This is a genomic window from Phenylobacterium sp., from assembly GCF_013911965.1.
Classification (GTDB): Bacteria; Pseudomonadota; Alphaproteobacteria; order Caulobacterales; family Caulobacteraceae; genus Phenylobacterium.
Genome location: NZ_JACESE010000010.1, coordinates 110,797 through 167,430, shown reverse-complemented (window position 1 = coordinate 167,430; position 56,634 = coordinate 110,797). Strand labels below are relative to the sequence as shown.

General features: G+C 69.3%; 49 protein-coding genes and 1 pseudogene (1 of these 50 only partly in view). 26 read left to right on the top strand and 24 right to left on the bottom strand.

Features of this window, described 5'->3' with window-relative positions:
• The 6 genes and pseudogenes from H2041_RS12110 to H2041_RS12085 form a co-directional block, all read left to right on the top strand.
• Window positions 1-585, top strand: a pseudogene (locus H2041_RS12110) (hypothetical protein); the annotation flags it as partial.
• A 219-nt stretch (window positions 586-804) separates the two neighbouring features.
• Window positions 805-2,169: an NAD(P)-binding domain-containing protein gene (locus H2041_RS12105; RefSeq protein WP_293412988.1), complete on the top strand. Its 1,365-nt coding sequence runs from the start codon at window positions 805-807 to the stop codon at window positions 2,167-2,169.
• Between the two features lie 127 nt (window positions 2,170-2,296).
• Window positions 2,297-5,311, top strand: a complete 3,015-nt coding sequence (locus H2041_RS12100) for an SIR2 family protein (protein ID WP_293412986.1) — start codon at window positions 2,297-2,299, stop codon at window positions 5,309-5,311.
• 126 nt (window positions 5,312-5,437) lie between these two features.
• A complete protein-coding gene (gene ahpC, locus H2041_RS12095; protein ID WP_293412984.1) occupies window positions 5,438-6,004 on the top strand; it encodes an alkyl hydroperoxide reductase subunit C in 567 nt (188 codons plus the stop codon).
• A gap of 166 nt (window positions 6,005-6,170) precedes the next feature.
• A complete protein-coding gene (gene ahpF / locus H2041_RS12090) occupies window positions 6,171-7,760 on the top strand; it encodes an alkyl hydroperoxide reductase subunit F (RefSeq protein WP_293412982.1) in 1,590 nt (529 codons plus the stop codon).
• A gap of 280 nt (window positions 7,761-8,040) precedes the next feature.
• Window positions 8,041-9,519: a PAS domain-containing methyl-accepting chemotaxis protein gene (locus H2041_RS12085; protein WP_293412980.1), complete on the top strand. Its 1,479-nt coding sequence runs from the start codon at window positions 8,041-8,043 to the stop codon at window positions 9,517-9,519.
• A 63-nt stretch (window positions 9,520-9,582) separates the two neighbouring features.
• On the opposite strand, the gene H2041_RS12080 is transcribed toward H2041_RS12085, so the two are convergent.
• Window positions 9,583-10,089 carry a MarR family winged helix-turn-helix transcriptional regulator gene (locus H2041_RS12080; RefSeq protein ID WP_293412978.1) on the bottom strand — a complete coding sequence of 169 codons (507 nt, stop codon included), beginning with the start codon at window positions 10,087-10,089 and terminating at the stop codon, window positions 9,583-9,585.
• 170 nt (window positions 10,090-10,259) lie between these two features.
• Here H2041_RS12080 and H2041_RS12075 point away from each other — a divergent pair, with 170 nt between their 5' ends.
• Together H2041_RS12075 and H2041_RS12070 are read left to right on the top strand one after the other, a co-directional pair.
• A complete protein-coding gene (locus H2041_RS12075) occupies window positions 10,260-11,759 on the top strand; it encodes a PAS domain-containing methyl-accepting chemotaxis protein (RefSeq protein ID WP_293412976.1) in 1,500 nt (499 codons plus the stop codon).
• A gap of 2 nt (window positions 11,760-11,761) precedes the next feature.
• On the top strand, window positions 11,762-12,226 hold the full coding sequence (locus tag H2041_RS12070) for a chemotaxis protein CheW (protein ID WP_293412974.1): 465 nt from the start codon (window positions 11,762-11,764) through the stop codon (window positions 12,224-12,226).
• A 6-nt stretch (window positions 12,227-12,232) separates the two neighbouring features.
• Here H2041_RS12070 and H2041_RS12065 read toward each other — a convergent pair whose 3' ends face one another.
• The 3 genes from H2041_RS12065 to H2041_RS12055 all read right to left on the bottom strand — a co-directional run bounded on the left by H2041_RS12065 (window position 12,233) and on the right by H2041_RS12055 (window position 16,893).
• Window positions 12,233-13,606, bottom strand: a complete 1,374-nt coding sequence (locus H2041_RS12065; RefSeq protein WP_293412972.1) for an L-serine ammonia-lyase — start codon at window positions 13,604-13,606, stop codon at window positions 12,233-12,235.
• Between the two features lie 73 nt (window positions 13,607-13,679).
• On the bottom strand, window positions 13,680-16,391 hold the full coding sequence (gene ppc, locus H2041_RS12060) for a phosphoenolpyruvate carboxylase (protein WP_293412970.1): 2,712 nt from the start codon (window positions 16,389-16,391) through the stop codon (window positions 13,680-13,682).
• A gap of 82 nt (window positions 16,392-16,473) precedes the next feature.
• Window positions 16,474-16,893 (bottom strand): secondary thiamine-phosphate synthase enzyme YjbQ, encoded by a 420-nt coding sequence (locus tag H2041_RS12055; protein ID WP_293412968.1) that lies wholly within the window; start codon window positions 16,891-16,893, stop codon window positions 16,474-16,476.
• A gap of 79 nt (window positions 16,894-16,972) precedes the next feature.
• Here H2041_RS12055 and H2041_RS12050 point away from each other — a divergent pair, with 79 nt between their 5' ends.
• Window positions 16,973-18,010 carry a serine hydrolase gene (locus H2041_RS12050; protein WP_293412966.1) on the top strand — a complete coding sequence of 346 codons (1,038 nt, stop codon included), beginning with the start codon at window positions 16,973-16,975 and terminating at the stop codon, window positions 18,008-18,010.
• A gap of 24 nt (window positions 18,011-18,034) precedes the next feature.
• On the opposite strand, the gene H2041_RS12045 is transcribed toward H2041_RS12050, so the two are convergent.
• Together H2041_RS12045 and H2041_RS12040 are read right to left on the bottom strand one after the other, a co-directional pair.
• Window positions 18,035-19,651 carry a fatty acid--CoA ligase gene (locus tag H2041_RS12045; RefSeq protein WP_293412964.1) on the bottom strand — a complete coding sequence of 539 codons (1,617 nt, stop codon included), beginning with the start codon at window positions 19,649-19,651 and terminating at the stop codon, window positions 18,035-18,037.
• Between the two features lie 91 nt (window positions 19,652-19,742).
• Window positions 19,743-21,023, bottom strand: a complete 1,281-nt coding sequence (locus H2041_RS12040) for an MFS transporter (protein WP_293412962.1) — start codon at window positions 21,021-21,023, stop codon at window positions 19,743-19,745.
• Between the two features lie 154 nt (window positions 21,024-21,177).
• Between H2041_RS12040 and H2041_RS12035 the strand changes: the two genes are divergently transcribed.
• Entirely contained in the window at window positions 21,178-22,410 is a 1,233-nt protein-coding gene (locus H2041_RS12035) for an aspartate aminotransferase family protein (protein ID WP_293412960.1), read from the top strand.
• Complete coding sequence (locus H2041_RS12030) at window positions 22,400-23,257, top strand: PIG-L family deacetylase (protein WP_293412958.1); 858 nt, start codon at window positions 22,400-22,402, stop codon at window positions 23,255-23,257. The genes H2041_RS12035 and H2041_RS12030 overlap by 11 nt, the downstream gene beginning before the upstream one ends.
• Here H2041_RS12030 and H2041_RS12025 read toward each other — a convergent pair.
• On the bottom strand, window positions 23,254-24,108 hold the full coding sequence (locus H2041_RS12025) for a hypothetical protein (protein WP_293412956.1): 855 nt from the start codon (window positions 24,106-24,108) through the stop codon (window positions 23,254-23,256). The genes H2041_RS12030 and H2041_RS12025 overlap by 4 nt on opposite strands.
• A gap of 171 nt (window positions 24,109-24,279) precedes the next feature.
• On the opposite strand from H2041_RS12025, the gene H2041_RS12020 reads away from it, so the two are divergent.
• The 3 genes from H2041_RS12020 to H2041_RS12010 all read left to right on the top strand — a co-directional run bounded on the left by H2041_RS12020 (window position 24,280) and on the right by H2041_RS12010 (window position 26,576).
• A complete protein-coding gene (locus H2041_RS12020) occupies window positions 24,280-25,548 on the top strand; it encodes an acyl-CoA dehydrogenase family protein (RefSeq protein ID WP_293412954.1) in 1,269 nt (422 codons plus the stop codon).
• An 85-nt stretch (window positions 25,549-25,633) separates the two neighbouring features.
• Entirely contained in the window at window positions 25,634-25,909 is a 276-nt protein-coding gene (locus tag H2041_RS12015) for a hypothetical protein (RefSeq protein WP_293412953.1), read from the top strand.
• Between the two features lie 40 nt (window positions 25,910-25,949).
• Window positions 25,950-26,576: a glutathione S-transferase family protein gene (locus H2041_RS12010; protein ID WP_293412951.1), complete on the top strand. Its 627-nt coding sequence runs from the start codon at window positions 25,950-25,952 to the stop codon at window positions 26,574-26,576.
• 518 nt (window positions 26,577-27,094) lie between these two features.
• On the opposite strand, the gene H2041_RS12005 is transcribed toward H2041_RS12010, so the two are convergent.
• Window positions 27,095-27,760 carry a protein tyrosine phosphatase gene (locus tag H2041_RS12005; protein ID WP_293412949.1) on the bottom strand — a complete coding sequence of 222 codons (666 nt, stop codon included), beginning with the start codon at window positions 27,758-27,760 and terminating at the stop codon, window positions 27,095-27,097.
• Between the two features lie 129 nt (window positions 27,761-27,889).
• Between H2041_RS12005 and H2041_RS12000 the strand changes: the two genes are divergently transcribed.
• From H2041_RS12000 to lpxK, 5 genes are read left to right on the top strand one after another with little or no spacing between them, the layout of a single operon-like run.
• Window positions 27,890-29,671, top strand: coding sequence for an ABC transporter ATP-binding protein (locus H2041_RS12000; protein WP_293412948.1), 1,782 nt, complete (start codon window positions 27,890-27,892; stop codon window positions 29,669-29,671).
• On the top strand, window positions 29,668-30,396 hold the full coding sequence (locus H2041_RS11995; RefSeq protein ID WP_293412946.1) for a lysophospholipid acyltransferase family protein: 729 nt from the start codon (window positions 29,668-29,670) through the stop codon (window positions 30,394-30,396). The genes H2041_RS12000 and H2041_RS11995 overlap by 4 nt, the downstream gene beginning before the upstream one ends.
• A 5-nt stretch (window positions 30,397-30,401) precedes the next feature.
• A complete protein-coding gene (locus H2041_RS11990) occupies window positions 30,402-31,388 on the top strand; it encodes a cation diffusion facilitator family transporter (RefSeq protein WP_293412944.1) in 987 nt (328 codons plus the stop codon).
• Window positions 31,385-32,674: a 3-deoxy-D-manno-octulosonic acid transferase gene (locus H2041_RS11985; protein WP_293412942.1), complete on the top strand. Its 1,290-nt coding sequence runs from the start codon at window positions 31,385-31,387 to the stop codon at window positions 32,672-32,674. Before H2041_RS11990 ends, H2041_RS11985 begins: the two co-directional genes overlap by 4 nt.
• Window positions 32,671-33,687 carry a tetraacyldisaccharide 4'-kinase gene (gene lpxK / locus H2041_RS11980; protein WP_293412940.1) on the top strand — a complete coding sequence of 339 codons (1,017 nt, stop codon included), beginning with the start codon at window positions 32,671-32,673 and terminating at the stop codon, window positions 33,685-33,687. The genes H2041_RS11985 and lpxK overlap by 4 nt, the downstream gene beginning before the upstream one ends.
• A gap of 9 nt (window positions 33,688-33,696) precedes the next feature.
• On the opposite strand, the gene H2041_RS11975 is transcribed toward lpxK, so the two are convergent.
• The 8 genes from H2041_RS11975 to H2041_RS11940 all read right to left on the bottom strand — a co-directional run bounded on the left by H2041_RS11975 (window position 33,697) and on the right by H2041_RS11940 (window position 42,727).
• Window positions 33,697-34,764: a phosphotransferase gene (locus H2041_RS11975; protein WP_293412938.1), complete on the bottom strand. Its 1,068-nt coding sequence runs from the start codon at window positions 34,762-34,764 to the stop codon at window positions 33,697-33,699.
• A gap of 142 nt (window positions 34,765-34,906) precedes the next feature.
• Window positions 34,907-36,178, bottom strand: coding sequence for a phosphoribosylamine--glycine ligase (purD, locus tag H2041_RS11970; RefSeq protein WP_293412936.1), 1,272 nt, complete (start codon window positions 36,176-36,178; stop codon window positions 34,907-34,909).
• Between the two features lie 48 nt (window positions 36,179-36,226).
• On the bottom strand, window positions 36,227-36,916 hold the full coding sequence (phoB, locus tag H2041_RS11965) for a phosphate regulon transcriptional regulator PhoB (RefSeq protein ID WP_293412934.1): 690 nt from the start codon (window positions 36,914-36,916) through the stop codon (window positions 36,227-36,229).
• Between the two features lie 17 nt (window positions 36,917-36,933).
• Entirely contained in the window at window positions 36,934-37,629 is a 696-nt protein-coding gene (gene phoU / locus H2041_RS11960) for a phosphate signaling complex protein PhoU (protein ID WP_293412932.1), read from the bottom strand.
• A 20-nt stretch (window positions 37,630-37,649) separates the two neighbouring features.
• On the bottom strand, window positions 37,650-38,462 hold the full coding sequence (pstB, locus tag H2041_RS11955; protein ID WP_293412930.1) for a phosphate ABC transporter ATP-binding protein PstB: 813 nt from the start codon (window positions 38,460-38,462) through the stop codon (window positions 37,650-37,652).
• Window positions 38,463-38,503: 41 nt separating this feature from the next.
• Window positions 38,504-39,805 carry a phosphate ABC transporter permease PstA gene (pstA, locus tag H2041_RS11950; protein ID WP_293412928.1) on the bottom strand — a complete coding sequence of 434 codons (1,302 nt, stop codon included), beginning with the start codon at window positions 39,803-39,805 and terminating at the stop codon, window positions 38,504-38,506.
• The gene (pstC, locus tag H2041_RS11945) at window positions 39,798-41,240 is read right to left on the bottom strand and encodes a phosphate ABC transporter permease subunit PstC (RefSeq protein WP_293412926.1); all 1,443 of its coding nucleotides are present in this window, start codon (window positions 41,238-41,240) and stop codon (window positions 39,798-39,800) included. The genes pstA and pstC overlap by 8 nt, the downstream gene beginning before the upstream one ends.
• 116 nt (window positions 41,241-41,356) lie before the next feature.
• The gene (locus tag H2041_RS11940; RefSeq protein WP_293413000.1) at window positions 41,357-42,727 is read right to left on the bottom strand and encodes an ATP-binding protein; all 1,371 of its coding nucleotides are present in this window, start codon (window positions 42,725-42,727) and stop codon (window positions 41,357-41,359) included.
• Between the two features lie 232 nt (window positions 42,728-42,959).
• Here H2041_RS11940 and H2041_RS11935 point away from each other — a divergent pair, with 232 nt between their 5' ends.
• The 4 genes from H2041_RS11935 to H2041_RS11920 all read left to right on the top strand — a co-directional run bounded on the left by H2041_RS11935 (window position 42,960) and on the right by H2041_RS11920 (window position 47,286).
• Complete coding sequence (locus tag H2041_RS11935; RefSeq protein ID WP_293412924.1) at window positions 42,960-44,063, top strand: histidine kinase dimerization/phosphoacceptor domain -containing protein; 1,104 nt, start codon at window positions 42,960-42,962, stop codon at window positions 44,061-44,063.
• A gap of 5 nt (window positions 44,064-44,068) precedes the next feature.
• On the top strand, window positions 44,069-44,530 hold the full coding sequence (locus H2041_RS11930; RefSeq protein ID WP_293412922.1) for a response regulator: 462 nt from the start codon (window positions 44,069-44,071) through the stop codon (window positions 44,528-44,530).
• A gap of 5 nt (window positions 44,531-44,535) precedes the next feature.
• Window positions 44,536-44,838: a SemiSWEET family sugar transporter gene (locus H2041_RS11925; protein WP_293412920.1), complete on the top strand. Its 303-nt coding sequence runs from the start codon at window positions 44,536-44,538 to the stop codon at window positions 44,836-44,838.
• A 135-nt stretch (window positions 44,839-44,973) separates the two neighbouring features.
• Complete coding sequence (locus H2041_RS11920) at window positions 44,974-47,286, top strand: tetratricopeptide repeat protein (protein ID WP_293412918.1); 2,313 nt, start codon at window positions 44,974-44,976, stop codon at window positions 47,284-47,286.
• Here H2041_RS11920 and H2041_RS11915 read toward each other — a convergent pair.
• From H2041_RS11915 to H2041_RS11885, 7 genes are read right to left on the bottom strand one after another with little or no spacing between them, the layout of a single operon-like run.
• Entirely contained in the window at window positions 47,283-48,101 is an 819-nt protein-coding gene (locus H2041_RS11915) for an NAD(P)-dependent oxidoreductase (protein ID WP_293412916.1), read from the bottom strand. The genes H2041_RS11920 and H2041_RS11915 overlap by 4 nt on opposite strands.
• Window positions 48,098-48,592, bottom strand: coding sequence for a DapH/DapD/GlmU-related protein (locus tag H2041_RS11910; protein ID WP_293412914.1), 495 nt, complete (start codon window positions 48,590-48,592; stop codon window positions 48,098-48,100). Before H2041_RS11910 ends, H2041_RS11915 begins: the two co-directional genes overlap by 4 nt.
• A 12-nt stretch (window positions 48,593-48,604) precedes the next feature.
• On the bottom strand, window positions 48,605-49,138 hold the full coding sequence (locus H2041_RS11905; protein ID WP_293412912.1) for a dTDP-4-dehydrorhamnose 3,5-epimerase family protein: 534 nt from the start codon (window positions 49,136-49,138) through the stop codon (window positions 48,605-48,607).
• A complete protein-coding gene (locus tag H2041_RS11900; protein ID WP_293412910.1) occupies window positions 49,138-50,376 on the bottom strand; it encodes a class I SAM-dependent methyltransferase in 1,239 nt (412 codons plus the stop codon). The genes H2041_RS11905 and H2041_RS11900 overlap by 1 nt, the downstream gene beginning before the upstream one ends.
• On the bottom strand, window positions 50,376-51,434 hold the full coding sequence (gene rfbG / locus H2041_RS11895; RefSeq protein ID WP_293412909.1) for a CDP-glucose 4,6-dehydratase: 1,059 nt from the start codon (window positions 51,432-51,434) through the stop codon (window positions 50,376-50,378). Before rfbG ends, H2041_RS11900 begins: the two co-directional genes overlap by 1 nt.
• Entirely contained in the window at window positions 51,431-52,204 is a 774-nt protein-coding gene (rfbF, locus tag H2041_RS11890; RefSeq protein ID WP_293412907.1) for a glucose-1-phosphate cytidylyltransferase, read from the bottom strand. Before rfbF ends, rfbG begins: the two co-directional genes overlap by 4 nt.
• Window positions 52,205-52,227: 23 nt before the next feature.
• Window positions 52,228-52,995 (bottom strand): cephalosporin hydroxylase family protein, encoded by a 768-nt coding sequence (locus tag H2041_RS11885; RefSeq protein WP_293412905.1) that lies wholly within the window; start codon window positions 52,993-52,995, stop codon window positions 52,228-52,230.
• Window positions 52,996-53,136: 141 nt separating this feature from the next.
• On the opposite strand from H2041_RS11885, the gene H2041_RS11880 reads away from it, so the two are divergent.
• The 3 genes from H2041_RS11880 (at window position 53,137) to H2041_RS11870 (ending at window position 55,647) form a co-directional block, all read left to right on the top strand.
• Window positions 53,137-53,877, top strand: a complete 741-nt coding sequence (locus tag H2041_RS11880; protein WP_293412903.1) for a sulfotransferase — start codon at window positions 53,137-53,139, stop codon at window positions 53,875-53,877.
• A gap of 57 nt (window positions 53,878-53,934) precedes the next feature.
• The gene (locus H2041_RS11875; protein ID WP_293412901.1) at window positions 53,935-54,564 is read left to right on the top strand and encodes a LysE family translocator; all 630 of its coding nucleotides are present in this window, start codon (window positions 53,935-53,937) and stop codon (window positions 54,562-54,564) included.
• Window positions 54,565-54,633: 69 nt separating this feature from the next.
• Complete coding sequence (locus H2041_RS11870) at window positions 54,634-55,647, top strand: M23 family metallopeptidase (protein WP_293412899.1); 1,014 nt, start codon at window positions 54,634-54,636, stop codon at window positions 55,645-55,647.
• Between the two features lie 216 nt (window positions 55,648-55,863).
• Here the strand turns inward: H2041_RS11870 and H2041_RS11865 are convergent, their stop codons facing one another.
• On the bottom strand, window positions 55,864-56,634 hold the 3' end of the coding sequence (locus tag H2041_RS11865; protein WP_293412897.1) for a glycosyltransferase family 4 protein. The gene runs 939 nt beyond the window's last position; 771 of the gene's 1,710 nt are visible here — the last part of the coding sequence; its start codon lies beyond the right edge, outside the window; its stop codon occupies window positions 55,864-55,866.

The following is a 56,634-nucleotide window of genomic DNA, read 5'->3' as shown; positions in this document are numbered from 1 at the left end:
GCACATAGGCCGCCTGGGGCGCCGGCGCCCGAACCGCAGCCGGAGCCGCCAGCCCGCAGCCTGGCCCGTCCCGCGCCGGTTCCGCCCAAGGTGGTCAAGCCCATCCCCGCCCCGCCGGCGCCCCAGGCGGCCTATGTGCTGGTCTCGCAATCTCAGATGGCCGGGGCGATCACCGCCGGCGACGGGCCGGGCGGCGGGCTTTCGGGTTCGGGCGCCGCCTCAGGCCAGGGCCTGGGCGCGGGCGGCGGCGGGGACGAGTGCAGCATGGTCCGAAGGCTGGAGGCCGCCCTGCGCCGCGATCGTGACGTCACCGCCGCCGTGCGGGCGGCGTCGAACGCGGCGGACGCCCGCGGCCGGGCCCTGCACGTCTGGGACGGCGACTGGGTGATGACGCCCGGCGAATCCGGCAAGGGCCTGGCCGGCGTCCGCCAGGCCATCGCCATGGAGGTCGCCTTCGCCCCCGAAGCCTGCCGCCGCGATCCGGTGCGGGGGCTGGTGCTCCTGTCCCTGGCCGACGGGCCCGCCGCGCCGCGGGTGGCGCTGGGGGCCGGGACCTGGCGCTGGGCGGACCTGCTGCGGCCGTAAGCCCCTCCGGCCCTCCGGGCCACCTCCCCCTCGCGGAGGGGGAGGATCTGCGCAGTGCGTCTGGCGCGCTCGGTGCGAAAGATGCTCCCCCTTTTCAGGGGGAGCTGGCGCGGAGCGCCTGAGGGGGTCTGCGGCTGCGCCCTCGTTGCCCGCCCCAACGGAAACCCCGCCATGCTCCCCCTCAAGACCCCAAACGGGCGGGCGGGAGGAGACCACAGGATGGCGCGCTATCCGACGTGCTGCATCATCGGGGCCGGGGCCTCGGGCTTCACCACGGCCAAGAGGCTGAAGGACGCGGGCGTTCCCTTCGACGTCTACGACATGTCCGACGACATCGGCGGCAACTGGTACTTCGGCAATCCCAACGGCCTGTCGGCCTGTTACGAGAGCCTGCATATCGACACGTCCAAGTGGCGCCTGGCCTTCGAGGACCTGCCCGTCCCCGACGACTGGCCCGACTTCCCCCATCACAGCCAGATCCTGGATTACTTCCGAAGCTACGTGGACCGCTTCGGCCTGCGCCCGCACATCACCTTCAACACCGCGGTGACGAAGGCGGTGCGAAAGGACGGCGGCGGCTGGGAGGTGACGCTCTCGACCGGAGAGACCAGGGCCTACGACGTGCTGATCGTCGCCAACGGCCACCACTGGGACCCGCGCTATCCGGACTATCCCGGGACCTTCAACGGCGCGGCCTTCCACGCGCATGACTATCGCAGCCCGTTCGCGCCGGTCGATCTGCGCGGCAAGAACGTGGTCGTCGTCGGCATGGGCAATTCGGCGATGGATATCGCCTCGGAGCTCTCCCAGCGGCCGATCGCCAGGAACCTGTGGGTCGCCGCCCGCCGGGGCGTCTGGGTGCTGCCGAAATACATGAACGGCAAGGTGGCCGACAAAGCCTCCATGCCCCACTGGATGCCGCGCAGGCTCGGCCTGCGCCTGGCGGCCAAGCGCATCCGCAAGATCGTCGGCAACATGGAGGACTACGGCCTGCCCAAGCCGGACCACGAGCCGCTGACCGCCCACCCGTCCGTCTCGGGCGAGTTCCTGACGCGGGTCGGCTGCGGCGACGTGAAGGTCAAGCCGAACATCGCCGAGCTGATGGGCGATAAGGTCCGTTTCGAGGACGGCAGCGTCGAGGCCGTGGACGCCATCATCTACGCCACCGGCTACAAGATCAGCTTCCCCTTCTTCGAGGACGAGGCGCTGAAGCCCGACGCGGCCCACCGCTTCCCCCTCTTCAAGCGGATGATGAAGCCGGGCGTGCCCGACCTCTTCTTCATGGGCCTGGCCCAGCCCCTGCCGACGCTGGTCAACTTCGCCGAGCAGCAGGCCAAGCTGGTCGCCGCCTGCCTCACCGGCCGCTACGCCCCGCCCTCAGAGGCGGAGATGAAGGCCATCATCGCCAAGGACGAAGCCCTGCACATGGGCCACTTCTACGAATCCGCCCGCCACACGATCCAGGTGGATTTCGGGATCTATGTGCATGACCTGATGAAGGAGATCGGGCGGGGGGAGCGGCGGGCTAATAGAGAACATAGCGCGACAACCCGCAATGGTTGCGCTTGCCGAACGACTCGTTGATGACAGTGTTATGAGAACTCCCGGACATATTCCAGAAGGGCTACTAGCCGCGGCTAGAGAAGGTCGGCTCGTCCTCTTCCTCGGAGCGGGTGCCTCGAAGGGTGCCGAGACCACTTCAGGTCTGAAAATGCCCGACGGCAACGGGCTCAGGGATCTCATTGTAGAACGCTTCCTCAAGCCCGCCCATCAGACTCTCGGTCTCAAAGACGCCTATGATCTAGCCTGCTCAACCCGAAGCACTAGAGAACTTCAGAAGTTCATACACGACAACTTAGTCGACTTCGCGCCAACCACCGCGCACTATATTATTCCCACGCTTCCTTGGGCGGGAATAGCTACAACAAACTACGACCTTCTGGTCGAGCGTGCTTACGAGCAGGCAGGCCAAGGCGACCGTTTAGTCGTCTCTTCACGTGACGGTGATGTTGCTCTTGATGAGATATCACGATCTAAAACTGTGTATCTAAAGCTACATGGTTGCCTGACGGAGCACGAGGACATTGACGCCCCACTAATCACTAGCACTGAGCAAATTATCGGTCACTCAACAGGACGATCAAATCTGTTCAAAACTTTCCTTGAGTGGGGCCAAAACAATCCAATGGCGATTGTCGGATATGGGATGTCCGACGAGAATATGCGTAGAGTATTTCAGCGCCTGATCGACGAGCGCGATGGGCGACCCAGGCATTATATCATCCGCCCGGGGTGGGACGAGCTTTACGAGGGCTACTGGCGGGATAGGCGTTTTGAGCCTGTCGACATGACATTAGAGCAGTTCCTATCTGGTCTAAAAAGCGGACTCCCAGCAGCATCCCTCCAGCTTGCTACGCTGGCGCGCGAAACTCGCTCAACAACACTCACTCGCTTTATTAGCCACAAATCCGCGCGGGAGAGTTCACACCTTATTCAGTCGCTAGAAACCGTCTTTGAGCATGTGGTCGCCGAAGGCACTTCTACCGGAGACGCGAAGGCTTTCTACTCTGGTGTGAACCAAGGTTGGTTTCCGATAGAGGCGAATCTCGATGTTCGCCGAACACCTATCAACCAAGCGCTGCGTCGGTGGATAATCCCAACCCCGAGGGAATCGATTCCCAAGTTCGACCTCATAAAAGGCCATGCCGGCTCAGGAAAGTCTGTGGCCCTCCGCAGGATCGCCTGGGAGGCCGCCGGGACATACGAGCGTATGGTGTTAATGCTGCGCCCAGGCTCCCGTATAGACATAGAGGCTGTTGAGGAGATTGTCGGCCTCACAAACCAGCCCCTGTACCTGTTCATCGATGAAGTGGGTGAACATGTCGATGACATCCGCCACCTAATCGAAAAGGGGACCGTAAAAAAATGGCCCCTGGTCATCGTGGGCGCCGAGAGGGTGAATGAGTGGAACTCAGTTGAGTCTGAGTCAGACCTATTCGCGGACGATAGCATAACACTCGAATTGCTATCGGCGCCTGAGATCGATGAACTGATCCGCCTTCTAGAGCAGCACGGCTCCCTTGGCGAGTTGAAGTCTCTGAGTCATGACGACCGCGTGTCGCGCTTCAGTGACATGGCGGGGCGCCAGTTGCTCGTAGCACTCCACGAAGCGACAAATGGCGCCTCTTTCGAAGACATACTTGAGAGCGAGTATGATGGCATCCCTTCCGCCGAAGCAAAGAGCCTGTACCTCGACATATGTGCACTTCACAGATTAGGGCCGCCAGTCCGAGCAGGTCTCATTTCGCGTGTACACGGTATCGGCTTCGATGAGTTTCAACGGCGCTTTTTTAAACCGCTCGAACATGTGGTGGTCGTATCCAACCGGAGATTCCAGGGAGACTTTGTTTATCAAGCGCGCCATAATTATATCGCAGAGGTTGTATTTGAACGCGCAGCTAGGACACCGGCTCACAAGCAGGAGATAATACTCCGTCTGATTGACCACCTGAACACAGAGTATTCCTATGATGAGCTCGTTCTCTATGAGCTGATAAAGGCAAGACAAGTCGCCGACATGCTCCCCGACCGGGTCATGGGGATTACCGTCTACGAGTCTGCCGCCCGGAGCGTAGGCCGGACTGTCGGCGTCCTGCATCAGTGGGCGTTATATGAGCTACGCAAGGCAGGAACCCGTGATGGGCTTGATCGAGCGGAGCGTCTGGTGAAAGAGGCGTTAGAAGAGGCACCCAAGTCCTCATCTCTGAGACACACACTTGCGGAGATATCCCTGCGTCGCGCGGAGTTGGCGCGTAGCGATTTAGAGGCGTCTGTCTTCCGCAATGATGCGGCAAGGGTTGCTAAGCAACTGGTGGCAGAAGGTCGTTCTTCGCACGCTCACCATACGCTCGCGAAAGTGGCGCTCGCAAATTTGGACCAAGCCCTTCGGAATGAAGGGGACAACCCATCTGCACTCAGCACTCAAGCAGTCAACTCTGCCGTTCAAGATGCAGAGAGCGTGATACGTGCAGGGTTAAGCCGCTATCCTACCGAGCCGTACCTCTTGATGGCAGAGGCCGAACTTGCCGGCAAACTCAGGAATGCAGACAGAGCACTAGTGTCATTGGCGCGGGCGTTCCAGAGCAATCCAAAGGCCGAATTGGTCGCAAATCGACTTGCTCTGCTTCATACGGCAAAAGGTGACCTTTCTGCAGCCTTACAGACCCTTAAGACTTCTCTTGATCTAAATCCCGGGAGCAAGCTTCTTAATTTCCGCTTTGCGCGCCTTTATGCCCAGGCGCACCCCGCCGCAGAGCTCGATGACGGTCACACGATACTGAAATATCTAAAGCGTGGTGTGAATCAGGGAGCTTCTAATCTGGACTCACAGTTTTGGCATGCTCGGCAGCTATCTCTGTGCGGAATGGAGAGCGCCGCAAAGGAAGCATTTGAGCAAATTCGCCGAACGAAGAGTTCTCTCCGCGTTCGTGAAGAGCAGGCGTTTGTGAGGGACGAGAACGGTGCGCCTCGTTGGTTTAACGGAAGCATCACCAAGGTGGAGAGTGGGTATGGTTTCATCCAAGCGAACTCCCCCGATATATCCGTCTTTTTTCGAATTACACCCGAGTTCGATGCTTCAGCGGATAGCCTGGGGCTAAAGGTTCGATTTCAGCTGACGTTTAACGAACGGGGTCCGATCGCTCACGCGATCAATCCCGCTGTCTAGAGACGCAAGTCGCCATCGACCCCCTCTATCGCCGCGCCAGATAATATCGATTACCGCGATGCAGCATGGGGTGGTAGGAAGGGGGCGTTTCCTCCCTTTCACCCACCCAACGCCTGGAGAGAGCGCATGCCTGCCGCCGTCAATTCGACCATCCTTCCCTTCACCACCCAGGCCTATAAGGACGGCAAGTTCGTCACGGTCAGCGACGCCGACCTGAAGGGCAAGTGGTCGGTCTTCTTCTTCTATCCGGCCGACTTCACCTTCGTCTGCCCGACGGAGCTGGAGGACCTGGCCGACAACTACGACGCCTTCCAGAAGCTGGGCGTGGAGATCTATTCGGTCTCGACCGACACCCACTTCTCGCACAAGGCCTGGCACGACTCCTCGCCGGCCATCGGCAAGATCAAGTACACCATGCTGGGCGACCCCTCGGGCCTGATCACCAACAACTTCGGCGTTATGCGCGAAGGCCAGGGCCTGGCCGACCGCGGCACCTTCCTGGTCGACCCGGACGGCGTGATCCAGTTCATGGAAGTGACCGCCGAGGGCATCGGCCGTAACGCCGCCGAGCTGCTGCGCAAGGTCAAGGCCGCCCAGTACGTCGCCGCCCACCCGGGCGAAGTCTGCCCGGCCAAGTGGGAAGAGGGTGAAAAGACCCTGGCCCCGTCGCTGGAGCTGGTCGGCAAGATCTAAGCGCGTGCTTTTGCGTTAGCGCATAGACGACGGGCGACCGTCGCCGCAGGTGGGGATACCTGCGGCGGCGGTTCCTCCGCCGGACGAGACGTTTCCTCCCCGAACCCCCGCCCGCCTGCGGCCAACGGACCCGCAGGGCGCGGCGACGCCATGGAGCTCGCAACCAATGTTGGACGCCGGACTGAAAACCCAGCTTCAAGGGTATCTGCAGAACGTGACCCAGCCGGTGGAGCTGGTGGCCTCGCTCGACGACTCGGCCAAGGCGGCCGAGATGAAGGGCCTCCTGGAAGACATCGCCTCGGTCTCGGGCGGCAAGGTGAGCGTGCGCCTGGACGGCGACGACGCGCGCAAGCCGTCCTTCGAGATCCGCCGGACGGGGACCGACATCTTCGTCACCTTCGCCGGCCTGCCGCTGGGCCACGAGTTCACCTCGCTGGTGCTGGCCATCCTGCAGGTGGGCGGCCACCCGCCGCGCATCGAGGCGGACCTCGCCGAACAGGTGAAGGCGCTGGACGGCGACTTCCTCTTCGAAACCTACTTCTCGCTCTCGTGCCAGAACTGCCCCGACGTGGTGCAGGCGCTGAACGCGATGAGCGTGCTGAACCCGCGCATCCGCCACGTGGCCATCGACGGCGCGCTCTTTCAGGGCGAGGTCGAGGACCGCAAGATCATGGCCGTGCCCACCGTCTTCCTGAACGGCGAAAGCTGGGGCCAGGGCCGCATGGGCTTCGAAGAGATCCTGGCCAAGATCGACACCGGCGCCGCGGCCCGCGAGGCGGAGAAGATCGCCGCCAAGGAGCCCTTCGACGTGCTGATCGTCGGCGGCGGCCCGGCCGGCGCGGCGGCGGCCATCTACGCCGCGCGCAAGGGCATCCGCACCGGCGTCGCGGCCGAACGCTTCGGCGGCCAGGTGCTGGACACGCTGGCCATCGAGAACCTGACCGGCACGCCGCACACCGAGGGCCCCAAGCTCGCCGCCGACCTGGAGCGCCACGTGCGCGACTATGAGGTCGACATCATGAACCTGCAGAAGGCGGCCAGGCTGATCCCGGGCAAGCAGCCCGGCGACCTGATCGGCGTGGAGCTGGAGAACGGCGCGACGCTGAAGTCCAAGACCGTCATCCTGGCCACCGGCGCCCGCTGGCGGCAGATGAACGTGCCGGGCGAGGCGGAGTACCGCAACAAGGGCGTGGCCTACTGCCCCCACTGCGACGGGCCGCTCTTCAAGGGCAAGCGCGTGGCGGTGATCGGCGGCGGCAATTCCGGCGTGGAGGCCGCCATCGACCTGGCCGGCATCGTCGCCCACGTGACGCTCATCGAATACGACGGCAAGCTGCGCGCCGACGAGGTCCTGCAACGGAAGCTGAAGAGCCTGAAGAACGTCGACATCATCACCTCGGCGCTCACCACCGAAGTCCTCGGCGACGGCGGCAAGGTGACGGGCCTGACCTACAACGACCGCGGCACGGGCACGTCGCACACGGTCGAGCTGGAGGGCATCTTCGTCCAGATCGGCCTGGTGCCGAACACCGAATGGCTGGCCGAGGGCGGCGTGGCGCTCTCGCCCCGCGGCGAGATCGAGGTGGACGCCAAGGGCCAGACCTCGGTCGCCGGCGTGTTCGCCGCCGGCGATGCGACGACGACGCCCTACAAGCAGATCGTCATCGCCATGGGCGAAGGCTCCAAGGCCGCGCTCTCGGCCTTCGACTACCTGATCCGCCTGGCCCCGGCCGAGGTGGAGGCGCAGGCGGCCTGACGCGCGCGAGCGCGAGAAGGAAAAGAACCACAAAGCTCACGAAGAGCACGAAGGACGCTTCGGCCCCTTCGTGTCCTTCGTGTCCTTGGTGGTGGATTTTAGACGGCGCCTGCGGGGCGTGAGGGCGGCTCCTGGCGGGCCGTCTTTTTGCTGCGGCGCTCTGTCGCAGGAACCCGTAAGGGTTGCAGCCTCAAGACCCGATTAACCCTGGCCATGTGACCAGTATCCTCGGACGAGGACGCGGCCGGGGGGCCCAGCCTGTCCGGGGGGGCACAAGGCGATGTTTTCGCTCAGCGCATCGGCGCGCAGCCGGCAATCTATTGAACTTACGGAACTTCGCGCTCTGGCGGCGGCGATCCACCGCTCCTCGGCGGTGATCGAGTTCGATCTCGACGGAGTCATACTTTCGGCTAATCCGAACTTCCTGGCGACCATGGGCTATGCCGAAAGCGAGGTCGTCGGGCGAAAGCACAACCTGTTCGTGGCGCCCGACTACGCCCAGAGCGCGGCCTATCGCGACTTCTGGGCCGCCCTGCGCCGCGGCGAGTTCCTGTCGGACAAGTTCCTGCGCTACGGCAAGGACGGCCGCCGGGTCTGGATCCAGGCCAGCTATAACCCGATGTTCGACGCCGAGGGCCGGCCCTACAAGGTGGTCAAGTTCGCCACCGACGTCACCGCGGTGGAGGAGGAGCGCGAGCGCCTGCAGGCCGCCCAGCACGAGGCCCAGCTCGGCGCCCAGCAGACCGTCTGCAGCGCCCTGGCCGCCGGCCTCTCCGCCCTGGCCGAGGGCGACCTGCGCGCCCGCATCGACCGCGACTTCCCCGAGGCCTATGCCGAGCTGAAGCGCGACTTCAACGCCGCCCTGGACCGGTTAAGCGAGGCCATGGCCGCCATCGTCGGCGTGGCCGACCAGCTGGGCGTCTCCACCGGCGAGATCAGCAGCGCCTCCGACGACCTGTCGCGCCGCACCGAGCAGCAGGCCGCCAGCCTGGAGGAGACGGCCGCGGCGCTCGACGAGATCACCGCCACGGTGAAGGCGACGGCCGAGGGGGCCCGGCGCGCCCGCGACGCGGTCTCCGCCACCCGCGCCGGCGCCGAGGCCTCGGGCAAGGTCGTGCGCGAAGCCGTCGCCGCCATGGGCCAGATCGAACAGTCCTCGGTCCAGATCGGCCAGATCATCGGGGTGATCGACGAGATCGCCTTCCAGACCAACCTTCTGGCCCTGAACGCCGGCGTCGAAGCCGCCCGCGCGGGCGAGGCCGGCAGAGGCTTCGCCGTCGTGGCCTCCGAGGTGCGGGCGCTGGCCCAACGCTCGGCCGACGCGGCCAAGGAGATCAAGACCCTGATCAACGCCTCGGCGGCCCACGTCGCCGGCGGCGTCAAACTGGTCGGCGAGACCGGCGAGGCGCTGGAGCGGATCGTCGGCCAGGTCGGCGAAATCAGCGGCCTGATCGCCGAGATCACCGTCTCGGCCGAGGAGCAGGCCAGCGGCCTCGCCCAGGTGAACACAGCCGTCAATCAGATGGACCAGATCACCCAGCGCAACGCGGCCATGGTCGAGGAATCCACCGCCGCCAGCCACGCCCTGGCCCAGGAGACCGCCGAGCTGGTCCGCCTGGCCGGCCGCTTCCAGTTCAACGGCGCCGTGCGGGCGCGCGCCGCCGCCCCGCCGCCGCGCAAGGCGCGGCCGATGTCGCACGGCTCTGCAGCGCTCAAGCTCGCCCCGGCCACGGATGCGGAGGGTTGGGCCGAGTTCTGAGGTCGAACCTCAGGCCGACACGAAGAGGGCGGCGCCGTTCGGCTCCGCCCTTTTTTCAGGCCGTCAGGTCTCCTCCGGCGCCTGAGCCTGGAGGGCGGCGTTCATCACCTGCAGCTTGGCCCGCAGGTCGGCGATGTCCTCATCGGACATGGGCAGGCGGCGCACGACCTCGCAGCGCACGTCGGCCACCTTGTCGCGCAGGTCCCAGCCGGCCTGTGTCAGCTTCACCCAAACCAGCCGCTCGTCGGCGGTGTCGCGGGCGCGGACCGCCAGACCGGCGGCCTCCATCCGCTTGACCAGCGGGGTCAGCGTGCCCGTGTCCATGGACAGCGTGCGGCGCAGGTCGCGCATGGTCAGCGGCCCCTCGGCCTCCCAGAGCGCGATCAGCACCAGATACTGCGGATAGGTCAGGCCCAGGGGCTCGAGCAGGCCGCGATAGATGCGGGTGACGTGACTGGAGGCCACCTGCAGCGCCAGGCACAGCTGCCGGTCGACGAAGAGTTCCCGGAAACGGGGATCAAGCGCGTCTGCGGCCGGAGGGGCGGTGGTATCGATCGAGACGTCGGACATGGGGAAGAGGCCAGGACGCAGCCACGCGCTGCATGAGCCACCCTGAGCCCAAGTGGTTAATCAAATCTCAATAGAATTATTTCTGATCCTATCGCATTTGATACAATCACTTGTTAGGGATTGTGCGTGAAAAGGGGCTCATCTTCCTCCAGAAGTGACAGGAAACCCCAATGCTGCGTCTCGGTTCCAAGCGCCAGAAGGCCAAGGACCTCGAACTCTTCGAACTCCAGGCCAAGTCGGCCGCCTTCGAGCGTTCTCAGGCCGTGATCGAGTTCGAGCTGGACGGCGCCATCATCCACGCCAACGCCAACTTCCTCGCCACCATGGGCTATTCGGCCGAGGAGGTGGTGGGCCGTAAGCACAGCATGTTCGTCTCGCCCGACTATGCGCAAAGCGCCGAGTACAAGGATTTCTGGGCCACCCTGAACCGCGGAGAATTCTTCTCCGACAAGTTCCTGCGCTACGGCAAGGGCGGGCGCGAGGTCTGGATCCAGGCCACCTACAACCCGATGTTCGACGCCGAGGGCCGCCCCTACAAGGTCATCAAGTTCGCCACCGACGTCACCGCCATCGAGGAGGAGCGCGCCCGCAACGAAGCTGAGCGCCGCGAACGCCTGGCGACCCAGCAGAAGGCGATGGCCACCATCGGCGAAGGCCTTTCGGCCCTGGCCGACGGCGACCTGCGCGCCCGCATCGAGGGCGACTTCCCGACCGAGTACGCCGACCTGCAGCGCGACTTCAACGCCGCCATCGACCGCCTGGCCGAGGCCATGGGCGCCATCGTCGGCGTGGCCGACCAGATCGGCGTCTCCACCGGCGAGATCAGCAACGCCTCCGACGACCTCTCCCGCCGCACCGAGCAGCAGGCGGCGAGCCTGGAGGAAACCGCCGCGGCGCTCGACCAGATCACCGCCACGGTGAAGAAGTCGGCCGACGGCGCCCGCCAGGCGCGCGAGACGGTGTCCTCCACGCGCGCGGACGCCGAAGCCTCGGGCAAGGTGGTGCGTGACGCTGTCGCAGCCATGAGCCAGATCGAACAGTCCTCGGCCCAGATCGGCCAGATCATCGGCGTGATCGACGAGATCGCCTTCCAAACCAACCTGCTGGCCCTGAACGCCGGGGTCGAGGCCGCCCGCGCCGGCGAGGCCGGCCGCGGCTTCGCCGTGGTCGCCTCCGAGGTGCGGGCGCTCGCCCAGCGCTCGGCCGACGCAGCCAAGGAAATCAAGACCTTGATCGGCGCCTCCACCAGCCACGTGGCGGGCGGCGTGAAGCTGGTGGCCGAGACCGGCGAGGCCCTGGAGCGCATCGTCGCCCAGGTGGCCGAGATCAACGGCCTGGTGGTGGAGATCGCCGCATCGGCCGAAGAGCAGTCCCTGGGTCTCGGCGAAGTCAACACCGCCGTTAACCAGATGGATCAGATTACGCAGCAGAATGCCGCCATGGTCGAGGAGTCGACCGCCGCCAGCCACGCGCTCGCGCAGGAGACGGCCGAGCTGAACCGCCTGATGGGCCGGTTCAAGTTCGCCACCGACATCCGCCCGCGCGCCGCCGCTCCGGCCAAGGCTCCCCGCCCTGTCGCCCCGGTCCGTGCGCTGCGTTCCACGTCACGCGGCTCGGCGGCGCTGAAACTGGCGCCCGTGGCCCAAGAGGCCGGCTGGGAGGAATTCTGAAGATGAACGGCCAACCCAATATCGCCGCCGGCGCCGAGCTGATCACCGTGGTGGTCGGCGGCCAGCAGTTCGCCATGGACATCCAGAAGGTCCGCGAGATCCGCGGCTGGACCACGTCCACGCCTCTGCCCAAGGCGCCGGACTATGTGCTGGGCATGATCAACCTGCGCGGCGCGGTCCTGCCGGTGCTGAACCTGGCCACCCGCCTGGGCCTGCCGGCCAGCGAGGCCAAGGCCTCCTCCGTGGTCATCGTCGTCGACCTCGGCGGCCGCACGGTGGGCCTGCTCGTGGACGCGGTGTGCGACATCCTCGCCGTCACCGAAGGCCAGGTGCAGCCGGCGCCGTCCATCGGCGGCGGCGCGGCCCAGACGCTGGCCTACGGCATGATCACCACCGAAGAGGGCATCACCACCCTCATCGACCTGTCCGGAGTCCTGCCGCCGGAATCGGAGCTGGCGGCGGCCTGAGCCGCCTCAGCACTCCACCACATTGACCGCCAGGCCGCCGAGCGAGGTCTCCTTGTAGATCTCGTTCATGTCCTCGCCCGTCCGCTTCATGGTGGCGATGACCTTGTCGAGGCTGACGGAGTGCTGGCCGTCGCCCAGCAGGGCCAGGCGCGAGGCGTCGATGGCCTTCACCGCCCCCATGGCGTTGCGCTCGATGCAGGGAATCTGCACGAGCCCGCCGATCGGATCGCAGGTCAGGCCGAGATTGTGCTCCATGGCGATCTCGGCGGCGTTTTCGATCTGGGCGTTGTTCCCGCCCATCGCCGCCGTCAGCCCCGCCGCGGCCATGGAACAGGCCACGCCCACCTCCCCCTGACAGCCGACTTCCGCGCCGGAGATGGAGGCGTTCCTCTTGTAGAGGGCGCCGATGGCCGCCGCCGTGAGCAGGAAGGTCCGCCGCCCCTCCGGCCCGCCACGGTGGAAGCGGTCGTAGAAGCGCAGCACCGCCGGCAGCAGGCCCGCCGCCCCGTTCGTCGGCGCCGTCACCACACGGCCGCCGGAGGCGTTCTCCTCGTTCACCGCCAGGGCCCAGAGATTGACCCAGTCCAGGGCCGCCAGGGGGTCGCCGATGTTGCGCTCCATCCTGGCGGTCAGGCCATTGAACACCTGCCGGGCGCGGCGGCGCACCTTCAGTCCGCCGGGCAGGCAGCCGTCCTGGCGCAGGCCGCGCTCGATGCAGGCCTCCATGGCCTCGAAGATGGCGTCCAGGCCGGCGTTCACCTCGGCCGGCGGCCTCAGGGCCGTCTCGTTGCGCCACATGAGTTCGGCGATGGTGATCTGCTCGCGCTCGGCCATGGCCAGCAGTTCCTCGCCCGAACCGAAGTCGTAGGGCAGCGGGGCGGCGGCGGGCGGGGCTGAGCCGAACTCCGTCTCGTCGACCACGAAGCCTCCGCCGACGGAGAAGAAGACCTGTTCGGCCAGCGCCTCGCCGGCCTCGTCCAGCGCGCGGAAGCGCAGGGCGTTGGGGTGCTGGGGCAGGCGTTCGCGGCCGCGCCACAGGATGTCGCGCTCGGCGTCGTAGGAGATCTCCGGCCCCGCGCCGCCCAGGGCCATGCGCCCGGTGGCCGCGATCTCCGCCAGTCGCGCCTCCCCCTCGTCGGGGTCCAGGGTCGCCGGTGCGAAGCCCGCCAGGCCGAGGATCACCGCGCGGTCGGTGGCGTGCCCTTTCCCGGTCATGGCCAGCGAGCCGTAGAGCGTCGTCTCCACCCGCCTCGCCCGGTCGAGCCGGCCCTCCTCCGTCAGCCGTGCGACGAAGCGGGCCGCCGCCGTCATCGGGCCCATGGTGTGGGAACTGGAAGGGCCGACCCCGAGCTTGAAGAGGTCGAACACGCCGGCGGACATGGAGCTTGATCTTTCGTCTGGTGAAAAGGGCGGCTGGACCTTAGCGGCGCGCAAGCCTCTGGCCAGGACCGGCCTAGCCTGTGCCGCGAAGTCCGGCGGAAATGCCTGCGACAGTGAACTCCACCGCCCGTTTCAGGCGCGGATCGTCCTCCCCGCGGCGACGGCGGGCGAGGAGTTCGAGCTGCAGGCGGTTGAGCGGTGCGATGGATTCCGAAGCCACCGCCACCCATTCGGCGAGCGCCGGCCGATCGTCGAGCAGCCGGCTGCCCCGCCGGGCGCCGATGGCCAGTTCGCAGGCCTTCTCGTACTCGGCGCGTATGGTGTCCATGATCGCCCGGCCGGCCTCGCGGTCAGGGAAGAGGGCCGCATACTCCGACGCAAGCTCCATGTCGGCCTGGGCGAGCGCCAGCTCCATGTCGGAGAGCAAGGCCGGAAAGATGCGCCCCACATGAGCCATTTCCGCCAGTTCGCTGCGCGAGAGCCCGGCCCGCTCGACGCCGCCGGCGAAGCCGAACCAGCCCGGCAGCATGAAGCGGGACTGGGTCCAGCTGAACACCCACGGGATGGCGCGCAGATCCTCGATCCTCCGGCTCTTGGTCCGCGAGGCCGGGCGGCTGCCGATGTTCAGCTCGGCGATCTCGGCGATCGGCGTGGCCGACCAGAAGAAGCCCTCGAAGGCCCGATTGTCGTAGACCAGCGCCCGATAGGCGGCGAAGGCCCCGTCGCGCAGCCGCGCCAGGCGGCCGGCATGTTCGTCGCCCGGCGAGATCTGCTGGCGCGCGCCCGCGGCCAGGACCGCGCCGACCAGCTCGTCCATCCGGCGACGGGCCGATTCCTCGTCCCCATAGCGGCGGGAGATCATCTCCCCCTGCTCGGTCCAGCGCATGCGGCTGGGGATTACCTCGAACGGCTGAGCCATGACCGAGGCCGCCGCCGGCCCGCCGCCGCGGCCGATGGAGCCGCCGCGGCCGTGGAAAATCTGCAGGGCGGCGCCGTTCTCCAGGCAGGCGGTGGACAGTTCGCTGGCCGCGCGGGCGACGTGCAGGCGCGAGGCGATATAGCCGCCGTCCTTGTTGGAGTCCGAATAGCCGAGCATCACCTCCTGGAAGCCGGCCTCGCCGACGGTGGCCCGCGCCGCCGGCGTGGCGAGCCAGCGGCGGATCACGCCGGGGGCATGCTCCAGGTCCGAGATGGTCTCGAAGAGAGGGGCGATGCGGATGCGGGTCTGGATGTGCGCGCCGCCGCGTGCGAGCCCCGCCTGCTTCATCAGCACCAGCAGGGCCAGGATGTCGGAGAGGTCGGCGGCCTTGGAGATCACATAGGCGCCCAGCGCCTTAGGCCCGAAGAGATCCAGCGCGCGGGCCGCGGCGTCGAGGATGGCGAGCTCGCGGTCGGTCTCTGCGGTGTAGTCGATATAGGGCGAGCGCAGCGGCCGTTCGTGCTCCAGCTCGCGGCTCAACACCGCCACGCGCGCGTCCTCGCCGAGGGCTTCGTAGTCCGCCTCCACGCCTGCGCGGGCCAGCAGCTCGGCCACGACACGGGCGTGCACGTCGGCGTTCTGGCGCAGGTCGATGGTCAGCAGGTGAAAGCCGAAGGCCTCGACGGCCAGGATCAGCCGGCGCAGGCGGCGGCCCACCAGCCGCTCGCCGCCATGGCGCACCAGCGACTCCACCACCTGGCGCAGGTCCTCGGCGAAGGCCTCCGGTTCGGCGTAGGGCTCGGCCTCCGAAGGGCCGAGGGCGAAGGCGACGGGCTGGCCGGTCAGCTTCTGGGAGACGGCGTTCAGCCGGTCGTAGATCTCCTCCAGCGCCAGCCGATAGGGCTCGTCGCGCCGGTGCGGCGAGGGATCGGGCATGGCCTCGCCCAGTTCGGCGAGCCCCGGCGAGACCTGCGAGAAGGAGGACGAGATGGCCAGATCCCGCCAGAGCGCCCGCAGTTCGCCCGCATAGAAGTCGCAGATCACGCGGGCCTGGGATTCCAGCGCCCGGTTGAGCGCCGCGGCGTCGACGCCCGGATGGCCGTCGCGATCACCCCCCAGCCACGAGCCGAGGCTCAGCACCGGCGGCGTCTCGGCCTGTCCCGCCAGGCCCTGCCAGTCGGCATAGAGGGAGGCCACGGCCGGCAGGACCGACTGGCGCACCACCGAGAGCACGTTGCGGATTTCGTCGGCGACGGAGATCTTCTCCGGCCGGTTCAGCCGCGTGCGCCAGAGCAGCGCCACCTCCCGGAACAGCGCCTCGCGCGCCTCGGCCTCCAGCGCCGGCGGCAGGCGATGACGGCGCAGGGCCATCAGGCGGGTGATCTCGGCCTCGCGGTCGACCACGGCGCGGCGGCGCACCTCGGTGGGGTGGGCGGTGAAGACCGGCGCGACCCTCAGGCGGGACAGCGCCTCGGCGATATCCCGTTCGCTGCGTCCGGCGCGCGCGAGGCTCTCCACGGCTCCCCGCAGGGTGACGGCGCGGGCGCCGCCGGTGGCCTGGGTCTCGGCCAGCTTGCGGCGGCCGGCGACCTCCTCGGCGAGGTTCTCCAGCAGGGCGTCGCAGGCGAAGGCGCGGGCCAGGAACTCCGCCTCGCCCGCGTCGAGGCCGGCATAGGGGCGCAGTCCCTCGGCGGCGCGGCCGGCCCTGACCTGGGCCGCGGCCTCCTCCCCGTCGAGATAGGCGATGGCCTCGTTCAGCAGCTCCGACAGGAGCTGCGCCTGACGGCGCACTTCGCGCGCCGCATCGGCCGCATCTTCGGCGAGGTTCAGCGGATCGAGGCGGGAGAGGTCGCGGGAGGCTTCCATGGGCTTCATCCTGACTCGTTCGCGGCCGCAGCGACAGGGCGGCGGGGATCGCCGGCCGGCCATTTCCCCCGGCGCCCGGGCCTTAGTCGCCCAGCAGGTGCAGAAGGACCTCGCGACGGTGCGGCGCCCGCCGGTGTTCGAAGAGATAGACGCCCTGCCAGGTTCCGAGCGCCAGCCGCCCGCCGGTGAACGGAACCGACAGCTGGCTCTGGGTCAGGGCGGCGCGGATGTGGGCCGGCATGTCGTCCGGCCCCTCGGCGTCGTGGACATACAGCCCCCGCCCCTCCGGCGCGATGCGGGCGAAGAAGGCCATCAGATCGGCCTGGACGTCGGGGTCGGCGTTCTCCTGGATCAGGAGCGAAGCGGAGGTGTGGCGGCAGAAGACCGTCAGCAGCCCCTGGCGAAGGCCCTGTCCCTCGGCGAAGTCGCGGATCTGCGGCGTGATCTCGTAGAGACCTTGACCGGCGGTCGAGAGGGTGAGGCGATGGTGGGCCTGACGCATGGCCCACCCTCTCCTGCGGCGGCGGGGTGACGCAAGGGCGCCTTTGACAGGGCCAGGGTCACCGGCCCAACCTTCGCCCATGAGCCAACTGTCCGAGCTTCCCGCCCAGCCCGCAGGCGTCCCCTGGCCGACCGGCGAGTGGACCACCGGCCCGCTCCGCGTCCGCGACGCCGCCGGCCTTTCGGCCCTGATCGAAGAGGCTTTCGCCGCGCCCGACACCGAGCGGCTGGGCGAAACCCATGCGCTGGTCATCGTGCAGGGCGGCCGCCTCGTGCTCGAGCGCTACAACGACGGCTACGGACCGGACCAGACCTATCCGTCCTGGTCCAAGGCCAAGAGCATCACCCACGCCCTGACGGGCCTGCTGGTCGACGACGGGCGGCTGGACATCCACGCCCCGGCCGACGTGCCGGAGTGGCGGACGGAGCCCGGCGATCCCCGCGCGGCCATCACGCTCGACCAGCTCCTGCGCATGTCGAGCGGCCTCGCCTTCGTCGAGGACTACGTGCCCGGTCACGTCTCCGACGTGATCGAGATGCTGTTCGGCGCCGGCAAGGCCGACGTGGCCCACTATGCGGCGAGCCGGCCGCTCGCCCATCCGCCGGGGACCTTCTGGTCCTACGCCAGCGGGACTACCAACATCGTCGCCCGCTGCGCGGCGCGCGCGCTGGGCGTGGATGCGGCCGGCTTCGAGGCCTTCATGCGCGAGCGGCTGTTCGAACCCAGCGGGATGCGCAGCGCCATCCCGAAGTTCGACGCCGCCGGGACCTTCATCGGCTCGTCCTTCTGCTTCGCCACGGCCCGCGACTTCGCCCGCTTCGGCCTTCTCTACCTGCGCGGCGGACGCTGGGACGAACGCCAGATCCTGCCGCGCGACTGGGTCGACTACGCCCGCACCCAGACGCCGCAGCCGGCGGAGCGCGAAGGCGACTACGGCGCCCACTGGTGGCTGAACCTCGCCGGTCCCGGCTCCTTCAGCGCCAACGGCTATGAGGGCCAGTACACGGTGGCCGTTCCGGACCTCGACCTCGTCCTCGTCCGCCACGGCAAGACGCCGCTTGCGAAGAAGGACGCGGTAAAGGCCTGGATCGCCGACGTGGCCGACAGCTTCCGCTGAGACGGCGGGCGGACGCCCGGCCCCTCAGTTCACGCGGCGCTCGCGGCCTTCCCAATAGGGCTCGCGAAGCTGCCGGCGCAGGATCTTGCCCGAGGCGTTGCGCGGCAGGGCGTCGATGAAGTCGACGCTGCGCGGGGCCTTGAAGTGGGCGATGCGGGTGCGCGCAAAGGCGATGATGTCGGCCGGGTCGGGCCGGGTCCCAGGCTTCGGCGCCACGATGGCCTTCACCGCCTCGCCCCACCTCTCGTCGGGCACGCCGATCACCGCCACCTCGGCCACGTCCGGATGGCCGTAGATCGCGTTCTCCACCTCGGCCGGATAGATGTTCTCCGCGCCGGAGATGATCATGTCCTTCACCCGGTCGTGGATAAAGAGGTAGCCGTCCTCATCGAGATAGCCGGCGTCGCCCGTACGCAGCCAGCCGTCCTCGCCGACGGTCGCGGCGGTGGCCTCGGCCATGTTCCAGTAGCCGGCCATGTTGGCGCCCGACCGGGTCGCCACCTCGCCCACCGTGTTGGGCGGCAGGCTGTTCCCGGCCTCGTCGATGATCTTGATCTCCACGCCGGGCATGGGCAGGCCGGCCGAGCGCATGCGCGGATTGCCAGCCGGGTCGTGGTCCTCCGGCGGCAGGTAGACGATGGTGCCGCAGGTCTCGGTCATGCCGTACTGCTGGACGAAGCCGCAGCCGAACACCTCCATGCACTCGCGCAACAGGTCGAGCGGGATCGGCGAGGCGCCGTAGAGGATGTACCGCAGCCGGCTGTAGTCCACCTCGCGCGCCCGGGGCTGACGCACGACGATCTGCAGGGCGGCCGGCACCATGAACATCTTCGAGACGCCGTCGCCCTCGATGAAGTCCAGGACCTTGAAGGGATCGAACTCGCGCGCCACCACGCCCTTGGCGCCGTTGTAGAGGCCGACGATCCCCCAGCCGGTGCCGCCGATATGGGCCACCGGCATGGCCACCAGGCTGACATCGTCCGGGCCCCAGCTGTTCCAGGCCATCTGGGCGTCGGCCGCCCGCCGCCGGCCGCCCAGGATGTTGTCGTGGGTCAGCATCACGCCCTTGGGCTTGCCCGTGGTGCCCGAGGTGTAGAGCTGGACGACCACGTCGGAGGTCGAGATCGGCCGCTTCGGGTCTGCGGCCTCGGCGGCGTCCCGCCAGGCCTCGTAGGCCTGATGGTCGGCGCCCTTGGGCTCCATGGCGATGAGCCGGGGCGAGGGCGAGAGGCCGGCGGCGACCTCCGCGGCGCAATCGGCGCACTCGGGCCCGAAGAAGAGGATCTTGGCCTCCGCGTCGGCGACGATGCCGGCCACCTCCGGCGGGGCGAGGCGCCAGCCCACCGGGGTCATCACCGCGCCCGTCTTGGCGGCGCCGAAGAGCAGCTCGAAATAGTGGTCGCTGTTCTTGCCGAGATAGGCGATGCGGTCGCCCTTCCCGACGCCCGAGGCCAGCAGGGCGTGGGCCACCTGGTTCGCATGGCGATCGAATTCGCCATAGGTGGTCTTGCGCCCCTCGAAGGTGAGCGCGACCGCCTCAGGCCGCTCCCGTCCGTGATAGCGGGGAATGTCGCCCAGCGTCGGCATGGCGTCGAAATCGACCACCGGCGCGCCGGACGGATGGGCTTCCTCGGTACGCATGAGCACCTCCCTGGGATCTTCTTGTTCTGCGAACAGAAGACCGGGGCGCCGCAGGGTCCGTCAACGGCGAGCGCGCCGGGGGCTCGCCGCGTCAGTCGTCGATCGTCCGGCGAAGCGGTGCGAGCGCCACCAGGCTGACCAGGGCCGCGCCGCCGAGATAGAGCCCCACCGGAACCAGGCCGCCGCGGTCGGCGAGGATCTGGGCCAGCATGGGCGCCAGGCCGCCGCCGATGATGCCGCCGACATTGAAGGCCATGGAGGCGCCGGTGTAGCGGACCCGCGCCGGGAAGAGGCTGGGCAGGAAGGCGCCCAGCGGTCCGTAGACGAAGCCCATGAAGAGCAGGCAGAGCGACAGGAAGGCGAAGACCAGCAGCAGCGAGCCCGAGCCGAACATCGGCGCCAGAAGCAGCCCCGCCCCGATGACCATGGCGCAGCCCCACATCAGCACCACCCGCGGCGTCGTCGCGTCCGACCAGTAGCCGGCGAGCACGATGCCCAGGGCCATGAACAGGATGGCGCCCAGTTGGATCCCTAAGAAGGTCTCGCGCTCGTAGCCCAGCGTGGTGACGCCATAGCCCAGGGCGAAGGCCGTGGAGAGGTAGTAGGTGGCGAAGCAGGCCACCACCGCGAAGGTGCCGCCCAGCGTCTGCAGCGGATAACGGGCGATCAGCTCGAAGAGGGGCACCTGCGGCGGCGGCCCCTCCTCCATCGCCTTGGCGAAGGCCGGCGTCTCGGTGAGCCTCAGCCGCACCCACAGGCCGACGGCGACCAGGACGGCCGACAGCAGGAAGGGCAGGCGCCACCCCCAGGACTGGAACTGTTCGGGGGTGAGGACGAGGCCGAGGATCAGGAAGAGGCCGTTGGCGGCGATGAAGCCCACCGGCGCGCCGAGCTGGGGGAACATGCCGAAGCGCGCCTTCCAGCCGGGCGGCGCGTTCTCCACCGCCAGCAGGGCCGCCCCGCCCCACTCGCCGCCCAGGCCCAGCCCCTGGCCGAAGCGCAGCAGGCAGAGCAGGGCCGGCGCGATCCAGCCGGCGGTGGCGTAGCCGGGCAGGAAGGCGATCAGGAAGGTCGAACCGCCCATCAGCAGGAGCGAGGCCACGAGCGTCGACTTGCGCCCGATCCGGTCGCCGAAATGGCCGAAGATGCTGGCGCCCAGCGGCCGCGCGAAGAAGGCGATGGCGAAGGTCGCATAGGAGGAAAGCAGCTGCGCCGAGGGCGAGGCCGCCGGGAAGAACAGCGGCCCGAACACCAGCGAGGCCGCCGTCGCGTAGATGTAGAAGTCGTAGAACTCCACCGCCGTGCCCACCAGGCTCGCGCCCAGCACCCGGCGGGTCGACGGCGCCTGCAGCGCCTCGGATCCTTGCGACATGGTTTCCCCCTCCCGTCGTGGGGCACGGGCTTGGCCTTCGCTCGCCCCGAGGTCAAGTCCCGCGGGGTTTGCACCCGCCCGCGCGAGGCGCCAACGTGACGGTCAGGAAGAGCCGCGCGACAGCGGCCACCGCCCTGGGGAGGGGCGAGCGGACATGACAGCACTGCCCAAGACCGGCGCCGCCTGGGCCGAGGTCGCCGAACGGATGCGCCAGATGGCCGGCGGCGACGTGAAGTGGCGCGACGGCAAGGCCGCCGTCTACGTCTTCAACGCCGGCCCGGAGATCGAGCAGGTGCAGAAGGAGGCCTACGCCCTCTTCGCCTCGGAGAACGGCCTCGGCCCGGCCGCCTTCCCGAGCCTGAGGCAGATGGAGGCCGAGGTCGTCGGTTTCGGCCTCTCGCTGCTCCACGGACCCGAGGGCGCGGTCGGGAACATGACGAGCGGCGGGACCGACTCCATCCTGATGGCGGTCAAGGCGGCCCGCGACTTCGCGCGCCAGGACCGCGGCCTGACCGGCCCGCTCAACCTCGTCCTGCCCAGGTCGGCCCATCCGGCCTTCGACAAGGCCTGCGCGGTGATGGAGATCGAAGTGCGGCGCACGCCGCTCGCCGGCCTGCTGGCCGATCCGGACGCCATCGAAGCGGCCTGCGACGACCGCACGATCATGATCGTCGGCTCGGCCCCCTGCTTCCCCTATGGCCTCATCGATCCCATCGCCGCGCTCGGCGAGCTGGCGCAGCGCAAGGCCCTGTGGCTGCACGTCGACGCCTGCGTCGGCGGCTATATCGCCCCCTTCGTGCGGATGAACGGGGCGCCCGTGCCGGCCTTCGACTTCGAGGTCCCGGGCGTCTCGTCCATGTCGGCGGACCTGCACAAGTACGGCTACTGCGCCAAGGGCGCCTCGACCGTCTTCTTCCGCAGCGAGGCGCTGCGCCGGCGGATGATCTTCGAGGTCGGAGACTGGCCGGCGAGCAAGATGGTGACGCCGACGCTCGCTGGCACGCGGCCCGGCGGCGCCATCGCCGCGGCCTGGGCGGTGATGAACGTGCTGGGCGAAGAAGGCTACCGCGCCAAGCACGGCGAGGTGACCGCCGCGCGCGAGGCCATCGAGGCCGGGGTCCGCAGCCAAGGCTGGCGGGTGCTGGGCGAGCCCCTGCTGGGGATCACCGCCTTCACGCGCGAGGACCTGAACCCCTTCGCCGTGCTCAAGAAGCTCTTCGAACGCGGCTGGGTGACGAGTGCGGTGACCGAGCCGCGCGGGCTCCACCTGATGCTCTCGCCGGTTCACCTCGCCGTTGCGGATCGCTATCTGGAGGATCTGGCCTGGGCGAGCGACGCCGCGCGGGCCGATGGGGGCAAACCGGCGGAGGCGAGATATGGCGGATAGGCGCAGGTTCCCCTGGTGGACGACGCTGGCGCTCGCCGCGCCCCTGGCCGGCGCCGCCGGCTTCCTCTATGCGCGCTCGCGGCTGAACGACGAACAGGTGCCCCAGAGCGTCTTCCTGCCCGGCGTCGGCCCGGGCGTGACCGTGCTCGCCATCTGGGCCCATCCCGACGATGAGATCACCTGCGCCGGCACGCTGGCGCGGCTGGCGAAGTCCGGCGCACGGATCGTGCTGCTCTACCTGACGCGCGGCGAAGCGGCGCAGGACACGGGCTACGACCGGGATGAACTGGCGCGCATCCGGATCGAGGAGGCCAGGGCCGCCGGACGGCTGCTGGGCGCGGTCCATACCGAAGTGCTGGACTTCCCCGACGGCGGCCTCTGGACGCTGAAGCCTGAGGAGGCCAAGGCCGCCATCCGCGACGCCATCGGCCGGCACCGTCCCCAGGTGCTGATCTCCTTCGACGAGAAGGTGGGCTTCTACGGTCATCCCGACCACGTGAAGACCGGCGTCTGGGTGCGCGAGGTGTTCGAGGATGCGCCCGCAGAAGGCGCCTGGCCGCGCCTGCTCTATCAGGTGACCCTGCCCCGCGCCCTGGTCCGCCTGGCCCTGAAGCTGGTCAGCGCCTTCCGTGAGCACTATCCGCGCGACCCCGCCCGCGGCCTGCCGCCGCCGGAGCTGGCGGTGAACATCGCCAGCCAGGCCGCCGTCAAGCGCGCCCTGCTGGACGTCCACGCGTCGCAGCGGGCGATCATCGCCGACGTCCAGCCCGGCTACGACAAGGTCCCGGCCTGGCTCTACTACCGCCTGTTCGACCGGGAGTATTTCGTCAGCCACAGGCGGCGCTAGGCCGCGCTGGCCCAGAGCGGCGAGGAGGCCTTCATGAAGCGCAGGCAGAAGGTCACGCGCGCCTGGTCGCGCCCGCTCTTCGGGTCCGCGATCAGCACGTCGTACCAGACGTTCTCCGTCTTGGGGCTCTCGGTCAGGGCGTGGACCCGCGTGCGGCCCACATAGCGGGCGCCGGCCCGAAGGGGGCCGTGCAGGAACTGGATTTCGAGCGCCCCGAAGAGGCCGACCGCCTTGGCGTCGCCGACCACCGCCGATCGCGCGCCGTGGGCCAGGTGGACGACCATGGACGGCGGCAGGACGGCGCGATCGTCGGCGTAGAGGTCGAGGGCTTCCGTGATCGTCTCGAGCCGCGACGTCAGCGTCTCGCGCGGGGCGGTCAGCGGAATGTCCTGCGCCTCGTCCCCCACATGGAGGTGCGAGAGGATGCGGATGGCGCTGCGCGCGGCCGGCTCCTGCGCCTGCAGCCGTCGCCCCAGTTCGGAGCCGGCATCGGCGTGATCGGCGGCCGTGCCCTCGCAGATCAGATCCATCTCCTCGTTGAACATGCAGAGGCTGGCCCGCTCGCGGCCCGGATGCAGCTCGGCGCGGACGGCCTCGCCATCCACGGTGGCCTTCTTGAACTGCAGCGAGAGGTTGCCGCCCTCGAACCACCGTTCGCCATAGGTCTGGAGGATCAGCGGGACGAACTGGTCCATGTGGATGGAGCCGGCGACCGTGCCGCCCCGGAAGCCGAGCCTTGTGGCGGTGGCGTCCTCGTGGATGGAGCCCTTGGCCTCGCCGGCCATGTTGCGGGGTGAGCGGAACGGCCCCTGAAGCCCGTCCCGCGCGCCCGCCCGTTCTGCGACGCGCATTCTCGTTTCCTTCCCTGGCCCGGTCATGCGCCGGGCTCTTGTTGGGTTTCTTGCAGGGAAAGCGGCGGGCCTTCCGCCGAAATCCCCGGCCGGAAGCTTGCGCGGCGTCTTGGCCGCACGGCTCCGACAGCGCTATCCTGACACGGCCCCGTCAGAGGGTCACGGCGCGAAATGACGCTGATATATGAGGTGGAGGAAACGATGGACGCACCCGTGGCGGAGCGCGATCTCTCGCGCCGTGCTTCCGACGAGGCCCCCTTCCGCGCCACGGCCCGCGACTGGCTGGCGCAGAACTTCCCCAAGTCTCTCGCCGGCCGCGGCCCGACCGGCCCCGGCGACGAGGGCCCCGATGACAGCGACGCCAAGGCGTGGAAGCAGCGCATGGGCGGGAAGGGCTGGGGCGTCCCCACCTGGCCCGCCCAGTACGGCGGCGGCGGCCTGTCGCCCGCCGAGGCCCGCGTCCTGGCCGAGGAGATGAAAGCGATCGGCGCCTATAACCCGATCGGCGGGATGGGGGTGATGATGTTCGGTCCAACCCTGCTGGAATACGGCACCGAGGCGCAGAAGCAGCGGCACATCCCGCCCATCGTCCGCGGCGAACTGCGCTGGTGCCAGGGCTTTTCCGAACCCGGCGCGGGCTCGGATCTCGCCTCCCTTTCGACACGGGCCGAGGACAAGGGCGACCACTGGCTGGTCAACGGGCAGAAGATCTGGACCTCGGGCGCGCACCTGGCCGACTGGTGCTTCTGTCTGGTCCGCACCGACACGACCAAGAAGCACGAGGGGATCAGCTTCCTGCTGATCGACATGAGATCGCCCGGCGTGGAGACGCGGCCCATCAAGCTGATCGCCGGCAACTCCCCCTTCTGCGAGACCTTCTTCACCGACGTGAAGGTTCCCAAGGACAATCTGGTCGGGCCGCTGAACGGCGGCTGGACCATCGCCAAGCGGCTCCTTCAACACGAGCGCAGCGGCCTCGCCGGCGCCGCCGGCGCCCAGCGTGCGGCGGTCAAACGGCCCCTGCCCCAGATGGCCAAGGACTATGTGGGCGAGGACGAGAAGGGCCGCATCGCCGATCCCGATCTGCGCCATCGCATCATCAACTACGAAATGGACCTGAAGGCCTTCCAGCAGACGGCCGAGCGCGTGGCCCTGGAATCGAAGTCCAACAGCGGCCCCTCGGCGGCGACCTCGATCATGAAGAACGCCGGCTCCTTCCTGCGCCGCGACGGTGCCGAGCTGGCCGTGGAGATCATGGGCTGGCGCGGCCTGGGCTGGGAGGGCGAGCCCTTCACCGAGGACGAGCTGGCGGCCACGCGCCTCCTGGGCAGTTCCAAGGCCGGCACCATCGCCGGCGGCTCGCAGGAGGTGCAGAACAACATCATCGCCAAGCGCATCCTGGGCCTGCCCGACCCGATCAGTTCGGCGGCCAGCCGCTAGGCGGACCGGACGGCCGGCGGTGTAACCGCCCGTTGCGCCGCCGAGGCGAGGCCCTATCTAGCGCGCGAAGAACGGGAGGAATGCGATGAGCGAGGCGATCGGCCCGGGCGACCTTGTTCTCTGCGTCAACGCCGCCCCCAATCACGCCACCGGACGGCCCGTGCCCCTGCAGGCGGGCGAGACCTATCGCGTCTGGGCGGTCATGGACTTCGCCTGCCCCTGCGGCCGCTCCGACGCTCTCATCGACGTCGGCATCGACTTCGCCTGGTGCCAGTCGCGGTTCAGACTGCTCCCCAAACCCAAGGCCCAGGCCCGGCCGCAGAAGGTCTCCGCGCCGAAGGAGAAGGAACGGGTGCGGTGAGGCGGCCCGCCGCCCTCTCAATCCAACCCAAGACCGGCGCATGATCACCGTCTGGGGCGGGCAGACCTCGCGATCGATCCGGGTCGTCTGGCTGCTGGAGGAGATGGGCCTGCCCTATCGCGTGGCCCAGGTCGATATGCTGGCGCCCGAGCAGGACCCGGCCTTCCTGGCGATCAACCCGGCCAACTACATCCCCGCGCTGCAGGACGGCGAGGTGGTGATGGTCGAGTCCATCGCCATCATGGAGTACCTGATGGCCCGCTATGGTCCGACGCCGCTGGCGCCGCCGGCGACCGATGCGGCCTTCCCTGCCTATCAGCAGTTCCTGCATCTCGGCGAGGCGGGCCTGGCGACCCTGATGATGCCCGTGGTCGTCAGCCGCTTCATCGCGCCGGAGGCCGAGCGGGAGAACTGGGGCGCCCAGTGGTGCCTGCAGTCGTTTCAGAAGCGGCTGAGGCTGGTCGATGCGCAGCTAAGCCGCTCGCCCTACCTCGCCGGCGAGGCCTTCACCGCCGCCGACATCTCGGTGACCTACGCGCTCAACCTCGGCCACCGGAACTGCGGCCTCACCCTCACCGACGCCCAGCAGGCCTACCTCGCCCGCACCACCGGCCGCGAGGCCTACGAGCGGGCGATGGAGCGTTCGCATGAGGGGGTGGGCGGCTAACGGAAAGTCGTGCAGGAGCGGACTCCGCGAGAGTGGGCTAAGGGTGGAAAGCGGACATGGACGCACTATGCTAGAGCTATGGAAATAGCGCGGGGTTTGATGCTCTGGATTGGCGCCGCATTGCTCGGCACCGCCGGAGCAACCGTGATGTTGCACATACTAACGGGGGGGACGTGGAACCCGCATGACCTCCGTCCCATGTCGGCGATCGCAGTCCTGACACTGCTCTGGACGGTGCCCGGGTCAGCTCTGCTCGCGCTATGCTTCGCATGGACGCGTGGGCGGGGCTTCTCGTTGGAAGGACGTCTTGCGCTCACCGTCCTGCTTGGCGCAGTCGCGGGCGCGGCGATCATGGTGCCAGCTGGAACTTCCACAGCGATCCTGCTCGGTCTTGCTTACGGGCTGGCGACGGGTGTCGCCTGGGCCGCATTGCACATGATGCTATACGGCCGCGACAAAGGTGACCGCGCGGGCAGCCGACCCGCCTAGTGTCCGAAATGGGTCGGCAGCAGACCGCCCTATTCCCGCTTCAGCCACCGCTCGGTCAGCATGTTCCCCCACCACTGGGCGCGGAAGTCGGCCTTGATGGCGTCGGGGTCGTAGGCGGGGCTTTCGACCCATTCGATGAAGGACTGGCCCGCAGGCTCGCCCTCGGCCAGGTAGCGTTCGAAGGTGTAGTCGAGCACGCCGGTCTTGCCCGCCTTCACGTGCAGGTAGCGCAGGTGGAGCTGGTCCATAGCCTCGCGGATCGTCTTCCCTTTGCGGAAGTGCATGTAGAAGACGCTCATGATGCCCGCCCGGTCCGCGCCGGACTTGCAGTGCATCAGGGCCGGGTATTCGATGGTCTGGAAGAGATCGCGGGCGCCCAGGACGCGGGCGCGGCTCGGCACCTCGCGCGAGGTGATGGTGAAGTCCACGAGCGTCAGGCCCAGCCGCTCGCAGGCCTCCTTCTCCAGCACGTGGAAGCTGCCGTCGAACCCGCCGCGCAGGTTGATGATCGTCTTGATGCCCTTCGCCTTCCAGCCCGCGAGCTGCTCGGGCGAGGGCTGGTTGGTGCGCACCAGCTCGTCGCTGATCCAGTGGGCGTTCTGGAAGCGCAGGCGCAGGAAGGCGTGGTCATTCCACATGTAGTCCCGCAGGGCGCGCTTGCGGCCCTCCGGGGTGCTCAGGTCGAATCCGGCCAAGACGGGCTCCCGAAACTTTGCGCCTAACTAGGGGGTGAACATCGAAAACGGAAGCCTTCCAGGCGGTTGGCCTCGCGCGCGAGCGGGCGCGGCCTTGACTTGCGCCCCCTGACGGACGACCCCAGGGCCATGAGCACTGCGGCCCCCATCGACGCCCCGGACACGCCTGTGCGCGTCCTGATCGGCCGGATCGCCCAGGTCTATCTGAAGCCGCGCTGGAAGGGCTTTGCGGTCGCCCTCGTCGCCGCCGTGGTGGTCGCCTTCTGCAGCGCCAAGCTGGTGCAGATCCTGGAGCCGGCGATCAACGACCTGCTGGTGGTGCAGAAGCCCGGCGCGCTGTGGTCCATCCCGCTCGCCATCGCCGGCTATGCGCTGCTGCGCGGGGTCGCCCAGATCACCCAGGCCTCCCTGGTCAACCGCATCGGCAATGGCGTGGTGGGCGATGTGCAGGTGCAGCTCTTCGGCCGGCTGGTGCGCGCCGACCTCGCCCGCCTGCGCAGCCAGCATTCGGGGACGCACGTCGCCTCGGTGCTCTATGACGCCAACCTGATCCGCGAGGCGGCGACCTCGGGCCTGGTCAACTACACTCAGCACTTGCTGACGGTGATCGGGGCCGTCCTGGTGATGATCTCCAACGACCTCGTCCTGACGCTGGCCATCCTTCTGGCGGCGCCGGCCGCCGGCGGCATCATGCGGCGCTTCTCCAAGAAGACGACCAAGGCGGCCAAGGGCGCCATGGCCGAGACCTCGGCGCTTTCCACCGCCATCATGGAGAGCCTGGACGGGGTCCGGGTCGTCAAGATCGAGAACCGCGAGGCCCACGAGGAGGCCCGCGTCGGCCAGGTCGTGGCCCGCCGCCAGAGCCATCTGGTGAAGGGCGCCAATGCGCGCGCCGCCGCCGCCCCGGCCACCGAGACCCTCATGACCCTGATCGTCGCCGCGGTCATGGCCTATGCCGGCTGGCGTGCGGGGACAGGCGACATGAATGTCGGCGCCTTCGTGGCCTTCATCGGGGCCCTGGGCGTCGCCTCCCAGTCCCTGCGCCAGCTCGCCAATCTGCAGACCGTCTTCGCCGAGGGCCTCGCCGGGGCGCGCCGCCTGTTCGCCGCCCTGGACGTGGAGCCGGAGGTGCGGGACGCGCCGGGCGCCCGCAGCATGGCCGAGAGCCAGGGCGCCATCGCCTTCGAGAACGTCGCCTTCACCTACGGCGAGGGCGCACCGGCCCTGAACGGGGTCAGCCTGCAGGCCAGCCGGGGCGAGAGCATCGCGCTTGTCGGCCCCTCGGGCGGGGGCAAGAGCACCATCCTGAACCTGATCCCGCGCTTCTACGACGTGACCGGCGGGCGGGTGACGCTGGACGGCGCCGATGTCCGCGACCTCACCCTGACCTCCCTGCGCGACCAGATCGCGCTGGTGACGCAAGAGCCCTTCCTGTTCGACGACACCATCCGGGCCAACATCGCCTATGCCCGGCCCGACGCCACGGACGACGAGATCGAGGCCGCCGCCAAGGCCGCCGCCGCCCACGACTTCATCATGGCTCTGCCGGAGGGCTATCGCACCGTCGTCGGCGAGGCCGGCGCGCGGCTGTCGGGCGGACAGCGCCAGCGCATCGCCATCGCCCGCGCCTTCCTGAAGGACGCCCCCATCCTGCTGCTGGACGAGGCCACCAGCGCGCTCGACACCGAGAGCGAGGCCCAGGTGCAGGCGGCCCTGAACCGCCTGATGGCCGGGCGGACGACCATGCTGATCGCCCACCGCCTGTCGACCGTGCGCGGCGCCGACCGCATCTATGTGATCGACAAGGGCCAGGTGGTGGAGTCCGGCGACCATGCCGCCCTGGTCAAGGCCGGCGGCCTCTATGCGCGCCTGGCCAAGAGCCAGGACCTGGAGACGGAGAGCGCGGCTTGAAGGGGCTCCTGCGCCGGCCGGGCGTCCAGGCGGTCCTGGGCTGGGTGCTGGCGACCTATCTGAAGCTCGTCCTGCGCACGGTGCGCTGGCGGCACATCAATGTGGACTGCGTCGAGCCGGTCCTGGCCGGTGAGTCCGGCGCGCTCGCCCTCTTCTGGCACGGCCGCATCCCGCTCTGCCTGTCGGTGGCCCCGCAGTGGTGGCGCAAGGGGACGCGGGCGCTGATCTCGCCCTCGGCCGACGGGGAGTTCATCGCCCAGGCTCTGGCGCGCGCCGGCTTCCCCGCCATCCGCATGTCCTCGGCCAAGAAGGGGGATTCCGCCAAGGCGCGCGCCGCCGTCGCCGGCTTCCGCGAGGCCATGACCTGGGTCGGCCAGGGCGGCGCCCTGGTCATCACCCCGGACGGGCCGCGCGGACCGAACGAGGTGATCGCCGCGGGCGCCCTGCAGATCGCCAGGCGGGCCAGGGTTCCGGTCTATCTGATGGGCATCGCTGCCGCCCCCGCCATCCAGCTCGACACCTGGGACAAGGTGATGCTGGCTGCGCCGTTCGGCCGCGGGGCGGTGGTCTGGGAAGGCCCGCTGACCGTCCCCGCCGAGGCCGGCGAGGCGGAGATCGCCGAGCTCTGCGCCGACTGGTCCGCCCGCCTTTCGGCCATCACCCGCCAGGCGGAACGGGAGGTGGGCCGCACGCCGTTGCCCGACGCGCCGCGGAGTGGGACATAGTCGCCATGGCGCACGATCACTCCGGCCATCACCACGGGCACGCTCACGATGATGGGCATGGGCATGGGCACGATCATGGCCACGCCCACGGACTGGGCGGCCACCATCACCACGCGCCCAAGGATTTCGGCCGCGCCTTCGCCGTCGGGGTGGCGCTGAACACGGGCTTTGTCGCCGCCGAGGTGGCCGCCGGTCTCTGGTTCGGGTCGCTGGCCCTGCTGGCCGACGCCGGCCACAACCTGTCGGACGTGATGAGCCTGCTGCTCGCCTGGGGCGCGGCCGCGCTGGCCAAGCGCAAGCCGGCCGGCCGGCGGACCTACGGCCTGCGCAAGGCCACCATCCTCGCCTCGCTCGCCAACGCCATCCTGCTGCTGGTGGCCGTCGGCGCCATCGTCTCCGAAGCGGTGCGGCGGATCATGGATCCGGCCGAAGTGGCGGCCGCGCCGGTCATGGCGGTCGCCGCCATCGGCGTCGTCATCAACACCGCCACGGCGCTGATGTTCATGGGCGGCAGCAAGTCGGACCTGAACGTCCGCGGCGCCTTCCTGCACATGGCCGCCGACGCCGCCGTCTCCCTGGCCGTGGTCATCGGGGCCGGCGTGATCGCGCTCACCGGCCTGCTCTGGCTCGATCCCGCGCTCAGCCTGCTGATCGTGGCGGTGATCCTGCTGGGCACCTGGGGCCTGCTGCGCGACTCGGTGGACCTGGCGCTGGACGCCGCGCCGCGCGGCGTGGATGTCGAGGCCGTCCGCGCCTGGCTGGCCGAGCGGCCGGGAGTCACCGACGTGCACGACCTGCACATCTGGGCCATGAGCACCACCGAGACGGCGCTCACCGCCCACCTGACGCGGCCCGTCAACACCGATCCGGACGCCTTCCTGCACGATGTCTGCGAGGGGCTGCACCACCGGTTCGACATCGGCCACGCCACCCTTCAGGTGGAGACGGGCGACGCCGCCCATTGCCGCCTCTCGCCGGCCGAGGTGGTGTGAGCGCACAGCCGCGTTCGCCGGGCCTCGCGGCCTACCGGCTGGCGCTGGGCGCGCTCGAACCCCTCGCGCCCGCCCTGCTGCGCGCCCGCGCACGCCGCGGCAAGGAGGATCCCGCCCGCCTGGCCGAGCGGCTGGGGCGCGCCAGCCGGGCGCGGCCCGAGCGCGGGCTGGTCTGGCTGCATGGCGTCAGCGTGGGCGAGAGCGTATCGCTCCTGCCCCTGGTCGAGGCCCTGCGCGCGCGGCGGCCGGACCTGACCCTGCTGGTCACCTCCGGCACGCGGACCTCGGCCGAGCTGCTGGCGCGGCGCCTGCCGGACGGGGTGATCCACCAGTACGCGCCGGTGGACGGGCCGCGCGTCATGGCGCGTTTCCTCGACCACTGGCGCCCAGGCCTCGCCGTCCTGGTGGAGAGCGAACTCTGGCCGAACCTGATCTGCGCCGCAGCGAAGCGCGATGTGCGCCTGGCCCTCGTCTCGGCCCGGATGACCCAGAAGAGCGCCGAGGGCTGGAGGCGCCGGGCGCCGGGCGCCGCGCGCGCCCTGCTGAACGCCTTCGACCTCGTCCTGCCGCAGGACGGCGAGACCGAGCGGCGGCTGCAGGCCCTGGGCGCGGCCACGGGGCCGCGGCTGAACCTGAAGCAGGTGGGCGCGCCCCTGCCCTGCGACGAGGACGAGCTCGCACGGCTGAAGGGCCAGATCGGCGAGCGGCCGGTGGTCCTGGCGGCCAGCACCCATGTGGGCGAGGAGGCGCTGGTCGCAGAAGCCTTTGCGCAGGTCCGCCGACAACACGCGGACGCCCTTCTGGTGGTCGCACCGCGCCATCCGGAGCGCGCCGGCGCGGCGCAGGACGCCCTGACGGCCGCAGGCCTCACCGTCGCCCGCCGCAGCCAAGGCGAGGCGCCCCTGGCCGAGGCCTACCTCGCCGACACGCTCGGCGAGCTCGGCCTGCTCTTCCGCCTGGCCGATGTGGTCGTCATGGGCGGGGGCTGGGCCGAGGGCGTCGGGGGCCACAATCCCCTCGAGCCGGCGAGGCTCGGCTGCGCCATCCTCACCGGGCCGCACGTCTTCAACGCCCATGAGACCTATGAGGCCATGTTCGACGAGGTCGCCGCCCTCTGCGCGCCCGACGCCGAGACCCTGGCGCGGCACGTGGCCGGCCTGATCGACAGCCCCATGATCGCCCGGCGCATGGGCGAGGCGGCCCTGGCCCATGCCGAGCGCCACGGCGCGGCGCTCGGCGTCGCGCTCGACCTGCTCGATCCGCTGCTGCCGGAGCCGGGCCTGTGAAGCTCTCCACGCCGCGCTGGTGGTATGTGCGCGAGCGGCCGCCCATGCCGGTGACCCGCGCCCTGCTGACCCCGCTCTCCTGGGTCTGGGCCGCGGTGACGGCGCGCAAGATCGCCCGGGCGCGACCGGTCGATCCGGGCGCGGCCGTCGTCTGCGTCGGCAATCTCACCATGGGCGGGACCGGCAAGACGCCGGTGGCGCGCGAGATCCTGCGCCGGCTGTCGGAAAAGGGCCTCGCCGCCCACGCCTTGTCACGCGGCTATGGCGGGTCGCTCGCCGGGCCGGTCCAGGTCGACCCCTTGCGCCACACGGCCGCGGAGGTCGGCGACGAGCCGCTGATGCTGGCCAAGACCGCGCCCGCCTGGATCGCCCGGGACCGGGCGGCCGGCGCCCAGGCCGCGGCGGCGGCGGGGGCGGAGGCGATCGTCATGGACGACGGCCACCAGAATCCGAGCCTGACCAAGGCCCTGTCGCTCGTGGTCGTGGACGGCGAGACGCGCAATGGCGAGTGGCCGTTCGGCGACGGCGCGGTCTTTCCCGCAGGCCCCATGCGCGAGCCGCTGAAGGCCGGGCTGGCGCGGGCCGACGCGGTCGTCCTGATGCTGCCGGCCGACATGGACGCCCCCGATCCGGCTCTGGTCCGCCTGTTCGGCGCGACCCCGGTGCTCGTGGCGCGGCTCGTCCCGGCCGAACCGCCGCCGGTCGGGCCACAGCTCGGCTTCGCCGGCGTGGGCAAGCCCTGGAAGGTGGAGCGGTCCCTGAAGGCGGCCGGCTGCGAGCTCGTCGACTTCGCGCCCTTCCCCGACCACTTCGCCTACGACGAGGCGACGCTCGGGCGCCTGGAGGCCCGAGCGAGGGACTTCAATGCGGGTCTCGTCACCACCGAAAAGGACTGGGTGCGGCTGCCGCCGGCCTGGCGGGACAGGATCGCGGCCTGGCCCGTTCGGGCGGCCTTCGAAAACGAAAAGGCCCTGGACGATCTGCTCGCCAGGGCCCTTCCGAAGTCGGCTTAGCGCGGTCGCTTAGGCGCCGGCCTTCTGGGCGAAGGACCAGCCGGCCTTGGCGAGAGCCGGCACCCGCTCGGCCATGGCCGCAGCCTGCGGGCTGTTGGCGGTGCCGTCGCGAACGCGGCCGACGATGCCCTGGATGATCCCGGCCAGACGGAAGATGTTGTAGGCGAAGTACCAGTTGAGATCCGGCACGCCGTCCCGGCCCGTCAGGCGGCAGTATTCGGCGACATACTCGTCGATGGACGGCACGCCGTGGGCCTTCAGGTCCGGGATGTTGGCGATGGTCCCGTTGACCCAGTTCATCAGCAGGTAGGTGAAGTCGGCCAGGGGCTCGCCCAGCGTCGACAGCTCCCAGTCCAGCACGGCGATCACGCGGGGCTCGGTGGGGTGCAGCACCATGTTGTCGAGACGATAGTCGCCGTGGACGATGGAGGTGCGGTCCTGGGCCGGCACCGTCTGGGGCAACCATTCGATCAGCCGCTCCATCTCCTCGATCTTGACGGTCTCCGAAGCGCGGTACTGCTTGGTCCAGCGGTCGACCTGCCGGCCCATATAGTTGCCGGGCTTGCCGTAGTCGCCGAGGCCGATGGCCTCGTGGTCGGTGTTGTGCAGGTCGGCCAGGGTCTTGAGCTTGGCCATGTAGATCGGCCGGCGCTCTTCGGGCGTGTACTGGGGCAGCTGCTGGTCCCAGAGGATGCGGCCCTCGACCATGTCCATGACGTAGAACATGGTGCCGATGACGTCCTCGTCGGTGCACAGGCCGTAGGTGCGCGCCACCGGGAAGCCGGTCGGGTAGAGGGCGGTGATCACCTTGTATTCGCGGTCCACCGCATGCGCCGAAGGCAGCAGCTTGCCCGGCGGCTTGCGCCGCATGACGTACTTCTTGCTCGGCGTGACGAGCTGATAGGTCGGGTTGGACTGGCCGCCCTTGAACTGGCGCACCTCCAGCGGCCCTTCGAACCCTTCGACATTGGCCTTCATCCAGGCCTCGAGGCGGGCCTCGTCGAACCTGTGCGATTCCGCCACCGGCTTGGTGCCGGTGTTGAGCTTTTCCCGCTCCTGTTCGGCGGCGTCGGCCATGGGCGCTCCCCTTTACTGTCGAGCCTTTTGGGCGTCGGGTTCGTACGCTTGTTTGAACCACCATACCGAGCCGCGACAGGGCGCCGCAAGGCGTTCGGCGCCCAAGCGTACCGGAAACTAGAATTCCGCCACCGCGCCGGCCTCAGCGGGCGAGCGCGCGCCAGCCGATGTCGGTCCTGTGGAAGCCCCCGGGCAGATCGATGCGGGACACCGCGTCGTAGGCCGCCTTGCGCGCCTCGACGAGGTCGCCCCCCAGGGCGCAGACGTTCAGCACGCGCCCGCCCGAAGCCCGCAGCGTTCCGTCCGCGTCACGGCTCGTGCCGGCATGGAAGACCACGACCTTGTCGCCGAAATCGGCCTCGGCCCCGGCGATCGCCGCCCCCGTCACGGGCTTCTCCGGATAGCCTTCGGCGGCCATGACCACGCAGACGGCCGACTCCTCCCGCCAGACCGGCGGCGGCAGGCGGTCGAGCTCGCCCTCGGCGCAGGCCATCAGATAGGGGACGAGATCGCTCTCCAGGCGCAGCATCAGCACCTGGCATTCCGGATCGCCGAAACGGACGTTGAACTCGACGAGCTTCGGCCCGTCCCGGGTAGCCATGAACTCCACGAAGAGCGCCCCACGATAGGGCGCGCCCTCCGCGGCGATAGCGGCGAAGGCGGGCTCGGCGAGCTCGCTGCGCACCCGCTCCACGAGTTCGGCGGTGAAGAGAGGCGCGGGCGAATAGGTCCCCATGCCGCCGGTATTGGGCCCCTGCTCGCCGTCGTAGGCGCGCTTGTGATCCTGGGCGTGACCGAAGACGATGGCGTGCTCGCCGTCGCAGAGGGCGAAGAGGGAGCCGATCTCCCCGTCCAGGAACTCCTCGATCACCACCCGCGCGCCCGCCGAGCCGAAACGGCCGCCCAGGGTGTCGTCGATGGCGGCTTCCGCCTCGGCGCGCGTCTTCGCCACCGTCACGCCCTTGCCGGCGGCGAGGCCGTCGGCCTTGACCACATAGGGCGGCTGGAAGCGGTCGAGCGCGGCCTTGGCCTCGGCGGCGTCCTCGCAGACCACATAGGCGCCGGTGGGCAGGCCGTGGCGCTCGCAGAAGGCCTTGGTGAAGGCCTTGGACGATTCCAGCTGGCCCGCCTGGCGGGTGGGGCCGAAGCAGGGGATCTGCGCCTCCCCGAGCGCATCGGCCAGGCCCGCCTCCACCGCGGCCTCCGGCCCGATCACCACGAGGTCGGCGGCGGTCTCCCGGGCCAGGGCCACGAGGCCCTCGACATCCGTCGCCTTGACGGGCCGGACTTCGCCGTGAGCGGCCATGCCGGGATTGCCCGGCGCGATCACGAGCCGCGAGAGCAGCGGGGACTGGGCGATCTTCCAGGCGAGCGCGTGTTCGCGGCCGCCCGATCCGACGAGCAGGATGTTCATGGCGCGGCTTTGCCGCGCCCGCCCCCGGGGGTCAAGCCGGCTACGGCCTTAGGCGTCGACGTCCAGCGAATAGCCGGCCGAGCGCACCGTACGGATCGGATCGACCTCGGTGTCGCGGTTCAGCGCCTTGCGCAGGCGACCCACATGCACGTCGACCGTGCGGGCCTCCACATAGACGTCCGAGCCCCAGACGGCGTCCAGAAGCTGCTCGCGCGAGAAGACCCGGCCGGGATGCTGCATCAGATAGTCCAACAGGCGGAACTCGGTGGGGCCGAGGTGGATCTCCTTGCCGCCGCGCTTCACCCGGTGGGCGACCCGGTCGATGACGAGATCGCCGATGCGGACCCGGTCCTCCGCCAGGCCGGGCCGCAGGCGGCGCAGGACGGCGCGGATGCGGGCCGAGAGCTCGGACATGGAGAAGGGCTTGACGATGTAGTCGTCGGCGCCGGTGTCCAGACCGCGGATCCGGTCGGTCTCCTCGCCCCGGGCGGTCAGCATGATGATCGGGATGTTGCGCGTTTCGGTCCGCGCGCGCAGGCGGCGGCAGACCTCGATGCCCGAGACCTTGGGCAGCATCCAGTCGAGCAGGATGAGGTCGGGCAGCTTCTCGTCGACCATCACCAGGGCTTCTTCGCCGTCGGCGGCCACCGCCACGGCGTAGCCCTCTTTCTCGAGGTTGTAGTTCAGCAGGGTCGCCAGGGAATCTTCGTCTTCGGCGACCAGGATATTGGGGGTCATGAGGCTCGCTCCCGCCACTAGCGCTGCAACGGATCGGTCTTCGGCCGCTCACCGGCGATCAGGTCGTCCCCGGTGATCTCGTAATGGATGATCTCGGCGATGTTCGTGGCGTGGTCGCCGATGCGCTCCAGGTTCTTGGCCACGAACAGCAGGTGGGCGCAGGCCGTGATCGTGCGCGGATCGCCCATCATGTAGGTCAGCAGTTCGCGGAAGAGGCTGTTATAGTGCTCGTCCACCTCGTCATCGCGCGACCAGACGGCCATGGCGCGGTCGAGGTCGTTGGAGGTGTAGGCGTCCAGCACCTCCTTCAGGCGCGAGACGACCAGCCGGCCCATGCGCTCGATCGAGCGGGTGAGCGGCACCATCGGGTCGGACTCGATGATGACGATGGTCCGCTTGGCGATGTTCTTGGCCAGGTCGCCGACGCGCTCGAGGTTGTTGGCGATCTTCATGGCCGCCACCGTGCGGCGCAGATCGTTGGCCAGGGGCTGGCGCAGGGCGATCATGCGGATCGCCTTGCGCTCGATGTCGGCCTGCAGGACGTCCAGCCGCTCGTCGCGGGCGATCACGGCGTCGGCGGTCTGCTGGTCGCGACGGACGACCGCCTCCAGCGAGTCGGCCACCGCCGCCTCGGTCAGCCCGCCCATCCGAGCGCACTCGGCGGTGAGCATGTTGAGCTCGTCTTCGTAGGCCTTGACGATGTGTTCGTTCATGGCGGCGTCCTCTTCCCGGCTCAGCCGAAGCGGCCGGTGATGTAGTCCTGCGTGCGACTGTCGCGCGGATTGGTGAACAGCTCGTCGGTCGGCCCGGCTTCCACGAGCCGGCCCATGTGGAAGAAGGCGGTGCGCTGCGACACCCGCGCGGCCTGGGCCATGGAGTGGGTGACGATGACGATGCAGTACTGGCTGCGCAGTTCGTCGATCAGTTCCTCGATCTTGGCCGTCGCGATGGGGTCGAGCGCCGAGCACGGCTCGTCCATCAGGATGACTTCAGGGCTGACGGCGATGGCCCGCGCGATCACCAGACGCTGCTGCTGGCCGCCGGACAGGCCCGTGCCCGGCTGATGCAGGCGGTCGGCGACCTCGTCCCACAGGCCGGCGCGGCGCAGGGAGGATTCGACGATCTCCTCCATCTCGGCCTTGGTCGAGGCCAGGCCATGGATGCGCGGACCGTAGGCGACGTTCTCGAAGATGCTCTTCGGGAAGGGGTTCGGCTTCTGGAAGACCATGCCGACGCGCGCGCGAAGCAGCACCGGATCGACGCTGCGGTCGTTGATGTCGTCGCCGTCGAGGACGATCTTCCCCTCGACCCGCGCCCCCGGAATGGTGTCGTTCATCCGGTTGATGCAGCGCAGGAAGGTGGACTTGCCGCAGCCCGAGGGGCCGATGAGCGCGGTCACGGCGCGGTCGGGCATGTCCAGCGACACGTCGAACAGGGCCTGCTTGTCGCCGTAGAACACCCGCACGTCGGTCGCCGCGACCTTGGCGGCGGCGGTGCGGACGCCGGCCGGGGCATGGGCGAGCGCGTCGTCGCGTTGGTTGGGCATGGCGGGTCTCGAAGGGGAACGGAGGGTCGGGATCATAGGGCTCACCAGCGGCGCTCGAAACGGCGCCGCAGGAGCACGGCGGCGAGGTTCATGATCACCATGAAGACCAGGAGAACGATGATGGCGGCGGCCGTGCGCTCATGGAAGGCGCGCTCCGAGGCGTTCTCCCAGATGAAGATCTGCACCGGCAGGACGGTGGCCGCGCTGGTGAAGGTCTCCGGCACGCCGGGGACGAAGGAGACCATGCCGATCATCAGCAGCGGCGCGGTCTCGCCCAGGGCGTGGGCCAGCGACAGGATGGTTCCGGTCAGCATGCCCGGCATGGCCAGGGGCAGGACGTGGTGGAACACCGTCTGGGTGCGCGAGGCGCCCACGGCGAGCGCGGCCTCGCGGATCGAGGGCGGGACCGCCTTCAGGGCCGAGCGGGTGGCGATGATGATGGTCGGCAGCGACATGAGCGCCAGCACCAGCCCGCCCAGCAGGGGCGAGGAGCGCGGCACCGCCAGCCAGTTGATGAACACCGCCAGCCCCAGCAGGCCGTAGATGATGGAGGGCACGGCGGCGAGGTTGTTGATGTTCACCTCGATCAGGTCCGTCCACCGGTTCTTCGGCGCGAACTCCTCCAGATAGGTGGCCGCCAGCACGCCGATCGGCGCCGCCAGCAGGGCGGTCACCAGAAGCATCATGGCCGAGCCGACCACGGCGCCGAGGACCCCCGCCTGCTCCGGCTCGGTGGAATCCGAGGAGGACAGGAAGGTCCAGTTGAAGCCGCCCTTGACCAGGCCCCTGGCCTTCAGCTCGTCGAGCCAGTCCAGCTGGCGGTCGCTCAGGGGACGCGCGCCGGCCTCGGTCGCCCGCTCGATCTGCCCCTTGTAGTAGAGGCTCGCATTGGCCTTCATCGGAGCTTCGACGGTGATCGTCTGGCCCACGAGCGAGGGATCCTCACGCAGGCGGTCCAGAACCAGGTAGCCGACCTCGCTGGAGAGAATCTCCATCATCTCGGAGGAGGCCTCGCCATAGGCGTCGTCGGTCTCGCCCAGCATGGCGAGCACGGAGTCGGCCGCCATCAGGTTGAAGTTCGATCCGGCGAGATCGGCCATATCGACGCGGTCGGCGTCCACCTGGACGGGGACTTCGATCCGGTAGTCGACGAAGGTCGAATAGCCCTGCAGGCCGATGCGGCCGAGGAGGACGACCAGGAAGGCGAGCGCCAGCACGATGGCCGCGCGGCCATAGAAGCGGAAGCGGGCCTCGGCCCGATAGCGCTTCTTCAGACGCGCCTGCGCCTGCTCGCGGTTGCGCGCCTTGGCGGCCTGGGCGGGGTTCAGGGCGACGTCAGTCATACTGTTCCCGGTAGGTCTGGACGATGCGCAGGGCGATGATGTTCAGCAGCAGGGTGACGAGGAAGAGCGTCAGGCCCAGGCCGAAGGCCGACAGGGTCTTGGGGCTGTCGAACTCCTGGTCGCCGGTGAGCAGGGTGACGATCTGAACGGTCACCGTCGTCACCGTGTCGAGCGGATTGAGCGTGGTCTTGGCCTGCAAGCCGGCGGCCATGGTGACGATCATCGTCTCGCCCACCGCGCGGGAGACCGCCAGGAGCAGGGCGCCCATGATGCCCGGCAGGGCGGCGGGCATGATGACCCGGCCGATGGTCTCCGACTGGGTCGCGCCCATGGCCAGGGAGCCGTCGCGCAGGGACTGGGGGACGGCGTTGATGATGTCGTCCGACAGCGAGGAGACGAAGGGGATCAGCATGATCCCCATGACGGCGCCGGCCACCAGGGCCATCTGGTTCTGCACCTGCATCAGGTACATGCCGACCCCGTCCAGGGGGCCGCCGACCAATTGGGCGCCGATGCTGTTGAAGAAGCCGCGGAAGAGCGGCCCCACCGTCAGGGCGGCGAAGAAGCCGTAGACCACCGTCGGAATGCCGGCGAGGACTTCGAGCAGCGGCTTGACCACCGCCCGCGTCGTCCGGCCGGCGTATTCCGAAAGATAGATGGCGGCGAACAGGCCGACGGGCGCGGCCACCGCCATGGCGATGATCATGATCAGGAAGGTGCCGGCGAAGAGCGGCACGGCCCCGAAGGCGCCCGAGGAGGCCACCTGGTCGGCGCGGATGGCGATCTGCGGATCCCAGGTGAGGCCGAACAGGAACTCCGTCACCGGGACGGACTGGAAGAAGCGCCAGCTTTCCCAGACCAGGGAGGCGACGATCCCGACGGTCGTCAGGATGGCCACCACCGAACAGGCGATGAAGATGGCCGAAATCCAGCGCTCCACCTGGGGCCGGGCGGCGTAGGCCGGCCTCAGCCGCGGCCAGGCGTAGGCGGCGCCGGCCAGCATAAGGGCGACGGCCGCGGCCAGGGCGCCGAAGGTGATGGCGCCGTCGAGCCGCTCGGCCTGCGCCACCTTGGCCGCAAAGGCGTCGCCGAGTTGGCCCTCATAGACGCGATCGCTGGCCCGCGTGCTGCGGACGGTGGCCTGCACGTCGTTGAAGAAGACTTCCTGGGCGCTCGGCGCCAGTTCGGCCACCGCGGCGGGAACCTCAGCCCGCAGGGCCGCCTGTTCGATCCGTCCGCCCAGCACGGTGACCAGGATCAGAAGCAGGGCCGCCGGCGCCGCCACCCACAGGGCGAAGTAGGCGCCGTAGTATCCCGGCAACGAATGGAGCGTCAGCGCCGTGCCGCCCGCGGCGCCCAGCGCCTTGCGGCGTCCGGCGGCGTAGGCGGCGGCGGAGAAGAGGACGAGCGCCGCGAGGGCGATCCAGGTGAGCATTCGGGCCTTCGATCAAGGACGGCGGGCGCGCGACAAGCGGCCAAGGCGCTTTCACCCTGGCCTCTGACCATGCGGCGCGGAAACTGCCCTCCCTTTGCTGATCGTACGTGACAGTCTCATGACACTTTTGCGACATCGCTCGGCTTGTTGAGCGGCGCTTCGCCGCGGGCTTTGCGCGCGTCGACAGGGAAGTAGGCGGTGAAGGTCGCCCCTCGGCCCAGGGCGCTCTCCACCACGAGCCCGCCCCTGTGGCGGTTCATGATGTGCTTGACGATGGCCAGGCCCAGGCCGGTTCCGGACTTCTCGCCGCTCTTCTGGCCTTCGACGCGGTAGAAGCGCTCGGTGAGTCGCGGCAGGTGCTCCCGGGCCATGCCCGGCCCGTCGTCGCTGACGGAGAGGGCCGCATAGCGCTCCGGGCCATGGTCGGGGGTGAGCAGCGGCAGGCGGGCGGCGTTCTCCATACGGCCGGCTGCGGCCGCGTCGGCGCTGAGGCCCCACTCCAGGCGAACCCGCACCTCCCCGTCCGGCGACGAGTACTTCATGGCGTTGTCCACCAGGTTCTGAGCCACCTGCACGATCTGATCGCGATCGCCGACGACCTTGACTGTTCCCCTCGGCGGGAGCTCCACGGCCATGCGGATCTTCCGCTCCTGGGCTATCGGGGCGACCGCGTCGACCACGTCGCTTACGGCGGCGGCCAGATCGACCTCCTGGTCGGGCGCCACATGCTCGTTCAGTTCGATGCGCGACAGCGACATCAGGTCGTCGATCAGCCGCGACATGCGCTCGGCCTGGACCTGCATGATGCCCAGGAACTTCTCCCGCGCGCCCTCGTCGGCGCGGGCGTGCCCCCGCAGCGTCTCGATGAAGCCCGACAGCGAGGCGAGCGGCGTGCGCAGCTCATGGCTGGCGTTGGCGAGGAAGTCGGCCCGCATCCGTTCCACGCGCCGGATCTCGGTCTCGTCGTGCAGAACAAGCAGGGCGAGCCGACCGCCGTCCGTCCCCATGCCCAGAGGGCTCGCATAGGCGCGGAAGATCCGCTCCTGCGTGCCGCCAGGCTCGTAGATCGCCTCGCCGGCCAGGGCGCCGAAGAGGGCTTCGTCCACCGCCTCCAGGACGTCGGGATCACGGATGGCCGTCACCAGCAGGCCGGCGTCCCGCTGGATCTTCAGGACGTCGCGCGCGGCGAGGTTGACGAGGACGAAGCGCCGGCCGGTAAGGTCGTCCGGCTCGTAGGCCGAGATCACCATGACGGGATCGGGCAGGGCGTTGATCACGGCGGTGTAGGGCAAGGACGGCTCGCCGGCGCTCACCTGGGCGTGTGTCTGGGCGACTTCCTCGCGCAGCAGGGCGGCCTTTTCCCGAGCGCGCGCCGCCTGCACGCCCGCCAGTCCCGCGAGGGCGGCGGCCAGCAAGGCGCCGGCCACCGGGTGCGCCCCGCCCACCAGGACCAGCAGCGCCACCGCCGCGACGGCGGCCCCGCCCATGACGAGCACCGGCCCCGCCGAGCTGACGCGGCGCGAATTCAGGGGCGACGGCGGCGTAAGCAGCGACACATCGAATCTCCGTTGGCGGGATCATCCACCAAGCCGCACCCCTGTGTCATCGACGTGACACCGCCCGAATTCGTCCGAAACGTGACCCGCAGGCCGCGCGGCGTCCGGAACTCAGCTCCGCACCCGGCGTTCGTGTCTCCCGGGGCGTGGGGGGATGACCGGCATGACCGAAAAGCAGACAACCTACTTGGCCGACAGCCTCCTGACGCCGCGCGCGGGCGTCGACGACCCTTTCGCCGCGGCCGTGCACGCGACCCGCATGCCGATGATCATCACCGACGCCCAGGCGCCGGACATGCCGATCGTCTTCGCCAACGACGCCTTCCTGGCCCTGACCGGCTATCGGCGCGACGAGGTGCTGGGCCGCAACTGCCGGTTCCTTCAGGGGCCCGAAACGGACGCCGCGGCCGTCAGGACGCTGGCCGAGAGCATCGCCGCCGGCCGTCCCGCCACGGTCGACCTCCTGAACTACCGCAAGGACGGGACGCCGTTCTGGAACGCCCTGCAGATCAGCCCGGTGCACAACGCCGAGAACGAGCTGGTCTTCTTCATCGGCTCTCAGATCGACGTGACGGCGCGCCGGCAGGCCGAGGACAGCCTGGCGCGCGATCGCGACGGGCTGGAGAGCGCCGTCAGCGAAAAGGCCCGGGCCGCCGAGAAGGCGCTGGCCGAGCGCACGGCGCTGCTTCACGAGGTCGACCATCGCGTCAAGAACAACCTCCAGCTCATCAGCTCGCTGCTGGTCCTGCAGACCCGGCGCACGCGCGATCCCGATACGCGCCAGGCCCTGCAAAGCATGCTGTCGCGGGTCAGCGCCATCGCCACCGTCCATCGCCGCCTCTTCCAGAGCAAGGACATCGAGCGCTTCGACGTGGCGGCCTTCGTCCGCGATCTGCTGGGGGACGTGTCGACCAACCACGAGGAGGTTCGGGTGAGCCTCGACCTGCAGCGCGTCGACATCGCCGCCTCGCAGGCCGCGCCGCTGGCCCTGGTGGTCAACGAACTGGTCGACAACGCCTTCAAGCACGCCTTTCGAGAGGGTGAGGGCGGCCACCTGAAGGTGCTCGTCCGGCGCCTGAACGGCCACTATGTGATCGAGATCTGCGACGACGGGGTCGGCCTTCCGGCGGACGGGCGCTTCGAGCGCGGCTTCGGCCTGACCATCGTCGACCTTCTGACCCAACAGCTGCGCGCCGATCTGACCCTGCAGGACGGGCAACCTGGAACGCGCGCCGTCGTTAAGTTGCCTGTGAACGGAACCGCGTGAGCCTGATGCCCGAACCTCTGAAGGTCCTGATCGTCGAGGACGAGGTGCTCCTCGCCGTCGAACTCGGCTTCCTCGTGCGCGAGGCCGGCTGCGAGGACGTGGGACACGCCATGGACTCGGCCGGCGCCGTGAAGCTGGCCAGCGCCCTGCATCCGGACATCACCCTGGTGGACGTCCACCTCAGCGACGGGCCGACCGGCGTCGACGCCGCACGCGAGATCGCGCAGCGGAACGACGGCGTCGTCCTGTTCATGACCGCCAACGTCAAGCGCCTGCCCACGGACCTCGCCGGCGCCTGCGGCGTGATCGGCAAGCCCTATTCCGACAAGTCGGTGCGGCGGGCCCTCACCTATCTGGCCGGCTGCCTGCGCGAAGGCTGCGCCGGCGGACCGCCGCCGATCGGGCTGGAGCTGTCCCGCGACTTCAGCGCCCGCTGGGGCGTCGACCAGTTCGCCCAGGCTGGCTGAGTCCCATGGCCGCCCTCCCCCTGCCCGAGGTCATCGGCATGAGCGCAGGCCTCTGCTCCATGGCCAGCTTCACGCCCCAAATCGTCAAGACGTGGCGGGAGCGGGACGCCCGTTCGATCTCGCTGCGCATGTATGTGGTCACCGTCACCGGCTTCTCGCTCTGGGTGGCCTACGGTCTGATGATCGAGAGCCTGCCGGTGATCTTCACCAATGTGGTCTGCCTGACCCTCTCGGGCCTGATCCTCGCCATGAAGTGGCGCTTCTCCCGACGCGGGCCGGCCGATGAGGGCCTCGAGCCGAGCGGCTGACGGACGCCTGTTGGCGCCGCCGGACGGCCTCAGTAGGATCGCGCCGAACCGGGCGCGGCCTTGCGCCCTTGTACCCCGAAGTCTGCGCGCACCGCGGCCGTCCGCCGGCCCTGCGCCTCCAGGACCTGCCCCCGCATGCAAGAACGGATCGCCGAGGCTGACGCCGCCTTCAAGGCCGGCCGCATCGAAGACGGCATTCGCATTTCCGAAGCCCTGCTGAACGACGAGCCGAACGCGCCGCAGGCGCTCTATCGCAACTTCTCCTCCCTGCTGTTCCGCCGCCAGTTCTACGAGAAGGCCGCGCACTGGGCCCTGCAGGGAACGAAGGCCTATCCCCGCGATGTCGAGCTCTGGAACCTCCGCGGCGTCGCCCTCCGTCGGCTCGGCCGTCTGGAGGAGGCGCGCGAGGCGCTGGATGCGGGGCTGGCCGTCCAGCCGAAGAACGAGGCCCTCCTGCAGAACAAGGGCAACGTGCTCAACGATCTGCGCGACGGCCCCGGCGCGGTCGCGATCTTCACACGGCTGGTCAAGGCCCATCCCACCAACGCCGAGTTCCAGCGCAGCCTGGGACGCGGCCACTGGCGCGCCGGCGATCTGGAGAAGGCGGAGATGCGTTTCCGCCTCGCCAGCAAGCTGAAGCCCGACATGATCGACGCCTGGCTCGACCTGTCGGCGGTGATCGCCGATGCGCGCGGCCCCGAGAACGCCCTCGAGACGCTCGACGAGGCGATCGCCCTCACCGGCTCGCCCCGCCTGATGGAGGCCAAGGCGGTCGCCATCCGCCGGAGCAACCAGCTGCGCCGGGCGGACAAGTATCTCCGCGAACTGCTGGAAAGCCAGCCCGAGGCCGCCTGGATCCACCATCAGCTGGGCGCGGTGGTCAGCGACTGGGACCGCGAGCGGGCGAACCGCCACCTGCGCCGGGCCGTCGAGCTCAAGCCCGACGACGTCGAGTACCGCATGGCCCTGATCGAGAGCCTGGCGCGCTCGCGCTATGGCGACGAGGCGCAGCATCTGGACGACGCCTATGCCGAGCTGAAGGCCGTGCGCCAGATGGCGGCTCTAAGCAACGGCGCGCACCTGAAGGTCGCCTCCGAGGTCCTGTCGCGCGTCTGCGATTTCGACGGCCTCGACGAGGTCTGCGACTTCACCGAGACCGGCCGCCTGTGGGCTTCGCAAGGCCGCCACACCGCCCTGCTCAGCCAGCTCTCGCGCGTGCGCACGGCCGAGGACCGGGACGAACTGGTCAGCCAGCACCGCACCTGGGGCGATGGCGTGCAGGAACGCACCGCCCGCTATCCCCTGAAGCGGCCGGCCGAGCCCCGGCCGGACAACGGCAAGATCCGGGTGGGCTTCATGTCCTCGGACCTTCGCAACCACCCCGTGGCCTATTTCGCCCTGCCGCTCTTCGAGCACTACCCGCGGGAGCGTTTCGAGATCTACTGCTACTCCTACTACCAGGGAACCGAGGACGTCCTGCAGAAGCGCATCACCGACTTCGTCGACGTCTTCCGCTGGAAACAGGACCTCAGCGACTTCGACGCGGCCCAGATGATCTGCGACGACCAGCTCGACCTGCTGATCGAGCTCGGCGGCTCGACGCACATGAACAAGCTCAACGTCATGGCCTGGAAGCCCGCGCCGCTCCAGGCGAGCTGGCTCGGCTATCCCCACTCCTCGGGCCTGTCGAACATCGACTATCTGATCGTCGATCCCTATCTGGCCCCGTCGCGGCCCGAGCTGCTGATCGAGGATCCGCTGCTCATGCCCGCCAGCTGGATCGCCATGGGCGAGCTCGCCTTCCCAGAACGGCCGATGAACCTCGAGCCGCCGCAGGTGGCCAAGGGCCACGTGACCTTCGGCACGGCCAACAATCCCTACAAGTACAGCCGCGAGATGCTGCGTCACTGGGCGCGGGTGACGGCGGCCGTGCCGGATTCGCAGTTCATGTTCGTGCGGCCGGAGGGCGGGACGGCGACCTTCCGCGACCACATCGCCGAGATCTTCGCGGCCGAGGGCGTCGCCCGCGAGCGGCTGCGCTTTGAAGCCATCCGCGGGGCCCACATGCCCTTCTACAATGAGATGGACATCTCGCTGGACACCTTCCCCCAGACCGGCGGCACGACGACCTGCGAGTCGCTGTGGATGGGGGTTCCGGTGGTCAGCCTGGTCGGGCCGGCCCTCTTCGAGCGGCTGAGCTACTCGATCCTGTCCAATGCCGGTCTGCCGGACCTTTGCGTCGGCGATCTCGACGCCTATCTCGAGACGGCCGTGAAGCTCGCCACCGACGTGGACCGGCTGCGGATGCTGCGCCGGGAGTTGCGGCCGCGCCTCAAGGCGAGCCGCCTGGGCCAGACCAAGGCCTTCGCCGAGGATTTCTACCGGATGATCGACGCCGCCGTGACCGCGCGGCGGGCCCAAGCGGTCGAGCCGGAGACGGCCGCCTAGCCCTGGAAGAACTGAGGATCGGCCAGGGCCTGGGCGATCACGGCGGCGGGGTCGCGCGGCGCCACGCCCAGGCTGCGCATCCGGGCCGTCGCACAACGGGGCGCCGGGGGGACCGGCCTGTCCTCGCCCAGGGTGAGGCTCCAGCCCGCCTGCGCGAAGACGGCGGCCAGTTCGCGGTTGGACAGATTCCGGCCGCTGGCGAGGTTCACGATCCCCTCGGCGCGGCCGTCGGCCATGGCGATCAGGCCCGCGACGACATCGTCGGCCTGGATATAGTCGCGAACCGCGGCCGGCGCGGAGGCCGGCAGGTCGATCGACCTTTCCCGCCTCGCCCGCGCCAGCAGGTCGGAGAGAAAGCCGCCCGCGTCCGGCGTCCAGTCGAAGACGTTGGAGAGACGCGCCACGACGCCCCGGCTGTCCGACCGGGCCAGGGTCAGGTTCTCGCCGAGCGCCTTGGAGAGATCGTAGACGTTGCGGGCCGCGGCGGGATCGAAGACCAGCCGGTCGGCCTCGTCGCCGCCGGCCTCGCCCAGGCTGTCATAGACCCGGGTGGACGACAGATAGATCAGCCGCTCGAACCGTCCACGCTTGAGCACCTGGGCCAGGAAGCCGACATGGGCCTCGACCGTGTCGAAGGGCCGGACGTGAAAGTCGCCGGTCAGGCCGGCGCAATAGAAGACGGTCCCCAGGTCCTGATCGAACAGCTCGGCGTCGTCGCGGGCGGGGGCGTAGACGCTGTCGCCGCGCGCCCGCAGGGCGGCGGACAGACGCCCGCCGATGAAGCCGCGGGCGCCGATGACGGTGAAGCGGCTCATGCCGACCCGCGCTCACCGATGCGGCGCACGGGCGCGCCCGCATAGACGCCGTAGGGCTCCAGTCGGCCGCGCACCACCGAGCCGGCGGCGACCACGCAGCCCTGGCCGATGACGGCGCCGTCGAGGACGACCACGCCGGCGCCGAGCCAGACATCGTCCTCGATGACGATGCCGCCGCGGCTCTCCATGAAGCCCTGGTCGCGGATCCGGGTGTTGCGGTCGGATATCTGGTGATTGGTCGGCGCAAGCGTGCAGTTGGCCGCGATCAGGACCGCATCGCCGATCCGCACCCCGTTGCCGGTGTAGATCACCGTCCCGGAATTGATCGCGCAGTCGGCGCCGATCACCACCTCGCCCGCGCCGCCGGCCGGCTTGATCTTGACGAAGGAGTCGATAAGCGTCCGCGCGCCGATCTCGATCAGGGTGCCGCGCACCGAGCGTTCGATGTCGGCGAGCGGCGAGACGGTGGCGGTGGGATCGATCTTCAGCATGTCGGACTTGCCTCAGGCGCCACGGAAGTCGGGATAGGCCGCGTCACGCTCGGAGATCACCTCCGGCGGCGCCGGCCAGCGGATGGCGAAGGCCGGATCGTTCCAGCGCACGCCCGCGCCGTGGCCCGGCTCGAACATGGGCGCGATCTGGTAGAGCACGTCGGTGTCGGGCAGGAGCGTCAGGAAGCCGTGAGCGACCCCTTCGGGGATGAACAGCGCCTGGCCCTCGTCCGCGTCCAGGACTGCGCCGGTCCATTTCAGATAGGTCGGGCTGTCCGGGCGCAGATCGAGCGCCACGTCGAAGACGCGGCCGCGCACGGCGCGAACCAGCTTCGTCTCGCCATGCGGCGCGGGCTGGTAGTGCATGCCGCGCAGGGTGAAGGCGGCCGTGTTGCGCGACAGGCTGGTCTGGGCCGGGGCGAAGGGTATGCCGGCGGCGGCGAACTCCTCGGGGCAGTGCAGCCGGGCGAAGGCGCCGCGCGCGTCCTGCACGGGCTCGATCTCCACCCGCATGACGCCGGCCACCTCCGTCGGCGAAAACCGCATCAGTCGAGGATCTCGGTCTTGGGCGAGGCGATCACGAACCGGCCGCCCCAGGCGCGGATATAGGCGAGCTGCGCCATGATCTCGTCCTTCAGGTTCCAGGGCAGGATCAGCACATAGTCGGGCTTCACCTCGGCCACCCTTTCGGGCGAGAGGATCGGCACATGGCTGCCGGGCAGAAACCGGCCCTGCTTGTGCGGATTGGCGTCGAAGGCCGCGACGATGTCCTTGTCGGTCACGCCGGCATAGTTGAGGAAGGTGTTGCCCTTGGCCGCCGCGCCATAGGCCGCCACCGACTTCCCGTCCGCCTTGGCCGCCTTCAGGAAGGCCAGGAAAGAGTCGCGCACCGCATCGACGCGGGCGGCGTAGCCTTCGTAGGTTTCCAGCTTGTGCAGGCCCGCGGCGGCTTCCCGCGCGCGAAGGGTCTTCAGGGCGTCCGTCTCCTGATGGCTCGAGCCCTCGTGGGCGCAGAAGAGGCGCAAGGAGCCGCCGTGCGTGGGCAGCAGCTCCACGTCGAAGGCCCGCAGGCCGTTGGCGCGCAGCACCTGGGCCACGGCCAGCAGGGACAGGTAGGAGAAGTGCTCGTGATAGATGGTGTCGAACTGCACCAGCTCGAGCATGTTGAGGAAATGCGGAAACTCGAAGGTGAGCACGCCTTCGGGCTTCAGCACCTCGCGGAAGCCGGCGACGAAGCCGCCGATGTCCGGGACGTGGGCGAGCACGTTGTTGGCGGCCATCAGGTCGGCCTTCACTCCGCGGGCGGCCAGTTCGCGGCCGGTCTCGCCGTTGAAGAACATGACCTCGGTGGGCACGCCCTTGTCGATGGCCGCCTGGGCGGTGTTGGCCGTGGGCTCGATCCCCAGCACCGGCACGCCGGCGGCCTTGAAGTGCTGCAGCAGGTAGCCGTCGTTGGACGCCACCTCGACCACGAGCGAGTCCGCCCCGAGACCGAAGCGCGCGATCATGGCCTCTGCGTAGCGGCGGGCATGCTCCACCCAGCTCGCCGAATAGGAGGAGAAGTAGGCGTAGCCGGAGTCGAAGATCTCGTCGGCCGCCACGGGATCGTCCACCTGGACGAGGAAGCACTCAGAACAGACCCGCGCGTGCAGCGGATAGGTCCGCTCGTTCCCGGCCGCGAGCTCGGCTGCGGTCAGGTTGCTGTTGGCGAGCGGCTGGGCGCCCAGGTCCACCAGGGTGTGGGTCAGCGGCGTGCGGCAGAAGCGGCAGACGGGCGTCGTCATCAGAGGCTTTCGTAGGCGTCGATCTGGGCCAGACAGAGGTCGCGGGCGGCCTCGCCCTCCCCCTGCCGGCGGTACCATTCCATGGTCCAGGCCACGGCCGCGGGACCGTCGAGGCGGCTCTCGAAGCCGAGCGTGCGCCGGGCGAGACCGGCGTCCACGGCCAGCATCTTCGCCTCGATGGAGGCGAGGTCGGGCTCGTGCCGCCACGGCTTGGCCGACAGGGCCTGCGTGGCCTGGGTGGCGAGCTCGCCGACGGTGATCTCGGCCGCGCCGGGCCTGGGACCGAAGTTGAGGGCGCGGGGCGTATCCTTCCGCGTCGCCAGCGCCTGGGCGTAGACCAGATAGCCGGCCACGCAGTCGAGCACGTGCTGCCAGGGCCGCGTGGCCTCCGGGTGGCGCAGGACCACGGCCTCTCCGGCGCGGGCGGCGCGGACGATGTCGGCCACCAGCCGGTCGCGGGAGAAGTCGCCGCCGCCGATGACGTTGCCGCCGCGGGCGGTGGCGACCGGCACGCCGGCCCTGTCGAAATAGGACTTCGCGTAGCTCGCCGTCACGATCTCGGCGCAGGCCTTGGAGGCGGAATAGGGATCCTTGCCGCCCAGGGCGTCGCCCTCCTGGAAGGCGCGGCCGGCGTCGTTGTTGGCGTAGACCTTGTCCGAGGTGATGACCAGAACCGCCTTGAGCGCGTCTTCGTCGCGCAGCGCCTCCAGCAGGTGGGCCGTCCCCATGATGTTGGTGGCGAGCGACCCCACGGGATCCTCGATCGCCGCGCGGACGATCGGCTGGGCGGCCATGTGCAGGACAAGGTCGAAAGGCCGCGCGCCGACTGCGTCCGTCACCGCCCGGCGATCGCGCAGGTCGACCGTGTGCGAGGCCGTCAGGTGCTCATAGCCCAACAGGTCGGCGAGCGCCGGCGTCTGATCGGGGGCCAGCGCCAGGCCCGTCACCTCTGCGCCCATGCGGGCGAGCCAGAGGCCGGCCCACGAGCCCTTGAACCCCGTATGGCCGGTGAGAAGGACGCGCTTGCCCGCCCAGAAGGCCGGATCGGGCCGGCTCATGCCCAGAGGCGCCAGGGCGCCTTGCCCGAAGCCCAGAGCGCCTCGAGCTGGTTCTTGTCGCGCAGGGTGTCCATGGCGGCCCAGAAGCCGTCGTGACGATAGGCGATCAGCTCGCCGTCGGCGGCCAGGCCTTCGAGCGGGCCCAGCTCCCAGACGGTGGAATCATCCTCCACCCGATCGACCACGGCGGGGTTGAGCACGAAGAAGCCGCCGTTGATCAGGCCGTTGTCGCCGGGCGGCTTCTCCACGAAGCGGTCGACCCGGTCGCCGGTCATTTCCAGGGCGCCGTAGCGGCCGGGCGGAGCGACGGCGGTGACGGTCGCATCCTTGCCGTGGGCCCTGTGGAACTGCGCCAGCTTCTTCAGGTCCACGTCGGCGACGCCGTCGCCATAGGTGAAGAAGAAGGGTTCGCCGGGATCGAGGAACTGCCGCACCCGCTTCAGCCGGCCGCCGGTCATGGTGTCGGGGCCGGTGTCCACCAGGGTCACCTTCCACGGCTCGTGGTTGGTGGCGTGGTAGTCGATGGCCCGGTTGGCGAGGTCGACGGTGAAGTCGGCGTTATGGAGCACGTAGTTGGCGAAGTATTCCTTCACCACATAGCCCTTGTAGCCCAGGCAGACGATGAACTCGTTGAAGCCGTGGTGCGAGAAGAGCTTCATGATGTGCCACAGAATCGGCCGGCCGCCGATCTCGATCATCGGCTTGGGCCGCAGGTGGCTTTCCTCGGAAATGCGGGTCCCGAGCCCCCCGGCCAGGATGACGGCTTTCATGGTCGCGCCCCTTCCCCGATCCGTCAGGCGATCCGCTTGACGAAGGCGTCGGGCCAGTAGGTGACCCGCTCGGTCACCGCGCCCTCGTTGAACGGGAAGGCCGGCTCCTCGATGACGAAGCGCTTGTCTTCCTCGACGAAGGCGTGGGCGGCGGCCTTGGGATTGTTCCAGGTCCAGTCCTCGGCCGTGCGCGGGCCGCCGGCGACCTGTTCCATGATCCCGTCGGTGGCCACGATGTAGGAGCCCACCGGCACCAGGTCGGCATAGGCGCGCAGCTCGTCGAGCACGTGGCCCTTGGTGTGGTTGGAATCCAGCACCACCAGGGCCTTCTCGCCCGGCTTCACCAGGGCCTTCACCTGGTCGACCACTTCGGGCGCGGTGGACGAGCCTTCGATCAGCTCGATCCGCTTCTTCATCGGGTGGGCTTCGATGGCGCTGCGGTTGTGCGGCCGGATCTCGATGTCGATGCCGATCACGCGGCCGTGGCCCATGGCCTCGAACAGCGAGGCGTAGAAGATCAGGGAGCCGCCGTGGGCGACGCCGGTTTCGATCAGCACGTCAGGCTTCAGCGCATAGATCACTTCCTGCAGGCGGATCATGTCCTCCGGCAGCTGAATGATCGGCCGGCCCATCCAGGCGAAGGAATAGACGTACTTCGAATCCCAGGTGGCCCGGACCCAGGCCTTGGAGGCCGCGGCGAATCCTTCGGCGGTGGAGAGGCTGTGGCGCACTTCCTTGTCGCCGTCGCGGACGACGACTTCGCCGCGCTCTTCGTCGATGATGGTGATCAAGACCCCGACCTTGTATGCCTTTGGCGGACCACAGAATCCGGCCCGCTTCATTCGTCCCCCTCTTATCGCGCATCTGCGGCCCGATGAAGCCGTAACCCGCGCCGGGGGCCCAAGGAGCCGCGCCGCAGGCGAGGAGCACCCGTGGAGCCGAAGGTCGACTTCATCATCGCCGGCGCTCAGAAGGCCGGCACGACGGCGCTGTTCGACTATCTGGGGGACCACCCGCAGATCGGCCTGTCGGACGTGAAGGAGGTCCACTTCTTCGACGACGAGGCCCGCGACTGGGCGGCGCCCGACTACGGCGACTACCACGCCCGCTTCGGTCTGTCCGACCGCACCAAGCTGTGGGGCGAGGCCACGCCCATCTATCTCTACTGGAAGAACAGCCTGGAGCGCATCCGCGCCTACCGGCCCGACATCCGGCTGATCGTCCTGCTGCGCGATCCGGTGGAGCGCGCCTTCTCCCACTGGAAGATGGAATATGCCCGCGGCGTGGAGACGGCGCCCTTCGACTGGTGCGTCCGCCGCGGCCGCACGCGCCTGTTCGACGCGCAGCCCTGGGGCTGGCATCGGGAGTTCAGCTATGTGGAGCGCGGCTTCTACGGCGAGCAGATCGAGCGGCTCTTCGCCCTCTTCCCGCGCGAGCAGGTGCTGATCCTGCAGGCCGGCGCCCTGGACGCCGATCCGGCGGCTACGCTGTCGGAGGTCTGCGCCTTCCTGGGCGTCGGGCCCTTCCCGGAGGTCCGGCCGCGCCGGGTGCACGAGGCGCGCGACATCGCCTATCCCTCCCGCCTGACGCCCGAGGACGCCGCGGCTCTGCGCGCGATCTACGCCCGCGACATGGCGCGCCTGCAGGCCCTGACCGGCCTCACCTTCGGCTAGCGGCGCATCGCCGCCGGTGCTAGCGGAGGCCTTCCTCCCGGCCGAAGATGCGACGACATGACCCTTCAGACCTGGTGGCTGTTCGTGGGCGCGGTCTTCCTGCTCTCGGGCACGCCCGGACCCAACATGCTGCACATCCTGTCGCGCAGCGTGGACCTGGGCCTGCGCCGCAGCGTGGCGGCCATGGCCGGCTGTCTGAGCGGCATCGTCCTGGTTCTGGCGGCCTCGGCGGCGGGACTGGCCACCCTGTTCCTGGCCCTCCCCGGCGCCTTCGAGGTGCTGCGCTACGCCGGCGTCGCCTACCTGATCTTCCTCGGCGTCAAAGCCTGGCGGAGCGAGGCCCGGCCGCTCGACGTCGGATCGCCTGCGCTCGCCGCCGCCCTCTCCCCGGCCGCCCTCTTCCGGGGCGGTTTCGCCATCAGCATCAGCAATCCCAAGCTGATCCTGTTCGCCGCGGCCTTCCTGCCCCAGTTCATCGATCCGGCCCTGCCGCGGGCGCCGCAGTTCGCCATGCTGGTGCTCACCTTCGCCGTGGTGGAGAGTTTCTGGTACGGCGTCTATGCGCTCGGCGGACGTTCGCTGGCGCGCCATCTGAGCCGGCCCGCGGTCAAGCGTCTGTTCGACCGGGTGACCGGCCTCATCTTCATCGGCTTCGGCCTGGCGCTGCTGCGGGTGAAGCCCGGCTGAGGCGTCGCCATAATTCCGTCGGCGGGTTGGGCCAGGCTGCGCCCCTGCCTTCGTCTCGGGAGACCCTGCGTGAAGCCCTCGCCGCTCGCCGCCCTTGTCCTGCTCGCCGCCTGTTCTCCGGCCGGACAGAGTCAGGGCGAGCCGCCCCAGGCGGCGGAAGCGCCGGCGGGACCGCAACTCGTCTTCCCGGTCGACTGCGTTCTGGGCCAGACCTGCGAGATCCAGAACTATGTGGACCGCGATCCGGGCCCCGGCGCGAAGGACTATCGCTGCGAGGAGCGCACCTACCAGGACCACAAGGGCGTCGACATCCGCGTGCCCAGCATGGCCGCCCAGCGGGCCGGGGTCTATGTGCTGGCCGCCGCGCCCGGCGTCGTCGCCCGGCTGCGGGACGGCGTCGCCGACGTCTCCGTCCGCTCGGCGGACGCCTCTCCCGTCGACGGCATGGAGTGCGGCAACGGCGTGGTGATCGACCACGGCGAAGGCTGGGAGACGCAATACTGCCACCTGGCGCGCAACAGCCTGCTGGTCCGGCAGGGCGAACAGGTCCAGGCGGGCCAGGCCATCGCCCGCATCGGGCTGTCCGGGAACACCGAATATCCGCACCTGCACTTCACGGTGCGCCGCGACGGCCAGGTGGTCGATCCCTTCGCCCCGGACATGTCCGCCGGCGGCTGCGCCGCGCGCGGCGCGCTCTGGTCGCCCGCCGCCCTGAAGGCCATGGCCTATCGCGAGGGGGCGGTGCTGAACACCGGCTTCTCCAGCGGGGCGGTGAGCATGGAGGCGCTGGAGGACGGCGGGGTCGCCGACGCCGCCCAGCATGCGCCCGCCCTGGTCGCCTATGTCCGTGCGATCGGTCTGGAGGGGGGCGACGTGCAACACCTCAAGGTCCTGGCTCCGGACGGAACCGTGCTCGCCGAGACCGCGGAGGAGCCCCTGGACCGGGCCAAGGCCCAGTACCTGCTCTATGCCGGGCGCCGCACCCCGGCCGAGGGCTGGCCGCCGGGCGCCTATCGGGCGCAGTACTGGGTTGAGCGGGGCGGCCAGCGCGTCCTGGAACGCGAATTCCAGCTCGCCTTCTGACGTCCGGCCGCAGTCGCCGCGCTGGCCGCAGGGGGAAAAGCAGCGGATTCCCGTCGCTTGCCCGACACAGGCTCTTTCGCACTGCGGCGGACTAAGCTACAGTTTGATGTCAGCCCTGCTCTCCAAGGCTGTGTCGCTTCGGCCGGGCCATAGCGCCCATGCCAGCTATGGCCCGGCCTCACGCCCTTCCCGACAATCCGATGCGTTCCGCAGGCCCTATCGCCCGCCGCCGTCGTTCTGCGCCTCCGGCTCGGGGGGCACGTCGGCATGGCGCGCCAGGCGCAGGACGTCGAACTTCATCATCCAGGTGAGCGAGCGCTCCACGAAGGGCCGCCGATCGGCGGGTGCGGCCTGGACGATCTGATGAACCCGGACGCCACCGCCTGCGGCGACCTGGTCGAAGATCGCCTTGCGTTCGGCCGGAAGCGCCATGGCCCATTGGCCGGCGGCGGCGAGGTTGCGCGAGAGGCGCGCCTCGGCCTCGGTCCAGTCGGCCACCGATCCCACCACGATCCGGTCGGCCGGATGCAGGGCCTGCGTGGGATAGCTGGCGAAGAGGGTGAGCGGGTCGAGGCGGCGCGGGTTCTTGAGATGGGCGGCGATGGCCGGCGGCTCGGCCTGGGCCGCGGCGCGGCGGCTGGCCAGTTCGCCCCAGAAGGCCTGGTACCGGGGAATGACGGCCTTCCAGTCGAGCGCCTCGTCGATACGGCGGCGCCCGGCCGCGCCCATGCGGCGGCGCAGGTCCGGGTTCTCGACGAGGTCGAGTATGGCCCGGCTCGCCGCCTCCAGGTCGATGGACACCATCTGGGCGACGGCGCCCACATAGTTCTCATAGGCGGTCCAGCCATAGTCGTGATGGAAGACCAGGTCCTCCGTCAGGCCGGGCCTGGGGGCGCAGGTGGGGATTCGGAAGCCGTCGAGCCCGTGGCGGACCGTGTCGCGATAGCCGTTCCAGTCGCTGACCACGCAGGGCAGGCCGGCGGCCAT

Coding starts and splice junctions, on each gene's coding strand:
- rfbF (WP_293412907.1), bottom strand. CDS start 52,204: ATGAAAGCCGTCATCCTGGCCGGGGGGCTCGGGACCCGCATTTCCGAG.
- H2041_RS12010 (WP_293412951.1), top strand. CDS start 25,950: ATGATCACCGTCTGGGGCGGGCAGACCTCGCGATCGATCCGGGTCGTC.
- H2041_RS12035 (WP_293412960.1), top strand. CDS start 21,178: ATGACAGCACTGCCCAAGACCGGCGCCGCCTGGGCCGAGGTCGCCGAA.
- H2041_RS12025 (WP_293412956.1), bottom strand. CDS start 24,108: ATGCGCGTCGCAGAACGGGCGGGCGCGCGGGACGGGCTTCAGGGGCCG.
- H2041_RS12105 (WP_293412988.1), top strand. CDS start 805: ATGGCGCGCTATCCGACGTGCTGCATCATCGGGGCCGGGGCCTCGGGC.
- H2041_RS12065 (WP_293412972.1), bottom strand. CDS start 13,606: ATGTCCGCCGGCGTGTTCGACCTCTTCAAGCTCGGGGTCGGCCCTTCC.
- H2041_RS12080 (WP_293412978.1), bottom strand. CDS start 10,089: ATGTCCGACGTCTCGATCGATACCACCGCCCCTCCGGCCGCAGACGCG.
- H2041_RS11930 (WP_293412922.1), top strand. CDS start 44,069: ATGCCCGAACCTCTGAAGGTCCTGATCGTCGAGGACGAGGTGCTCCTC.
- H2041_RS12070 (WP_293412974.1), top strand. CDS start 11,762: ATGAACGGCCAACCCAATATCGCCGCCGGCGCCGAGCTGATCACCGTG.
- H2041_RS12045 (WP_293412964.1), bottom strand. CDS start 19,651: ATGCGTACCGAGGAAGCCCATCCGTCCGGCGCGCCGGTGGTCGATTTC.
- H2041_RS11910 (WP_293412914.1), bottom strand. CDS start 48,592: ATGCTGAAGATCGATCCCACCGCCACCGTCTCGCCGCTCGCCGACATC.
- H2041_RS12000 (WP_293412948.1), top strand. CDS start 27,890: ATGAGCACTGCGGCCCCCATCGACGCCCCGGACACGCCTGTGCGCGTC.
- H2041_RS12100 (WP_293412986.1), top strand. CDS start 2,297: ATGCCCGACGGCAACGGGCTCAGGGATCTCATTGTAGAACGCTTCCTC.
- H2041_RS12015 (WP_293412953.1), top strand. CDS start 25,634: ATGAGCGAGGCGATCGGCCCGGGCGACCTTGTTCTCTGCGTCAACGCC.
- H2041_RS11940 (WP_293413000.1), bottom strand. CDS start 42,727: ATGGGCGGGGCCGCCGTCGCGGCGGTGGCGCTGCTGGTCCTGGTGGGC.
- H2041_RS12050 (WP_293412966.1), top strand. CDS start 16,973: ATGAGCCAACTGTCCGAGCTTCCCGCCCAGCCCGCAGGCGTCCCCTGG.
- H2041_RS11875 (WP_293412901.1), top strand. CDS start 53,935: ATGACCCTTCAGACCTGGTGGCTGTTCGTGGGCGCGGTCTTCCTGCTC.
- H2041_RS11905 (WP_293412912.1), bottom strand. CDS start 49,138: ATGCGGTTTTCGCCGACGGAGGTGGCCGGCGTCATGCGGGTGGAGATC.
- ahpC (WP_293412984.1), top strand. CDS start 5,438: ATGCCTGCCGCCGTCAATTCGACCATCCTTCCCTTCACCACCCAGGCC.
- H2041_RS12075 (WP_293412976.1), top strand. CDS start 10,260: ATGCTGCGTCTCGGTTCCAAGCGCCAGAAGGCCAAGGACCTCGAACTC.
- pstA (WP_293412928.1), bottom strand. CDS start 39,805: ATGACTGACGTCGCCCTGAACCCCGCCCAGGCCGCCAAGGCGCGCAAC.
- rfbG (WP_293412909.1), bottom strand. CDS start 51,434: ATGAGCCGGCCCGATCCGGCCTTCTGGGCGGGCAAGCGCGTCCTTCTC.
- H2041_RS12040 (WP_293412962.1), bottom strand. CDS start 21,023: ATGTCGCAAGGATCCGAGGCGCTGCAGGCGCCGTCGACCCGCCGGGTG.
- pstB (WP_293412930.1), bottom strand. CDS start 38,462: ATGCCCAACCAACGCGACGACGCGCTCGCCCATGCCCCGGCCGGCGTC.
- H2041_RS11915 (WP_293412916.1), bottom strand. CDS start 48,101: ATGAGCCGCTTCACCGTCATCGGCGCCCGCGGCTTCATCGGCGGGCGT.
- pstC (WP_293412926.1), bottom strand. CDS start 41,240: ATGCTCACCTGGATCGCCCTCGCGGCGCTCGTCCTCTTCTCCGCCGCC.
- H2041_RS12030 (WP_293412958.1), top strand. CDS start 22,400: ATGGCGGATAGGCGCAGGTTCCCCTGGTGGACGACGCTGGCGCTCGCC.
- H2041_RS11975 (WP_293412938.1), bottom strand. CDS start 34,764: ATGGCCGACGCCGCCGAACAGGAGCGGGAAAAGCTCAACACCGGCACC.
- H2041_RS12020 (WP_293412954.1), top strand. CDS start 24,280: ATGACGCTGATATATGAGGTGGAGGAAACGATGGACGCACCCGTGGCG.
- ppc (WP_293412970.1), bottom strand. CDS start 16,391: ATGGAAGCCTCCCGCGACCTCTCCCGCCTCGATCCGCTGAACCTCGCC.
- phoB (WP_293412934.1), bottom strand. CDS start 36,916: ATGACCCCCAATATCCTGGTCGCCGAAGACGAAGATTCCCTGGCGACC.
- H2041_RS12085 (WP_293412980.1), top strand. CDS start 8,041: ATGTTTTCGCTCAGCGCATCGGCGCGCAGCCGGCAATCTATTGAACTT.
- purD (WP_293412936.1), bottom strand. CDS start 36,178: ATGAACATCCTGCTCGTCGGATCGGGCGGCCGCGAACACGCGCTCGCC.
- ahpF (WP_293412982.1), top strand. CDS start 6,171: ATGTTGGACGCCGGACTGAAAACCCAGCTTCAAGGGTATCTGCAGAAC.
- H2041_RS11925 (WP_293412920.1), top strand. CDS start 44,536: ATGGCCGCCCTCCCCCTGCCCGAGGTCATCGGCATGAGCGCAGGCCTC.
- phoU (WP_293412932.1), bottom strand. CDS start 37,629: ATGAACGAACACATCGTCAAGGCCTACGAAGACGAGCTCAACATGCTC.
- H2041_RS12055 (WP_293412968.1), bottom strand. CDS start 16,893: ATGCGTCAGGCCCACCATCGCCTCACCCTCTCGACCGCCGGTCAAGGT.
- H2041_RS11935 (WP_293412924.1), top strand. CDS start 42,960: ATGACCGAAAAGCAGACAACCTACTTGGCCGACAGCCTCCTGACGCCG.
- H2041_RS11990 (WP_293412944.1), top strand. CDS start 30,402: ATGGCGCACGATCACTCCGGCCATCACCACGGGCACGCTCACGATGAT.
- H2041_RS11920 (WP_293412918.1), top strand. CDS start 44,974: ATGCAAGAACGGATCGCCGAGGCTGACGCCGCCTTCAAGGCCGGCCGC.
- H2041_RS11900 (WP_293412910.1), bottom strand. CDS start 50,376: ATGACGACGCCCGTCTGCCGCTTCTGCCGCACGCCGCTGACCCACACC.